Annotated in this window: 63 protein-coding genes and 1 tRNA gene (1 of these 64 running past the window's edge); 37 read left to right on the forward strand and 27 right to left on the reverse strand. The window is 69.4% G+C overall.

From position 1 onward, the window contains the following. Window positions 1–87: 87 nt before the first annotated feature. Together WAE60_RS16205 and WAE60_RS16210 are read right to left on the reverse strand one after the other, a co-directional pair. Window positions 88–2,373 (reverse strand): transglycosylase domain-containing protein, encoded by a 2,286-nt coding sequence (locus WAE60_RS16205; protein ID WP_337687530.1) that lies wholly within the window; start codon window positions 2,371–2,373, stop codon window positions 88–90. A 156-nt stretch (window positions 2,374–2,529) separates the two neighbouring features. After that, entirely contained in the window at window positions 2,530–4,950 is a 2,421-nt protein-coding gene (locus WAE60_RS16210) for a TonB-dependent receptor (protein WP_337687531.1), read from the reverse strand. 362 nt (window positions 4,951–5,312) lie between these two features. On the opposite strand from WAE60_RS16210, the gene kduI reads away from it, so the two are divergent. The 5 genes from kduI to WAE60_RS16235 all read left to right on the forward strand — a co-directional run bounded on the left by kduI (window position 5,313) and on the right by WAE60_RS16235 (window position 9,341). Then, a complete protein-coding gene (gene kduI, locus WAE60_RS16215) occupies window positions 5,313–6,155 on the forward strand; it encodes a 5-dehydro-4-deoxy-D-glucuronate isomerase (protein ID WP_337687532.1) in 843 nt (280 codons plus the stop codon). Between the two features lie 47 nt (window positions 6,156–6,202). Further along, the gene (locus tag WAE60_RS16220) at window positions 6,203–7,390 is read left to right on the forward strand and encodes a glycoside hydrolase family 88 protein (RefSeq protein ID WP_337687533.1); all 1,188 of its coding nucleotides are present in this window, start codon (window positions 6,203–6,205) and stop codon (window positions 7,388–7,390) included. A 34-nt stretch (window positions 7,391–7,424) separates the two neighbouring features. Then, a complete protein-coding gene (locus WAE60_RS16225; RefSeq protein ID WP_337687534.1) occupies window positions 7,425–8,186 on the forward strand; it encodes a FadR/GntR family transcriptional regulator in 762 nt (253 codons plus the stop codon). Window positions 8,187–8,198: 12 nt separating this feature from the next. Continuing rightward, window positions 8,199–9,161: a DUF4861 family protein gene (locus WAE60_RS16230; protein WP_337687535.1), complete on the forward strand. Its 963-nt coding sequence runs from the start codon at window positions 8,199–8,201 to the stop codon at window positions 9,159–9,161. A gap of 95 nt (window positions 9,162–9,256) precedes the next feature. After that, a tRNA-Leu gene (locus tag WAE60_RS16235) sits at window positions 9,257–9,341 on the forward strand. Window positions 9,342–9,389: 48 nt separating this feature from the next. On the opposite strand, the gene WAE60_RS16240 is transcribed toward WAE60_RS16235, so the two are convergent. The 3 genes from WAE60_RS16240 to WAE60_RS16250 all read right to left on the reverse strand — a co-directional run bounded on the left by WAE60_RS16240 (window position 9,390) and on the right by WAE60_RS16250 (window position 11,191). Then, on the reverse strand, window positions 9,390–9,911 hold the full coding sequence (locus WAE60_RS16240) for a MarR family winged helix-turn-helix transcriptional regulator (RefSeq protein WP_029916878.1): 522 nt from the start codon (window positions 9,909–9,911) through the stop codon (window positions 9,390–9,392). A 199-nt stretch (window positions 9,912–10,110) separates the two neighbouring features. Next, window positions 10,111–10,872: a hypothetical protein gene (locus WAE60_RS16245; protein ID WP_029916880.1), complete on the reverse strand. Its 762-nt coding sequence runs from the start codon at window positions 10,870–10,872 to the stop codon at window positions 10,111–10,113. A 73-nt stretch (window positions 10,873–10,945) separates the two neighbouring features. Then, window positions 10,946–11,191 carry a hypothetical protein gene (locus WAE60_RS16250; RefSeq protein WP_337687585.1) on the reverse strand — a complete coding sequence of 82 codons (246 nt, stop codon included), beginning with the start codon at window positions 11,189–11,191 and terminating at the stop codon, window positions 10,946–10,948. A gap of 108 nt (window positions 11,192–11,299) precedes the next feature. Between WAE60_RS16250 and WAE60_RS16255 the strand changes: the two genes are divergently transcribed. After that, window positions 11,300–11,482, forward strand: coding sequence for a DUF3606 domain-containing protein (locus WAE60_RS16255; protein WP_029916884.1), 183 nt, complete (start codon window positions 11,300–11,302; stop codon window positions 11,480–11,482). Here the strand turns inward: WAE60_RS16255 and WAE60_RS16260 are convergent, their stop codons facing one another. Both WAE60_RS16260 and WAE60_RS16265 read right to left on the reverse strand, forming a co-directional pair. Next, on the reverse strand, window positions 11,483–11,905 hold the full coding sequence (locus WAE60_RS16260) for a hypothetical protein (RefSeq protein ID WP_029916886.1): 423 nt from the start codon (window positions 11,903–11,905) through the stop codon (window positions 11,483–11,485). Window positions 11,906–11,910: 5 nt separating this feature from the next. Continuing rightward, window positions 11,911–12,162, reverse strand: coding sequence for a DUF3297 family protein (locus WAE60_RS16265; protein WP_337687536.1), 252 nt, complete (start codon window positions 12,160–12,162; stop codon window positions 11,911–11,913). 160 nt (window positions 12,163–12,322) lie between these two features. Between WAE60_RS16265 and WAE60_RS16270 the strand changes: the two genes are divergently transcribed. The 5 genes from WAE60_RS16270 (at window position 12,323) to WAE60_RS16290 (ending at window position 16,640) form a co-directional block, all read left to right on the forward strand. Continuing rightward, a complete protein-coding gene (locus WAE60_RS16270) occupies window positions 12,323–12,928 on the forward strand; it encodes a YqaA family protein (protein ID WP_029916890.1) in 606 nt (201 codons plus the stop codon). After that, window positions 12,925–13,512: a disulfide bond formation protein B gene (locus tag WAE60_RS16275; RefSeq protein WP_337687537.1), complete on the forward strand. Its 588-nt coding sequence runs from the start codon at window positions 12,925–12,927 to the stop codon at window positions 13,510–13,512. Before WAE60_RS16270 ends, WAE60_RS16275 begins: the two co-directional genes overlap by 4 nt. Window position 13,513: 1 nt before the next feature. After that, entirely contained in the window at window positions 13,514–14,074 is a 561-nt protein-coding gene (locus tag WAE60_RS16280; protein WP_029916895.1) for a demethoxyubiquinone hydroxylase family protein, read from the forward strand. 113 nt (window positions 14,075–14,187) lie between these two features. Next, window positions 14,188–15,972 (forward strand): M1 family metallopeptidase, encoded by a 1,785-nt coding sequence (locus tag WAE60_RS16285; RefSeq protein WP_337687538.1) that lies wholly within the window; start codon window positions 14,188–14,190, stop codon window positions 15,970–15,972. A gap of 134 nt (window positions 15,973–16,106) precedes the next feature. Further along, the gene (locus WAE60_RS16290) at window positions 16,107–16,640 is read left to right on the forward strand and encodes a VanZ family protein (protein ID WP_337687539.1); all 534 of its coding nucleotides are present in this window, start codon (window positions 16,107–16,109) and stop codon (window positions 16,638–16,640) included. A gap of 6 nt (window positions 16,641–16,646) precedes the next feature. Here WAE60_RS16290 and WAE60_RS16295 read toward each other — a convergent pair whose 3' ends face one another. Both WAE60_RS16295 and WAE60_RS16300 read right to left on the reverse strand, forming a co-directional pair. Continuing rightward, a complete protein-coding gene (locus WAE60_RS16295; RefSeq protein ID WP_029916901.1) occupies window positions 16,647–16,931 on the reverse strand; it encodes a hypothetical protein in 285 nt (94 codons plus the stop codon). A gap of 349 nt (window positions 16,932–17,280) precedes the next feature. Further along, window positions 17,281–17,844 (reverse strand): HNH endonuclease, encoded by a 564-nt coding sequence (locus WAE60_RS16300; protein WP_089930049.1) that lies wholly within the window; start codon window positions 17,842–17,844, stop codon window positions 17,281–17,283. 212 nt (window positions 17,845–18,056) lie between these two features. On the opposite strand from WAE60_RS16300, the gene WAE60_RS16305 reads away from it, so the two are divergent. Next, complete coding sequence (locus tag WAE60_RS16305; protein WP_337687540.1) at window positions 18,057–18,902, forward strand: hypothetical protein; 846 nt, start codon at window positions 18,057–18,059, stop codon at window positions 18,900–18,902. Here WAE60_RS16305 and greA read toward each other — a convergent pair. Further along, window positions 18,899–19,378 carry a transcription elongation factor GreA gene (gene greA, locus WAE60_RS16310; protein ID WP_029916905.1) on the reverse strand — a complete coding sequence of 160 codons (480 nt, stop codon included), beginning with the start codon at window positions 19,376–19,378 and terminating at the stop codon, window positions 18,899–18,901. The two genes, WAE60_RS16305 and greA, sit on opposite strands and share 4 nt — an antisense overlap. Window positions 19,379–19,624: 246 nt before the next feature. After that, entirely contained in the window at window positions 19,625–19,735 is a 111-nt protein-coding gene (locus WAE60_RS16315) for a hypothetical protein (RefSeq protein ID WP_231499546.1), read from the reverse strand. Window positions 19,736–19,907: 172 nt separating this feature from the next. Here WAE60_RS16315 and WAE60_RS16320 point away from each other — a divergent pair, with 172 nt between their 5' ends. Next, the gene (locus WAE60_RS16320) at window positions 19,908–20,543 is read left to right on the forward strand and encodes a TetR/AcrR family transcriptional regulator (RefSeq protein WP_029916907.1); all 636 of its coding nucleotides are present in this window, start codon (window positions 19,908–19,910) and stop codon (window positions 20,541–20,543) included. 90 nt (window positions 20,544–20,633) lie between these two features. Continuing rightward, window positions 20,634–21,473, forward strand: a complete 840-nt coding sequence (gluQRS, locus tag WAE60_RS16325; RefSeq protein ID WP_337687541.1) for a tRNA glutamyl-Q(34) synthetase GluQRS — start codon at window positions 20,634–20,636, stop codon at window positions 21,471–21,473. Here the strand turns inward: gluQRS and WAE60_RS16330 are convergent. The 3 genes from WAE60_RS16330 to WAE60_RS16340 are packed head-to-tail and all read right to left on the reverse strand — an operon-like array spanning window position 21,470 to window position 23,686. Continuing rightward, a complete protein-coding gene (locus WAE60_RS16330; protein ID WP_029916911.1) occupies window positions 21,470–21,781 on the reverse strand; it encodes a transcriptional regulator in 312 nt (103 codons plus the stop codon). The two genes, gluQRS and WAE60_RS16330, sit on opposite strands and share 4 nt — an antisense overlap. A 7-nt stretch (window positions 21,782–21,788) precedes the next feature. Continuing rightward, window positions 21,789–22,433 (reverse strand): hypothetical protein, encoded by a 645-nt coding sequence (locus WAE60_RS16335; RefSeq protein WP_337687542.1) that lies wholly within the window; start codon window positions 22,431–22,433, stop codon window positions 21,789–21,791. A 35-nt stretch (window positions 22,434–22,468) separates the two neighbouring features. Next, a complete protein-coding gene (locus tag WAE60_RS16340) occupies window positions 22,469–23,686 on the reverse strand; it encodes an acyltransferase (protein WP_337687543.1) in 1,218 nt (405 codons plus the stop codon). A gap of 166 nt (window positions 23,687–23,852) precedes the next feature. Between WAE60_RS16340 and WAE60_RS16345 the strand changes: the two genes are divergently transcribed. The 3 genes from WAE60_RS16345 to WAE60_RS16355 all read left to right on the forward strand — a co-directional run bounded on the left by WAE60_RS16345 (window position 23,853) and on the right by WAE60_RS16355 (window position 26,755). After that, on the forward strand, window positions 23,853–25,286 hold the full coding sequence (locus WAE60_RS16345) for an alpha/beta hydrolase (RefSeq protein WP_337687544.1): 1,434 nt from the start codon (window positions 23,853–23,855) through the stop codon (window positions 25,284–25,286). 247 nt (window positions 25,287–25,533) lie between these two features. After that, window positions 25,534–26,346, forward strand: coding sequence for a hypothetical protein (locus WAE60_RS16350; RefSeq protein ID WP_337687545.1), 813 nt, complete (start codon window positions 25,534–25,536; stop codon window positions 26,344–26,346). 22 nt (window positions 26,347–26,368) lie between these two features. Then, entirely contained in the window at window positions 26,369–26,755 is a 387-nt protein-coding gene (locus tag WAE60_RS16355) for a DUF202 domain-containing protein (RefSeq protein ID WP_029916921.1), read from the forward strand. A gap of 3 nt (window positions 26,756–26,758) precedes the next feature. Here WAE60_RS16355 and WAE60_RS16360 read toward each other — a convergent pair whose 3' ends face one another. The 3 genes from WAE60_RS16360 to WAE60_RS16370 form a co-directional block, all read right to left on the reverse strand. Continuing rightward, on the reverse strand, window positions 26,759–27,508 hold the full coding sequence (locus WAE60_RS16360) for a GNAT family N-acetyltransferase (protein ID WP_337687546.1): 750 nt from the start codon (window positions 27,506–27,508) through the stop codon (window positions 26,759–26,761). A 73-nt stretch (window positions 27,509–27,581) separates the two neighbouring features. Further along, window positions 27,582–27,785 carry a cold-shock protein gene (locus tag WAE60_RS16365; RefSeq protein WP_029916924.1) on the reverse strand — a complete coding sequence of 68 codons (204 nt, stop codon included), beginning with the start codon at window positions 27,783–27,785 and terminating at the stop codon, window positions 27,582–27,584. A gap of 190 nt (window positions 27,786–27,975) precedes the next feature. Next, window positions 27,976–28,605: a TlpA disulfide reductase family protein gene (locus WAE60_RS16370; RefSeq protein WP_337687547.1), complete on the reverse strand. Its 630-nt coding sequence runs from the start codon at window positions 28,603–28,605 to the stop codon at window positions 27,976–27,978. Here WAE60_RS16370 and argH point away from each other — a divergent pair, their 5' ends adjacent. Genes argH through lysA form a run of 3 tightly spaced genes read left to right on the forward strand, consistent with a single transcriptional unit; the run spans window position 28,606 to window position 31,602 of the window. Then, window positions 28,606–30,024: an argininosuccinate lyase gene (gene argH, locus WAE60_RS16375; protein ID WP_337687548.1), complete on the forward strand. Its 1,419-nt coding sequence runs from the start codon at window positions 28,606–28,608 to the stop codon at window positions 30,022–30,024. It begins immediately after the preceding gene. Further along, a complete protein-coding gene (locus tag WAE60_RS16380) occupies window positions 30,021–30,326 on the forward strand; it encodes a hypothetical protein (protein WP_029916931.1) in 306 nt (101 codons plus the stop codon). Before argH ends, WAE60_RS16380 begins: the two co-directional genes overlap by 4 nt. 10 nt (window positions 30,327–30,336) lie before the next feature. Further along, a complete protein-coding gene (gene lysA / locus WAE60_RS16385; RefSeq protein WP_337687549.1) occupies window positions 30,337–31,602 on the forward strand; it encodes a diaminopimelate decarboxylase in 1,266 nt (421 codons plus the stop codon). Between the two features lie 61 nt (window positions 31,603–31,663). Here lysA and WAE60_RS16390 read toward each other — a convergent pair whose 3' ends face one another. After that, on the reverse strand, window positions 31,664–33,187 hold the full coding sequence (locus tag WAE60_RS16390) for an arylsulfatase (protein WP_029916935.1): 1,524 nt from the start codon (window positions 33,185–33,187) through the stop codon (window positions 31,664–31,666). 281 nt (window positions 33,188–33,468) lie between these two features. Between WAE60_RS16390 and WAE60_RS16395 the strand changes: the two genes are divergently transcribed. The 3 genes from WAE60_RS16395 to WAE60_RS16405 are packed head-to-tail and all read left to right on the forward strand — an operon-like array spanning window position 33,469 to window position 35,761. Continuing rightward, window positions 33,469–35,067 carry a methyl-accepting chemotaxis protein gene (locus WAE60_RS16395; RefSeq protein WP_337687550.1) on the forward strand — a complete coding sequence of 533 codons (1,599 nt, stop codon included), beginning with the start codon at window positions 33,469–33,471 and terminating at the stop codon, window positions 35,065–35,067. Window positions 35,068–35,126: 59 nt separating this feature from the next. Further along, entirely contained in the window at window positions 35,127–35,360 is a 234-nt protein-coding gene (locus tag WAE60_RS16400; RefSeq protein WP_029916938.1) for an AbrB/MazE/SpoVT family DNA-binding domain-containing protein, read from the forward strand. Then, entirely contained in the window at window positions 35,357–35,761 is a 405-nt protein-coding gene (locus WAE60_RS16405) for a type II toxin-antitoxin system VapC family toxin (protein ID WP_337687551.1), read from the forward strand. Before WAE60_RS16400 ends, WAE60_RS16405 begins: the two co-directional genes overlap by 4 nt. On the opposite strand, the gene WAE60_RS16410 is transcribed toward WAE60_RS16405, so the two are convergent. Both WAE60_RS16410 and WAE60_RS16415 read right to left on the reverse strand, forming a co-directional pair. Continuing rightward, complete coding sequence (locus tag WAE60_RS16410) at window positions 35,758–36,285, reverse strand: phosphoribosyltransferase family protein (protein ID WP_029916943.1); 528 nt, start codon at window positions 36,283–36,285, stop codon at window positions 35,758–35,760. The two genes, WAE60_RS16405 and WAE60_RS16410, sit on opposite strands and share 4 nt — an antisense overlap. 15 nt (window positions 36,286–36,300) lie before the next feature. Beyond that, complete coding sequence (locus tag WAE60_RS16415) at window positions 36,301–37,233, reverse strand: MJ0042-type zinc finger domain-containing protein (protein ID WP_337687552.1); 933 nt, start codon at window positions 37,231–37,233, stop codon at window positions 36,301–36,303. An 83-nt stretch (window positions 37,234–37,316) separates the two neighbouring features. Here WAE60_RS16415 and ftsE point away from each other — a divergent pair, with 83 nt between their 5' ends. The 4 genes from ftsE to WAE60_RS16435 are packed head-to-tail and all read left to right on the forward strand — an operon-like array spanning window position 37,317 to window position 40,292. Next, window positions 37,317–38,078: a cell division ATP-binding protein FtsE gene (gene ftsE, locus WAE60_RS16420; protein ID WP_231499547.1), complete on the forward strand. Its 762-nt coding sequence runs from the start codon at window positions 37,317–37,319 to the stop codon at window positions 38,076–38,078. Then, entirely contained in the window at window positions 38,075–38,965 is an 891-nt protein-coding gene (locus WAE60_RS16425) for an ABC transporter permease (RefSeq protein WP_337687553.1), read from the forward strand. The genes ftsE and WAE60_RS16425 overlap by 4 nt, the downstream gene beginning before the upstream one ends. Then, window positions 38,962–39,585: a YdcF family protein gene (locus WAE60_RS16430; protein ID WP_337687554.1), complete on the forward strand. Its 624-nt coding sequence runs from the start codon at window positions 38,962–38,964 to the stop codon at window positions 39,583–39,585. Before WAE60_RS16425 ends, WAE60_RS16430 begins: the two co-directional genes overlap by 4 nt. Further along, complete coding sequence (locus tag WAE60_RS16435) at window positions 39,582–40,292, forward strand: 1-acyl-sn-glycerol-3-phosphate acyltransferase (protein ID WP_029916952.1); 711 nt, start codon at window positions 39,582–39,584, stop codon at window positions 40,290–40,292. The genes WAE60_RS16430 and WAE60_RS16435 overlap by 4 nt, the downstream gene beginning before the upstream one ends. A gap of 46 nt (window positions 40,293–40,338) precedes the next feature. Here WAE60_RS16435 and WAE60_RS16440 read toward each other — a convergent pair whose 3' ends face one another. Beyond that, the gene (locus WAE60_RS16440; RefSeq protein WP_337687555.1) at window positions 40,339–40,923 is read right to left on the reverse strand and encodes an aspartyl/asparaginyl beta-hydroxylase domain-containing protein; all 585 of its coding nucleotides are present in this window, start codon (window positions 40,921–40,923) and stop codon (window positions 40,339–40,341) included. Between the two features lie 128 nt (window positions 40,924–41,051). Here WAE60_RS16440 and WAE60_RS16445 point away from each other — a divergent pair, with 128 nt between their 5' ends. Then, entirely contained in the window at window positions 41,052–42,182 is a 1,131-nt protein-coding gene (locus WAE60_RS16445; RefSeq protein WP_337687556.1) for an aspartyl beta-hydroxylase, read from the forward strand. Here the strand turns inward: WAE60_RS16445 and WAE60_RS16450 are convergent. Next, complete coding sequence (locus WAE60_RS16450) at window positions 42,179–42,742, reverse strand: gamma-glutamylcyclotransferase (protein ID WP_337687557.1); 564 nt, start codon at window positions 42,740–42,742, stop codon at window positions 42,179–42,181. The genes WAE60_RS16445 and WAE60_RS16450 overlap by 4 nt on opposite strands. A 30-nt stretch (window positions 42,743–42,772) precedes the next feature. Here WAE60_RS16450 and WAE60_RS16455 point away from each other — a divergent pair, with 30 nt between their 5' ends. Beyond that, complete coding sequence (locus WAE60_RS16455) at window positions 42,773–43,783, forward strand: DUF2125 domain-containing protein (protein ID WP_029916961.1); 1,011 nt, start codon at window positions 42,773–42,775, stop codon at window positions 43,781–43,783. Here WAE60_RS16455 and WAE60_RS16460 read toward each other — a convergent pair. Beyond that, window positions 43,780–44,103 carry a HigA family addiction module antitoxin gene (locus tag WAE60_RS16460; RefSeq protein WP_029916963.1) on the reverse strand — a complete coding sequence of 108 codons (324 nt, stop codon included), beginning with the start codon at window positions 44,101–44,103 and terminating at the stop codon, window positions 43,780–43,782. The two genes, WAE60_RS16455 and WAE60_RS16460, sit on opposite strands and share 4 nt — an antisense overlap. A 35-nt stretch (window positions 44,104–44,138) precedes the next feature. Further along, the gene (locus WAE60_RS16465; RefSeq protein ID WP_029916966.1) at window positions 44,139–44,426 is read right to left on the reverse strand and encodes a type II toxin-antitoxin system RelE/ParE family toxin; all 288 of its coding nucleotides are present in this window, start codon (window positions 44,424–44,426) and stop codon (window positions 44,139–44,141) included. A 242-nt stretch (window positions 44,427–44,668) separates the two neighbouring features. Here WAE60_RS16465 and WAE60_RS16470 point away from each other — a divergent pair, with 242 nt between their 5' ends. The 6 genes from WAE60_RS16470 (at window position 44,669) to WAE60_RS16495 (ending at window position 49,746) form a co-directional block, all read left to right on the forward strand. After that, window positions 44,669–45,469, forward strand: coding sequence for a chorismate mutase (locus tag WAE60_RS16470; protein ID WP_029916968.1), 801 nt, complete (start codon window positions 44,669–44,671; stop codon window positions 45,467–45,469). 33 nt (window positions 45,470–45,502) lie between these two features. After that, a complete protein-coding gene (gene hisC, locus WAE60_RS16475; RefSeq protein ID WP_337687558.1) occupies window positions 45,503–46,624 on the forward strand; it encodes a histidinol-phosphate transaminase in 1,122 nt (373 codons plus the stop codon). Then, window positions 46,621–47,565: a prephenate/arogenate dehydrogenase family protein gene (locus WAE60_RS16480; RefSeq protein ID WP_029916972.1), complete on the forward strand. Its 945-nt coding sequence runs from the start codon at window positions 46,621–46,623 to the stop codon at window positions 47,563–47,565. Before hisC ends, WAE60_RS16480 begins: the two co-directional genes overlap by 4 nt. A 3-nt stretch (window positions 47,566–47,568) precedes the next feature. Beyond that, entirely contained in the window at window positions 47,569–47,799 is a 231-nt protein-coding gene (locus WAE60_RS16485; RefSeq protein ID WP_337687559.1) for a hypothetical protein, read from the forward strand. A gap of 93 nt (window positions 47,800–47,892) precedes the next feature. Then, window positions 47,893–48,195 carry an EF-hand domain-containing protein gene (locus WAE60_RS16490; RefSeq protein ID WP_029916977.1) on the forward strand — a complete coding sequence of 101 codons (303 nt, stop codon included), beginning with the start codon at window positions 47,893–47,895 and terminating at the stop codon, window positions 48,193–48,195. Window positions 48,196–48,528: 333 nt separating this feature from the next. Then, entirely contained in the window at window positions 48,529–49,746 is a 1,218-nt protein-coding gene (locus tag WAE60_RS16495; protein WP_029916979.1) for an RtcB family protein, read from the forward strand. A 45-nt stretch (window positions 49,747–49,791) separates the two neighbouring features. Here the strand turns inward: WAE60_RS16495 and WAE60_RS16500 are convergent, their stop codons facing one another. Together WAE60_RS16500 and WAE60_RS16505 are read right to left on the reverse strand one after the other, a co-directional pair. After that, on the reverse strand, window positions 49,792–50,214 hold the full coding sequence (locus WAE60_RS16500) for an RcnB family protein (protein ID WP_337687560.1): 423 nt from the start codon (window positions 50,212–50,214) through the stop codon (window positions 49,792–49,794). Between the two features lie 231 nt (window positions 50,215–50,445). Continuing rightward, window positions 50,446–50,754: a hypothetical protein gene (locus WAE60_RS16505; RefSeq protein ID WP_337687561.1), complete on the reverse strand. Its 309-nt coding sequence runs from the start codon at window positions 50,752–50,754 to the stop codon at window positions 50,446–50,448. 116 nt (window positions 50,755–50,870) lie between these two features. Between WAE60_RS16505 and WAE60_RS16510 the strand changes: the two genes are divergently transcribed. After that, entirely contained in the window at window positions 50,871–51,479 is a 609-nt protein-coding gene (locus WAE60_RS16510; protein ID WP_337687562.1) for a LysE family translocator, read from the forward strand. Between the two features lie 7 nt (window positions 51,480–51,486). On the opposite strand, the gene WAE60_RS16515 is transcribed toward WAE60_RS16510, so the two are convergent. Then, entirely contained in the window at window positions 51,487–51,738 is a 252-nt protein-coding gene (locus WAE60_RS16515; protein WP_337687563.1) for a copper-binding protein, read from the reverse strand. Window positions 51,739–52,140: 402 nt separating this feature from the next. Here WAE60_RS16515 and mdoH point away from each other — a divergent pair, with 402 nt between their 5' ends. Beyond that, window positions 52,141–53,216, forward strand: the 5' portion of a protein-coding gene (mdoH, locus tag WAE60_RS16520) for a glucans biosynthesis glucosyltransferase MdoH (protein ID WP_035019036.1). Its footprint extends 931 nt past the window's final position; only the first 1,076 of its 2,007 coding nucleotides appear in the window; the start codon lies at window positions 52,141–52,143; its stop codon lies beyond the right edge, outside the window.

Below are 53,216 nucleotides of genomic sequence, written 5' to 3' on the forward strand. Positions count from 1 at the left end.
ACCCAGGTGAACCGCACCGCGCCAGCCCAGTCTCCTGGGTCCCGGACAGCCTCTGCGAGGCTTCCGGGATGACAACGGGTTTAGCTCCTAGTTGGCGGGGCGATCCGTCGCGGGCGCCGCCGGAGCGGTGACCACCGGCGCGGCCGGAACCGCAGGCGCCGCAGGGCCCGGCGCCGGCACGGGCGGCGCGTTCGGATCGGCCGGAGCAGCCCCCTCGACCGGGACCGCGCCGTCCACCGGCGTCCCGTCCGGGTTCAGCAGGGTCGGGTCTTCGGCCGCCGAGACGGCGTCGTCGCCTTCGGGTTCGGCCGGCTTGGGCGCGTCGCGGTTGACGGCCCAGGTGGCCACGCTCTTCCAGATCTTGGCCGGCAGGCCGCCCCCGACCACGCCGTTCATCGGGCTGTTGTCGTCGTTGCCCACCCAGACCCCGATCACCAGGTCGCCGACATAGCCGACGAACAGGGCGTCGCGGGAATCCTGGCTGGTGCCGGTCTTGCCGAAGGCGCCCGGGATGGCCGCCTCGATGCCCGTGCCGCGCTGGGTGGCCGAGCGCAGCAGGTCGCGCATGCTGGCCAGTTCGGCCTTGGTCAGGGGGTGGACGTTGGCGGGCTTCTTCCAGTCGGCCAGACCGTGCGGGATCACCGGGGCCTCGCCGGCGTCGATGGCCGCATAGGCCGCCGTCAGCCGCACCAGGCTCATGGGACCGGTGCCCAGGGCCAGGGTCAGGTCGTCCGGGATGGGATCGGTGATGCCCAGGTCGCGCGCCGTCTTGACGATCGGGTCGCGCCCGATGTCGTGGGCCAGGCGCACGGCCGCCACGTTGGACGAGGCGGCGAAGGCGGTGATCAGCGGCACCTCGCGGCCGGCGTACTTGCCCTCGTGGTTCTTGGGCGTCCAGCCGCTGACCTGGACCGGGGCGTCGAGGATCGGGGTGGTCGGGGTCATGCCCTGGCGGATGGCCGCCAGATAGACGAACAGCTTGAAGGCCGATCCCGGCGGGCGCTCGGCGTCGGCGCGGTTGAACTGGCTGACCTTGTAGTCGCGGCCGCCGACCATGGCGACGATCCGGCCGTCGGTGCGCATGGCGACGATCGCGCCCTGGGTGACGTTCAACACCTTGCCGTCGCGGGCGATGGCGTCGTTCAGGATCTTCTCGGCCTGGGCCTGCAGGCGCGGGTCCAGGGTGGTGCGGACCACGGTCTCGCCGTAGGTGTTCTCGAACACCGCCTTGGCCTGCGGGAACACCCAGTCGGCGAAGTACGAGCCGGTCGGCAGCTTGGGGCGGCCGGCCTGGACGTGGACCTGCCGTTCGGCGCGGTCGGCCTGGGCCTGGGTGATCACCCCGGTGTCGACCATGGCCCCCAGCACGGTCTTCATCCGCGTCCTGGCGCCTTCGAAGTTCTCGGTGGGAGCCCAGCGAGACGGCGCCTTGACCAGGCCCGCCAGCATCGCCGCCTCGCCCACCGACAGCTGCTCGGGCGTCTTGTCGAAATAGTGCCGCGAGGCCGCGCCCAGGCCGAAGGTCCCGTCGCCGAAATAGACCGACGACAGGTAGCGCGACAGGATCTCGTCCTTGGACAGGCGGGCGTCCAGATAGAGGGCGATCAGCACCTCCTGGATCTTCCGGCGGAAGGTGCGCTTGTTGGACAGGAAGGCGTTCTTGGCCAGCTGCTGGGTGATCGTCGAGCCGCCCTCGGACACCCCGCCGGCCTTGGCGTTGGCCCCCACGGCCCGCAGGATCGCCTTCGGGTCCACGCCGATGTGCTTGTAGAAGCGCCGGTCCTCGATGGCGATGAAGGCGCCGGGCACGTAGGCGGGCAGCTTGGCGACGTCGACCGGCGCCTCCTTGTACGAGCCGCGGCGGGCGATCGGCGAGCCGTCCGAGGCGACGATCACCAGGGTCGGATTGGCCAGGGGCTCCAGCGCCCGGCCCAACGGCAGCGACCACAGCAGCGACACGACGATGGCGATCACGACCGCCACCGAGGCGGCGGCGCCGATCTGCCAGGGCCGCCGCTTCCAGATCGGCGGCTTGGCCGGCGGCGGAGGCGGCGGTTCGGCCGCTTCGGGCTCGGGCGTTTCGACCGCCTCGGGTTCGACCGGCTCCTCGGCGGTCTCGACGACGGCTTCCGAGACTTCCGGCGCCGGCGGGTCGGCGATCACGGCCTCAGGCTCAGCGACGGCCTCAGGCTCGTCCACCTCAGCCGGCGCAGCGTCGACCTTGGGCTTGGCCTTGCGGGTGCGCGGCTTGCGCTTGGGCGTCGCCGCTTCCAGGACCTCGGCCACGGGCGGCCCTTCGGCGACCGCGTCCGATGCCCCTTCCGGGGGCGGCGTCGGGTCTATGGGGTCGCGGTCGTCGGCGGCGTCGGACATTCGGGTCGCACTCGTTCAGGCGGAAGTTCGCCAGCAAGAGCGCGCCAATAGCACAGCCGACCCGCCCCGTGGCGCGCCCCCGGCGTCGCAGCACGCAAAAAAATTGGCCGGGCCCGCGAACGGGACCGGCCAACAGTGGGGATGAAACGGGGAGGTCTAGAAGTTCACGTCCAGGCGCGCGCCGAAGTAGCGGAACGCGTCGCGGCCGGGGAACCAGGTCCGACCCTGGGCCGTCGGGATGGCCGGGTTGCTGTAGCCCGAGGTGCCGTTGCCCAGGCCCTGGGCGTAGCGCTTGTCGAACAGGTTGTTGGCGAAGGCGGTCAGCTTGTACTTGCCGTCGCGGTCGGCGATGCCGACGTTCAGGTCCGTGATGCTGTAGGCCTTCTGGATCGTGCGCGGGTCCTGGCTGAGCGAGAAGTTGATGTCGTCCTGCCAGCGGACGTTGGCGCCGATGAAGCCCTTGAACGGCACGCTGTCGGGGAAGTCGATGTCGTACTGGCCGCCGATGCTGAACTTGTACTTGGGCACGTTGTTCAGGTGCGCGCCGTGCAGGTTCTGCTGGCGGCCGCTGACGGTCTGCGGCTTGCCGGCCACGATGGGCTGGAGCTGGGTGTAGCAGGTACCGGGCGCACCCACCTGGCCGACGGGCAGCGGCGAGCCGGCCAGGGTCGGCTGGCCCGAATAGCAGGGCCCGTTCGGGAAATCGACGACCGTGGCGTCGGTGTAGGCGAAGGCGCCGTTCAGGCGGAAGTTCGAGGTGATCCGCGCCACGGCGTCCAGCTCCAGGCCCTGGGTGCGCAGGTGGCCGATGCTGTTGAGGAAGGTCAGGAACGTGCCGTCGGGCAGGAACGAGGTCACCGAGGTCTGGAAGCCGCGATAGTCGGCCTTGAACAGGGTGGCGTTGAAGTAGACGCGGCGGTCCAGCAGGCTGCTCTTGAAGCCCAGCTCGTAGTTCTTGGCCGTCTCGGGCGGCACCGGCATGTTCGCCGCGATCTTGGCGTCGAAGGTGCTGACCAGGTCATAGGCCTGACCCTTGTAGCCCGTCGAATAGGTCGCGAAGGTCATGATGTCCGGCGTGACCTTGTACTGGACGCCGATCTTGCCGGTCACGGCGTCGTCCTGGTCGGACTGGCCGAAATACTGGTGGGTGGTGGCCGCGCCGGGCGTGGTGCTGGCGAAGATCGTCTTGTCGAAGTTGTAGCTGATCTTCTGGCGGTTCAGGCGCGCGCCGCCGGTCAGGCTGAGCTTGTCGGTGATGTCGTAGGTGGCGTTGGCGTAGGCCGAGTAGTTCTCGTTGGTGCTTTCGGCCAGGTAGCGGGCCAGCTGCAGCACCGGGCCGCGGTCCAGGAACCGGTCCAGGTCGTTCTTGGCGTACCACAGGCCGGCCACGTAGCGCAGCGGACCGCTGCCCGGCGAGGTCAGGCGGAACTCCTGCGTCCAGGACGAGGCGTGGAAGTAGCCGTTGATCACCGCGCCGCTGTTGATGCCCGACGGGCTGGCGACCGGGAAGCCCAGCAGGAACGGCTGGTCGGTGCCGTCGATGTCCTGGAAGTCGCGCATCTTCCAGCGGTCGTGCGAGGTGATCGACGAGAAGGTGTGGCCCTTCAGGATCGAGCCCTCGCCGAAGTCGTAGTCCATGCGGGCGGTCGTGCCGAACACCTCGGAATTGCCGCCGCCGATCCGGTCGTCGGCCCGGATGAAGTGGTTGTTCTTGTCGATGGTGATGCCGCGCAGGGTCAGGGTCGCCGGGAAGGCCGGCTCGCCCTGGTAGTTGAGGCCCGGCGTCAGCTCGGTGATCGCGCTGGCGCAGCAGCTGGAGACGTTGTGGTTGAAGCGCGGGGCCAGGCTGAACTTGAGGTTCTCAGTCGGGGTCCACTCGACCTTCGCCGTGACGGTCAGACCCGAGCTGCCGTTGACGTTCTTGCCGGTGGTCAGGTTCTTGAGGTTGCCGTCGTAATCGCTCTTGGACACCGTCAGGCGGGCCCGCACGGTGTCGCTGACCGGTCCGGTGACCGTGAAGCCCAGGCGCTTTTCACCGTCGTCGGTGACCAGGGCCATGGCCTTGCCGCCGAAGGTGCTGGAGGGGGCGGCGGTGACGATGTTCAGCACGCCGGCGATGGCGCTCTTGCCGAACAGGGTCGACTGCGGACCGCGCAGCACTTCCACCCGCTCGACGTCGATTAGGTCCTTGAAGGCCGCGGCCTGGAAGCCGATCGGCACGTCGTCGATGACCACCGCGACGTCGGACTCGACGGCGATGCCGTTCGAGAAGGTGCCGATGCCGCGCATTTTGATGCTGAAATTGCCGGGCTGGCTGCCGTAGTCGATCGAGATGGCCGGCGACAGCTTCACCACGTCGCCCAGTTCGCGGACGTTGTTGCGGTCGATGACGTCCTGGGTCAGGGCGGTCACCGACACCGGCACGTCCTGCAGGCGCTCGGCGCGCTTGGTCGAGGTGACGATGATCTCCTCCAGCTGGACCGACGGATCGGACGACTGGGCCTGGGCGACGCCGGTCCCCGCCACCACGGCGATCACGGCGGTCGACGCCAGCAGGGCGCGTTGAATGGTTCTCATGTCTCTCCCCTCGCTTCCTCGCACGGCGCCCAGCCGGTTCATCCGGTCAATTATGAGCGCCCAATTTGGTAAGGCCAAAAAGAGCCATTGGTCAGGTAAATTGTCAAGTAAGTCGTGACATCGTTGTCATTTCGCCGTAAGTTGCTGAAAATGCGAGAGCTTATCCGCCCCCACCCGCTCAATCGCGCCGACGCCTTTGCGCATCGCTGTGGAATATGGTCATTTAGCCTTGCGACTGAGTGGCAAATTGGTAATGCCAGATCGGTCACAAGGATTGAGGGGCGAATGATCCGCACATCACCGCACGCGACGGCGCCGCTCTCCGCGCCCCGATCGTTCGGCCACCCAGCGAAGCGCGCCCGATGAGCGGACCCGGCATGAAGCTGCGCCCCAGCACGGACCGCGAAGGCCTGCGCCGGATGACCGCCGAGGACATCCGCGACACCTTCGTGATCGGCGACCTGTTCCAGCCCGGCCAGGTGTCGATGACCTATGTCGAGGTCGATCGCGCCGTGGTGGGCTCGGCGGCCCCGCTGGCCGCCCCCCTGCCCCTGCCCACCGACCGTCGCCTGGCCTCGAGCTATTTCTGCGAGCGGCGCGAGCTGGGCGTGATCAACATCGGCGGCCCCGGCTGGGTCGAGCTGGACGGCGCGCGCCACGAGCTGGACAACCTCGACAGCCTGTATGTCGGCCGCGGCGTCCAGGCGGTGACCTTCGCCAGCGCTTCGGTCGACGCCCCGGCCAAGTTCTACTTCGTCAGCTACCCGGCCCACGCCGCCCACCCCAGCACGGTGGTTCGCAAGGCCGAGGCGCGGGCGATCCAGGCGGGCGACCAGAAGACCGCCAACCGCCGGGTCATCCGCCAGAGCATCCGCCCCGGCCTCGTCGAGACCTGCCAGCTGGTCATGGGCTTCACCGAGCTGGAGCCCGGCAACGTGTGGAACACCATGCCGCCGCACACCCACGGCCGGCGCAGCGAGATCTACATGTATTTCGACGCCGCCCCCGCCCGGGTGATGCACATCATGGGCGAGCCGACCAATCCCAGGACGGTGTTCATGGACGACGGCGAGGCGGTGTTCTCGCCCAGCTGGTCGATGCACAGCGGCGTGGGCACGGCCGCCTACCGCTTCGTCTGGTCGATGGGCGGCGAGAACCTGGACTTCGACGACATGGACCACCTGACCCTGGCCGACCTGCGCTAGGGCGCGGACGGCCCCGACAAGAACAAGAACGATTGGGAGACGAGACGATGCTGCGACGCCTGACGGGAGTTCTTCTGGCGACGGCCGCCCTGATGGGACCGATGCAGGCCTGCGCGGCGACACCCGCCAAGCCCGCCGCCGCCGCGAAGGCTCCGGCCAACGCAGCGGTCCTCGCCGCCGGCGCCCATGTGGCCGACTGGCAGCTGGCCCACATGGACAACTTCGACTACGTGCCCGCCTCGCAGTTCCGGCGCGACACCGAGGCGCCGCGCGACTGGATCCAGGCGGCGTTCTACATCGGCCTGACCACCTTCGCCGACGCCCAGAACGACCCCAAGTACGCCGCCGCCATCCTCGCCCACGGCGAGAAGGAAGGCTGGGGCTTCGACAAGCGACCGCGCCACGCCGACGCCGACGCCACCAGCGCGGTGTGGATATGGTCGGCAGCCCGCACCCATGACGCGGCCAAGCTGGCCCCGACCCGCGCCCGGTTCGACGCCGTCCTGGCCGATCCCTCGCACGTCGATCTGGGCTTCGAGGCCAAGCCGCCGCAGGGCGGAGATCCCTACTGCCAGGCCCGCTGGTGCTGGAGCGACGCCATCTTCATGGCCCCGCCCGCCTGGATCGCCCTGACCAAGGAAACCAAGGACCCGCGCTACCTGGCCCACGCCGACAGCGAGTTCTGGGCGACCACCGACCTGCTCTACGACAAGGCCGACCACCTCTATTTCCGCGACAGCCGCTTCATCGCCAAGCGCAGCGACGCCGGCGCCAAGATCTTCTGGGGCCGCGGCAACGGCTGGGCCTTCGCCGGGATCGCCCGCATCCTGCAGGACCTGCCCAAGGACCATCCCAGCCGGCCGCGCTACGAGGCGCTGTTCAAGCAGATGGCCGCCAAGATCGTCACCCTGCAGGGGGACCAGGGCTACTGGCCGGTGTCGCTGCTGGAGCCGCAGAAGACGCCCGAGACCAGCGGCACCGGCTTCTTCGTCTACGGCCTGGCCTGGGGCGTGAACCACGGCCTGTTGCCGGCCGCCCAGTATCGTCCGGCGGTCGACAAGGGCTGGACCGCCCTGACCGCCGCGGTCGAGCCGGACGGCAAGCTGGGCTGGGTGCAGCGCGTGGGCGCGGCGCCTGACCAGGTGGGGCCGGACGACACCCAGCTGTACGGCGTCGGCGCGTTCCTGCTGGCCGCCAGCGAGGTGTCGAGACTGCCCGTCTTGGCCAAGCCTTGACGCCGTCGCCCCGCCGCCCGCTAGGATGATCGACATGACCACCGGCGCCCAAGACCCCCAGAAGCTGTATCAGCAGATCGCCCGCGCGATCGCCACGTCCATCAACGACGGCCGCTACGGGCCGGGCGACAAGCTGCCCTCCGAGCGCGAACTGGCCGACGACTTCGGCGTGAGTCGTCCGACCATTCGCGACGCGATGATCGCCCTGGAGTTCCAGGGCCTGGTCGAGGCGCGCCAGGGATCGGGCGTCTATGTCAACGCCGTCGCGGCGCCGGGCGTGGACGATCCGGTCGAGGTCGAGGTCGGGGCCCTGGAGCTGACCGAGGCGCGGCGGCTGTTCGAGGGCGAGGCGTGCGCCCTGTCGGCCGCCACCGTCACCGACGAGAACCTGGCCCATCTGGACCAGATCGTCGGCCAGATGGCCCGCAGCTTCGCGCCCGACGAGGTCGAGCGGCTGGAGCAGGAATTCCACCTGGCCATAGCCCGCGCCACCGGCAACGCCGCCATCGAGGCCGGGGTCGAGGACCTGTGGACCCTGCGCCTGCAGTCGCCCGGCTGCGTGACCATGCTGCGCCGGGCCCGCGCCCACGGCGGCGGCGACTTCGTCGAGGAGCACCGCCAGATCATCGCCGCCCTGCGCCAGCGCGATCCCAAGGCGGCCCGCCAGGCGATCCACGTCCATCTGGCCCAGGTGATCGACGACCTGCTGGCCGTGACCGAGCTGGACGCCCTCCAGCAGACCCGCCAGAAAATGGCCGAGCAGCGACGCGAGCTGGCTCGGCGCACCGAAATCTAGAGCGAGCGCCCCATGTCCAAGCTGATGCTGTCCCTCGCGGTCGCCGCGAGCCTGTCCCTGCCCGCCCTGGCCTGTGCCCAGGCCCAGCCCGCCCCTCAAGCAGGGGGAGGCCTGCCCCCGCTGGTCGAGCCGGTGCTGACCAAGCCCGACGCCGAGGGCCAGAAGCCCCGAGCGATCGTCGCCTACGCGCCCTATCGCTTCGACGACATCCTCTGGGAGAACGACCGCACCGCCCACCGCATCTACGGCCCCGCGCTGGAGGCGGCCGAGCCGCCCTCGACTTCGGGCATCGACGCCTGGGGCAAGCTGGTGCGCTGGCCGTTCATGGAGCGCCAGCTGAAGACGGGCAAGCAGCACGACTTCCACGGCGAAGGGATGGACTTCTACGACGTCAACACCTTCCGCGGCGCGGGCGGCCTGGGCGTCTGGCAGGACAACAAGCTGTGGACCTCGCGCAACTGGAAGTCCTACGAGATCCTCAAGACCGGCGGCGACGTGGCCTCGTTCAAGGTCGACTACGCCCCCTGGCCGGTCGATGTGGACCGCAAGGTCTGGGAGACCCGCACCTTCACCCTGCCCCTGGGCACCAACTTCACGCGGATGGTCTCGACCATCAGCTCCGACAAGCCGGGCCCGCTGATCGTCGGCATCGGCATCAGCAAGCGCAAGGCCACCCACCAGGGCGCGGGCGGGGTGTTCACCAAGGACGCGCTGGGCGCCGGGCGCGTGTCGTACTGGGAGCCGACCGATCCGGTGAAGGGCACCATGGGCATCGCCCTGATGGTCGATCCCAAGGCCCTGGTCGAGGTGCGCCAGGACGCCGACAACTACATCGTCCTGGTCAAGGTCGAGCCCGGCAAGCCGTTCGTCTACTACATGGGCGCGGCCTGGGACAAAGGCCTGGATTTCCACGACCGGGCGGGTTGGGAAGCCTATGTGAAGGCCCAGACGCCGGATTTCGATGCGACGCACTGAAGCTTGGGCGTCCAGCCGTCGAAAGGCGGCTGGCGCGCGCGCCGAGCCTTTGCTAGACAACCCTCCCTTCGCCGACCTCCGGGCCGGACCGAAGCGCGGGCGTGGTGAAACTGGTAGACGCGCCGGACTCAAAATCCGGTTCCGAAAGGAGTGTCGGTTCGACCCCGACCGCCCGCACCATACTCTTCCGACAATCCGATCGAGACGGGACGTCCCCGCCGGCGCCGCCTATTCGGCGCGCGCGGAGTTGGCCACGATGTCCGCCCCGTAGAGCGTGCCGGCGGCGGATTCCAGCTGGCCCAGCAGGCGTTTCAGCGTGGTCACCTCGCTGGGCTGCAGGCCGGCCAGCAGCGCCGCTTCGTAGGCGCGGGCCAGGGGCACGATCTCGGCGAACAGGCGGCGGCCGGCGGCGGTGAGCTCCAGGCTGTGCGAACGCCGGTCCACGCGGTTGCTGATCCGCACGGCCAGGCGGCGCTCGACTAGGTCCTGGGCGGCGCGGCTGACGCGCACCTTGTCCATGGCCGTGCGCACGACGGCGGCCTGCTGGGTCAGGGCGCCCTCGGCCAGCACCGACATCAGCCGCCACTGCGGGATGCTGAGGCCGAAACGGTCCTCGTAGGCGCGGGACACCAGGCGGGTCACCGCATTGGCGGCGACGACCAGCTGATAGGGCAGGTAATCGGCCAGCGAGACGTGGTCGGGCGCGCCTTCGGCGGGGAACTGAGTCATGGTTGAGACCGTCGCGGCCATGGGCTTCCTTTCGTCCTCCTTACGCCCGCGACTCTGGCGGTCGCTCGCGTCGACAGGTCCCGATCTGGCGCGGCGCCACGGCCCCGCTCAATCACGGCCGGGTCGGAGGATGGGAAAGCCCGGTTTTCGCTCGCCGGTTGTGCAACCGGCCGCCAGGACGCACAGCGAAGGGGCGCCGGGCGAAGGTGGACCCGACTCGTCAGTGCTTCCCCGCGCCCTTGTCGTCCTCGAACGGCTCGGTCTGGGTCAGCGCCGCCTGGCAGCGTCGAAGTTCGTTGAGACAATCGCCCCGGCTCCAGAAATCGGAAAATTCCACAACAGCCATGCGGACTTGGCGAGAATAGTCCTTGTGGTCAAGCACCTTCGGCTCTTCGTCCTCGTGCTCGTCGTGTCCGGGACCGTGGTCGGGCTCGGGGCGGTGGCCGGTCAGCACCAGGGTCTGGCCGCCCAGGATCGTGACATTGGCCGCGGCCAGCTCCAGCTCGGTCTCCGACTTGTGGCCGTGGCCGCCGTGGCCGTCGTCGTGGCCATGGCCGTGGCCGTGCTTGTCGTCCTTCTTGCCCCCGTGCGCGCCGTGCGCGCCCTTGGGCTTGTCCTTGTCCTTCTCCTCGAGCGGCTCGCCCTTGAGCGCCTCGGTGATGCCCTTCAGCGCCTTGGCGGCCGGACCGCCGAAGGCCAGCACCGGACCGATCCGGCGCTGCACTTCCTCGACCAGTTCCTGGGCCTTGTAGAGCAGTTCGCCCGACGGGGCGCTGGTGGCCGCCACGCACTTGGCCTTGATCGCCTCGTGGATGGTCTTGGGCGCCTCGCGCCAGCGGTCGTCGCGCCCGCGTCCGCCGACGTGCTTGCCGATGAAATAGGTGAGGACGGCGACGGCCAGCACGACCAGGGCGATCCCCGCCAGCAGGGTGGGATCGAAGATCGGAACCGGCGTATCGACGGGAAACTCTGACTGGTACACCGGACCCCCTCCAGCATCAGGCAAGCAAGAGTCACATGGTTAACGCATGATGGCCCAGCTTGCACGACCAAGGTTATCTGGAAGGCGCGGAAATCACGCCTCTAGCCCGGGCGCCCTGGTCGTAGCGGCTGGGGCCGCCATAGACGGCGACCTCGCACAGGATGTCGCCGCCCGGCTCGCCGGCCCACAGGTAATTGCGCTCGACCTCGACATTGCGCCCGGCCGGCGAGATGCCCTCGAAGGTGTCGCCCCAGGGAATCACCTTGTTCAGGTCGCGCCAGGTCAGGGTCATGGCGCGGGAAAGCTCGTCCTGGGCCATGGATTCGAGGTCGGGGTCGCTCATGCGGAGCCTTTCCGTGTTCTGGTCCCCGCCTCGACAACGCCCGCCGCGCGGGATAGGCCGCTAGGGGTAGCGAAGGAGACGAAGATGGGCGTTCCCAAGGGCAAGCGCGACTTCCGCGACGAGGACCGCCTGGATCCGCGCGAGCGCCATCAGGTCGAATACTGGATGAAGCGCTGGGGCGTGACCAAGGACCAGCTGGTGGCGGCCCACCGCAAGGTCGGCAATTCGATCAAGGACATCGGCGCCGAGCTGGGCAAGAAGCGCTAGCTAGCGCTTATCCCGCCGGAACTTCGCGGCTTCGGCCGCCAGGGACGAGGCCGAGGGATCGAAGTCCTCCGGCTCGGGTTCGAACGGCAGATGACCGGCCACGCCGCGCAGGGCCAGCCACAGTGGATGGCTGAAATGGCCCAGGATCCGCAGCGGCCGGCGCTTGTCGTCGGTGACGTCCCAGCCCTCCAGCTCGAACTGGTCGGCCTGGTCGCGCATCGACTTGACGTCGATGCCGTCCCAGCCCGGCGGATCGGGGATCAGCGCCGCCTCGTCGGCCGTCAGGCCGAAGGTGTCGCGCGCCAGTTGATCGATCTCGGGGAACTGGGCCCGCGCCTCCGGATCGGCGAACGACGGCTTCATCAGCGCCCGGGTCTCCAGGTCGGCGAAGCCGGGCAGGTCGATCAGGCGGCGCGGAGGCATGGACCTCAGCCCTCGGCGTTGTCGTTGCGCCAGTAGGGCTCGACCTTGCCCTGCAGCTTGATGGTCATGGGGTTGCCCTTGCGGTCGACGGCCTTGCCGGCGGTCACGCGGATCCAGCCCTCGCTGACACAGTACTCGTCGACATTGGTCTTCTCGACGCCGTTGAAGACGATGCCCACGCCGCGCTCCAGGACGTCGGCGTCGTGGTAGGGGCTGCTCGGGTTGGTGGCCAGGCGGTCGGGAAGCGTGTCGCTCATGGGATGGTCTTTCGAAGAATTTGGACAGCTAGCGCCGTCGAACGCGCGTGATAGCCACCCGGGGCCGCAATTCCAATAGGATTGCACGCGATCGCGCGAACCGCCGCGACAAGGTCATGGTCGCCTGCTAGCTACGGCGCGTCCTCTTTTCGGAGTCCGCATGCTGCGTCGCCTCTACGACTGGGTCATGGGCCTGGCCGCCTCCCGTCATGCCCCCGCCAGCCTGTTCGCCGTCTCGTTCGCCGAAAGCTCGTTCTTTCCCGTCCCCCCCGACATCATGCTGGCCCCCATGGTGCTGGCCAAGCCGGAGAAGGCCTGGCGCTACGCGGCCCTGTGCACGGTGGCTTCGGTGCTGGGCGGCCTGCTGGGCTACGCGATCGGCTACTTCTTCCACGAGGCCGCCCAGCATCTGCTGGCGGTGCTGGGCAAGCCCGACGCCCTGCGCGATTCCGAATGCTGGTACGACCGCTACGGCTCGTGGGTGATCATCATCAAGGGCTTCACCCCGATCCCGTTCAAGCTGATCACCATCACCTCGGGCCTGCTGAAGTTCAGCCTGCCGATCTTCGTCGCCGCCTGCGTCTTCACGCGCGGCATGCGGTTCTTCCTGGTGGCCTTCGTGGTCAAGAAATTCGGCCCGGCCATGATGCCGGTGATCGAGCGCCGCCTGGCCCTGTTCGCCGGCATCCTGATCGCCCTGCTTGTCATCGGCCTCGGGGCGAGCCACTTCTTGGGTGGAAGCAGTGGCGGAGCGTGCGCGGGATGACGATCGAGAACATCGACGACAAGGTGGTCCATATCCGCGCCACGGGCCCGGCCCCGACTCGGGGCGCGCTGGACCTGATCGCCGAGCAATGGGCCGTCGTGGCCTTCCTCGCCTGCGCCGTCATGCTGGGCGCGGCCCACGCCTTCGAGACCTTCGGCAAGCTGGCGCCCTGCCTGCTGTGCCTCAAGCAGCGCGAAGTCTACTGGGTCACCGGATCGGTGGCGCTGGCCGGCGTTGTGCTGTCGCGCACGCCCTGGGCCGACCGCGTGCGCAAGCCGCTGGTCCTGCTGCTGGGGATCGGCTTCCTGTACGGCGCGGGCGTGGCCGTCTACCACGCCGGCGCGGAGTGGAAGTTCTGGCCCGGCCCCGCCGCCTGCGCCGCCGCCGGCGCCAAGGCCACGGCCGGCGACCTGGCCGCCCTGCTGAAGGGCGCCAAGATCTCGGCCCCGTCGTGCGACAAGGCCGTCTGGATCTTCCTGGGCCTGTCGATGGCCGGCTGGAACGCCCTGATCTCGCTGGGCCTGGCGATCGCATCCTTCTTCGCCGGCCTGCGCCAGTCCTCGCCCAAGACTACGGCCGCCTGAGATGAGCCAGCCCGTCCCTCCCCGTCCCGGCGCCGGCGCCCAGAAGGCGCGGCTCGCGGAAATCCTGCGGGTCGACCAGGCCGGCGAGCTGGCGGCCGTCCACATCTATCGCGGCCAGCAGGCGGTGATGCGCCAGGCTCCGGGCCGCGAGCGGATCGCCGACCAGCTGCAGGAAATGGAGGGCCACGAACAGGTCCACCTGAGCCGCTTCAACGAACTGCTGGGCGAGCGGGAAGTGCGCCCCACCCTGATGTCGCCCGTCTGGCGCGCGGCCGCCTTCGCCCTGGGCGCCGGCACCGCCCTGCTGGGCGAGAAGGCCGCCCACGCCTGCACCGAGGCCGTGGAGACGGTGATCGAGCAGCACTACGCCGGCCAGATCGCCGAGCTGGAGGCCCGCGATCCGGCCCTGGCCGCCGAACTCAGCCAGTTCCGCGACGACGAGCTGCACCACAAGGAGATCGCCATCGGCGAAGGCGCCCTGGAAGCTCCGGCCTATCCGCTGCTGTCGGCGGTGATCCGCGCCGGCTGCCGCGCGGCGATCAAGATCAGCGAGAAGATCTGACCCACGTTCGCTGAAACGCGGGAATAACCGCCCCCGAAACTTCCCGCTTGGCGGCGTGCGTGGCCGAGCTTACCCATGTCGCCCAGAAAACGCGTCGCGAGGGGAGTTTCGCTTTGCCTATCCAGTTTCACCGCCGGGCCGCGGCCCTGTGCGCCGTTTCGTTGCTGGCGCTGGCCGGCGCGGTTCACGCCGCGACTCCGGTCAATCCGCCCAAGCCGACGCCGACCACCGCCCTGACCCTGGGCACCGGCGGCCAGATGCCCGCCGAGGAAGCGGCGGTGTCGATCGAGCACGTCGACCTGAAGCTGAAGGTGATCCCCAAGACCAAGTCGATCGAGGGCGACGCCACCCTGACCCTGGCGGTCAAGAGCGCCCTGCCCCGCATCGTCCTGGACTTCGACAAGAACTTCGCGGTCAGCGCCCTGCTGGTCGACGGCAAGCCCGCGACCTGGACCAACCCCGAGGGCCGGCTGACCATCAACCTCGCCGCCCCGATCCAGGCCGGCGCCAAGACGACCGTCCAGATCCGCTACGCCGGCCAGCCGCACGAGGCCGAGAAGGCGCCGTGGGACGGCGGCTTCGTCTGGAAGACCACCCCGACCGGCGAGCCCTGGATCGCCAGCGCCGTGCAGGGCGACGGCTGCGACCTGTTCTGGCCGTGCATCGATTTCCCGACCGGCGAACCGCTGCAGGTCGACTTCTACGTGACCGTGCCCGCCCCGCTGTCGGCCCCGGCCGGCGGCGTGCTGGTGGACGTCCAGGAGAAGGACGGCTGGCGCACCTTCCACTGGCGCCAGAAGCAGCCCGACACCTACGCCGTCGCGGTCAATGTCGGCCCCTATGACAAGCTGGAAGCGACCTACAAGAGCCGGTTCGGCGACAGCTTCCCGATCGAGTACTGGTATCTGAAGAGCGACGATCCGGCGAAGGCCAAGGCCCTGTTCGCCGAGTTCCCGACCACGCTCGACTTCTTCGAGCAGATGATCGGCCCCTACCCGTTCCGGTCCGAGAAGCTGGGCGTCGTCGAGACCCCGCACCTGGGCATGGAACACCAGACCATGAACGCCTACGGCAACGAGTACAAAAAGGACGTCTACGGCTACGACTGGCTGTTCCAGCACGAGCTGTCGCACGAATGGTTCGGCAACCAGGTGACCAATGTCGACTGGGACGACATGTGGATCCACGAGGGCCTGGGCAGCTACATGCAGCCGCTGTTCTCGCAATGGCTGCACGGCGACATGGAATACATGACCCGCCTGAACGCCCAGCGCGTGCAGTCCAAGAACGCCTTCCCGATCGTCTCCGACAAGGTGATGACCGAGGATCAGGTCTACAAGCCCGAGGGCGGCCCAGCGAACGACATCTACGCCAAGGGCTCCAACGTCATGCACACCCTGCGCGCGACGATCGGCGACGAGGCCTTCTTCAAGTCGGTGCGCACCCTGGTCTATGGCCGCCCCGATCCCAAGCCGGGCAACTTCGCGCCGCGCTACGCCACGACCAAGGACTTCATCAAGATCGTCAACGACGTGACGGGCAAGGACTATCAGTGGTTCTTCGACGCCTACTTCTATCAGGCCAAGCTGCCGGAACTGCTGACCACGCGTGACGGCGACGACCTGGTGCTGAGCTGGAAGACGCCGTCGGGCAAGGCCTTCCCGATGCCGGTCGAGGTCAAGGTCGGCGACAAGATCGTCGCCGCGCCGATGAGCGACAACACCGGCCGCGTCAAGGTGGGCGACGCCGTGCCGGTGATCGTCGATCCGGCCTCCAAGATCCTGCGCCGCCAGCCCTATCTGGAAGAGTACGCGGCCTGGAAAAAGGCCGACGACGCGGCCAAGGCCGCCGAGGCGAAGAAGGCCGAGGACGCCAAGAAGACTCCGGCGAAGAAATAACGGACGCCGCGGGCCCGCCGCTCCCGGAATCCGGGGCGCGGCGGGCCTTGGTCATCTTCCGTTGACCCTGTTCCTTCACGGCTTGTAGGCCAAGGCGCCCTAAGGCTTTGGGCTCGTAGCGAGCCAGGAAGCCGATGCTGACGCCCAACCATGTCGTGACCACCGCCCGCGCCGTCCTGGTGGTCGGCGCCCTGACCGCTGCGGTGCTGATGCTGGGTCCCTGGCCGGGTCTGGAGCAGGTGTTCGGCCTGAGCGACAAGGCGGCCCACGCCCTGGCCTTCGGCGGCCTGCTCGCCGTCTCGTTCGTGGCTTTCCCCCGCATGCGCCGCAACGACCTGGCCGTCGCCGCGATCCTGCTGGGCGCCAGCGTCGAGGCGGCCCAACTGTTCACCGCCGACCGCAGCGCCTCGATCGGCGACCTGCTGGCCGATACGGCCGGCGTGGCCGTCATCTATCTGGCCAGCCACATCGAAGGCCTGCGCGCCATGGCCCGCCAACGGGGCGCGGCGACCTTCGCCGAGATCGCCGCCCAGGATCGCCGTCGCGGCGCGCGCCGCTTGGCGCCGGTGATCCAGGCCGCCTTCCCGGCTCCCGCCGAGGCGGAAGCCGAACGCTCCACCGGCGGCTTCGCCAGCCGGGCGGCCCGACGCTTCCCGCGCCAGGCCTGAGCCGCGTCAGGTGATGCGCTTGACGCTGACCGGGTCGCTGCCCGGGAAGCTTTCTTCCAGTCCCTCGTCCAGCAGGGCTTCCTGACGGCTCTCCGAGCACTCGACCTTCTCGGCCAGCTGATCGTGCTTCTCGCCCTCGGCCAGCGGGGTTTCGGCCTCGCGGGAATGGGGAGCGTCGAAGTGCTTGTCCTCGTGCCGGACCTTGCCGTCGCTGGCCATGTCGGCTGTCGAGGCGCTGGTGCCGTGCGTGAAGTGGCGGCCGGTTTCTTCTTTTTTATGGCCAAAGATCATGGGGTCTCTCCCGATTTTTCGCCCGAAGGCGTTGGGGATAGAACCCGTGAGCGGGCGCCCGGGTTGCGCGCTAGAGCCCGAACACCACGGTCCACAGGACCACGTTGGCCAGCGTCATGGCGGCCATCAGCCATCTTAGGCGACGTTTGACGCTCAGGGCGTGTCCGTGCTCGTGAAGCGTCGGACCGGAAAGCATCGAAAGCCTCGAAGGCGTCGAAGAACTGGCAAGCATCGAAACCCTCCCACTGGACGGCCCCCGTCCTTGGGGTCCGCCCAGCGGCGAGTCGATGCAAGCAGAGCCACAAAGCTTTGTTTTGTAGACATTTTCGCGACTCAGTGTCGTCGCGGTCTAGGCTTCCAGCTCGATGTCCCAGTAGAGGTAGTCCAGCCAGCTGGCGTGCAGGTGTCCCGGGGGGAACCGGCGACCGCGATCCTGCAGCTCGTGCATGCTGGGCCGGCGCGCGGTGTGGAACGGATGCATGCCGGCTTCGCGCGGCGTGCGGCCGCCCTTGTGCAGATTGCAGGGCGCGCAGGCGGTGACGATGTTCTCCCAGGTGGTCCGGCCGCCGCGCGAGCGGGGGATCACGTGGTCGAAGGTCAGTTCGTCGGGCGAACCGCAATATTGGCAGGAGAACCCGTCGCGCAGGAACAGGTTAAAGCGGGTGAAGGCCGGCGGACGATCCTGCGGCACGTACTGCTTCAGCGACACCACGCTGGGCAGCTTCATCTCGAACGAGGGCGAGTGAACCACGTGGTCGTAGGTCGAGACCACGTCGACACGCTCAAGGAACACCGCCTTGATCACCTCCTGCCAGGGCCAGAGGGACAGAGGATAGTAGCTCAGGGGCCGATAGTCGGCGTTGAGGACAAGCGCCGGCATGCCGGACGGTGGACGGGACAGCACCTGCATCAGGGCCTCCCTCTGGAGCGGCACGGGCTCCGATGGAGCGGATACGCGGTCGGACTGAAGACGGGCCTCCTTCCTGCGCGTTCTCGGGAATCGCCATTCACTCCCGAACGCATGGAAAGGATGAGCCAACTCGACGACAGAACCAAGACATCCTTGCGCTTGGCGCGTGAACGATCGCGGCTATGGTCGGCGACGGACCTTGGGGAGTCTTCGCCATGCCGCCACCCGCCCTCGCCGCGATCGTCCTGGCCGGTCTTCTGGCGTCCGGGCCGCCTGTTCCCTTGCTGCCCGACGTGGTCGATTCGCCCGACACCGAGGTCCGCCCCGCCTTCAGCCCCGACGGCCGATGCGTGCTGTGGGGGTCGATCGGCGCGCCCAAGACGCCCTGGCGCATCCTGCAGACCTGCCGCGACGGCGCGGGATGGTCCAGGCCCGAGGCGGTGTCGTTCGACGGGCCCGACAACGACTTCGATCCGGCTTTTTCGCCGGACGGCAGGACGGTCTATTTCTTCTCCAACCGCCCGGGCGGCCAGGGCGGCGACGACCTCTACGCCGTGGACCGCAACCCGGCGACCGGGGCGTTCGGAACGCCGCGCAACCTGGGTCCGCGCTTCAACACGCCCGGCGACGAATGGGCGCCTTCCCCCACCGCCGACGGGCGGCTGATCTTCTCGTCCGACGGCCACGGCGGGCTGGGCAAGCAGGACCTGTTCGAGGGCGAGCTGGCGGGCGACGCCCCGGTGCGCGGCCTGGGGCCCGAGGTCAATGGCCCGCTGGACGACTTCGACGCGACCTTCCTGGCCGACGGCCGCACCCTGGTGTTCAGCTCGGGCGACCTGAAGGCCGAGACCCGCGTGACGCTGAACAGCGCCCGGCGCGGCAACGACGGGCGGTTCGGCCCGCGCAAGGTCCTGGCCGCGCCGATCAACTGTTCCGAGGCGATCAACAACGGACCCGCCGTCGATCCCAGGCGGCCGGGCGTGCTGTTCTATTCGGCCTATTGCCCGGCCCTGGGTCCGGGCCGGATGGACATCTTCGAGGTTCCCGCCCCGACGCCCTAGGCGACGGCGATGATCTCCACCTCGCCGCCGGCCACCATGGCGGTGTCGCCGACGCCCTTGCCCAGCAGGGCCCGGGCCACCGGCGAGACGTAGGACACCGAGCCGTTGGCGGGGTCGGCCTGGTCCTCGCCGACGATGCGGAAGGTCTGGCGGCGGCCATCCTCGCGGTCGAAGGTGACGGTGTCGCCGAACTGCAGGCCTTGGGCGGACGGATCGCGCTCGCGCAGCTGGGCGCTGGCGCGGCGGGCCGACCAGTAGCGCAGGTCGCGGGTGGCGCGGGCCATGGCGGTGCGGTCCTGGGCGACGTCGCCGCCGGCCTGGGCGGCGCTGTAGGCGGCGCGGGCCTCGGCGAGCGCCGCCTCGATCTCGGCCAGGCCGTCGGCCGTGACCAGGTTCGGATGCGGCGAGATCGGACGGTCCAGCAGGTCGGCGGCGAACGCCTCGCTGTCGCCTTCCTTGGTGAAGGCGACGCTCATGGCCGCGTCTCGGCGGAAGGGAAGCTAAGGGTCATGTCTGGAAAATCCGGCCCGCGGCGGGATGTTCCGCGACAGGAAGATCGGACGTAAGCGCCCCGCGTCGCGGGATCAAGACGCGCAAAAGCCGCCGGCGGGCAAGCGCGGGCGGCTTCGAACACTTCAGGCGGGTTCCTGGCGGCGGCGATCGTGTCGGCGGGACGGCGTGGGGATCCGCTGGGTCCCGTCGGCCACAAACGCTACCGGAGCTTAGATCGCGATGCCGATCAGGGCGGCGGCGACGCCGACGGCGGCGGCCAGGAAGAAGCCCACGGCCATGCGGTCGAGAGCGGTTTCGAAAGCGAAGACGGTATTGGTCATCACACACATCCTTGAGTTTGGGTTGCGAGGCGCGGTGATCGAGAAGGCCGCCCCCGTTCCAGACCGAGTCCGATCTGGACAGCGCTTAGATAACACCTATCTGAACGACGTCAAGATGAATCTTTACGCCGTTAGGATGGATTTTTGAACAGGAACGGTTACAGTGTCGGAGATGACCCAGACTCCCTCCTCCTTGGCGCCGTCCGAAGCCCGCCCCTACCACCATGGCGACCTCAGCCGCGCCCTGGTCGAGGCCGCCCGTCGCATCCTCGAGACCGAGGGTCCGGCGGCGCTGTCGCTGCGGGCGGTGGCGCGGGAGGCGGGCGTCAGCCCGGCCGCGCCCTACCACCACTTCAAGGACAAGGGCGAGCTGCTGGACGCCGTCGCCCACGAAGGCTGGCACGCCCTGGACGCCGCCCTCACCGAAGCGCGGGCCAAGTCCGTCGACAGCAAGGAGCGGATGACCAGCCTGGGCGTGGCCTATGTCTGTTTCGCCCGCGACAACCCCGCCCTCTATCGCGTGATGTACGACTGCTCGCGCGACAAGGACGCCCTGCCCGACCAGATGAAGGAAGAAGGCGCCTACTGCCAGGTGCGCAACACCATCGACGAGCGCAGCGGCGGCACGGCCTCGCCGATCGACCTGGAGCTGGCCACGATCGCCGCCTGGTGCGCCGGCCACGGCCTGGCCGAGATGATCAGCTTCAAGCAGTTCGCGCCGCTGAAGGAGGCCCTGGGCGGCGAAGAGGCCTTCCTGCGCGGCGTGTTCGAACATCTGGGCATGTTCGCCAAGCTCGACCAGGCCTGAATCTGTTGATCGGCGAACGCCGCACGCCCCCTCCGTCTCGTCGCTGCGCGCCGAGCCACCTCCCCCGTACGTTCCGCTACGGGTGAGGAGATGACCTTCGCCACCCGCTTCGCCCCCTCCCCGACCGGCCATCTGCATCGCGGCCACGCGTTCTCGGCCCTGACGGCCTTCGACGCCGCCCAGGCCGAGGGCGGCCGTTTCGTGCTGCGGATCGAGGACATCGACGCCACCCGCAGCCGGCCCGAGTTCGAGGCCTCGATCCTGGAGGACCTGGCCTGGCTGGGCCTGACGTGGGAACGCGTCGTCCGCCGCCAGTCCGAGCACCTGGCCGAGTATCACCGCGCCATCGACGTGCTGCGCGAGAAGGGCCTGGTCTATCGCTGCTTCCGCACCCGCAAGGAGTTGGACATCGGCCGCGCCCCGCACGAGCCGGCCAGGCCCTTCGTCGGCGGCCCGCTGCCGCCCGCCGAGGAGGCCGCGCGGCTGGAGCGCGGCGAGGCCTTCGCCTGGCGGCTGTCGCTGGACGCGGCCCGCGGCGCCCTGGGCGGTTTCGACGGCCTGGCCTTCGTCGAGGAGGGCGCGGGCCCCGACGGCGAGACCGGCCTGATCCACGCCCGCCCCGAGACCGCCGGCGACATCGTCCTGGCCCGCAAGGACGTCGGCGTGGCCTATCACCTGGCCGTGGTCCTGGACGACGCCCTGCAGGGGATCACCCACGTGATCCGCGGCCAGGACCTGTTCGAGGCCGCCCACATCCAGCGCCTGCTGCAGGCCCTGCTGGACCTGCCGACCCCGACCTACCGCCACCACCGCCTGCTGGTCGGTCCCGACGGCAGGCGCTACGCCAAGCGCGACAAGGCCCAGACCCTGCGCGAGCTGCGGGCGGCGGGCGTGACGCCCAAGCAGCTGCGGGCGGAGATGGGCCTCTAACCGCCGCCGGCCTGATCCACCAGCTGGCTCATCGCCTTCAGATAGACCCCGAAGGCCGCGCGCCCCTCGTCGGTCAGCCGGACCCGGGTCAGCGGCTTGCGGCCGACGAAGCTCTTGTCGATCGCCACGTAGCCGGCGTCCTCCAGCTTGCGCAGGTGGACCGAGAGATTGCCCTGGGTCACCTCCAGCAGGTCCTTCAGCTCGGTGAAGTCCGCCACCTCGGCGCTGGCCAGATAGGCGACGATCCCCAGCCGCACCCGGCCGTGGATGACGTCGTCCAATCCGCTGATGTCGAACCTGCCGCTCACGCCCGCCTCAGGCCGCCGCCGTCACGGCGCTCTGGCGCAGGGCCTGGCGCATCATCCAGAAGCCCGGAACCATCATCAGGGCGAAGAGCCCCAGGGTGGCCACCAGCAGGAAGAGGTCCGGGCGATCGATCAGCAGGCCCATGGCCAGGCCCGCCCCGATCCATCCGATCGACACCAGCGCCGTCCACAGCTTCTTGCGCAGCATGAAGATCACGTACCAGACCGCGCCCTGCAGCACGAAGACCACCGCCGGATGGAACAGCCAGTAGCGGAAATCGTGGTTGCGCGTGGCGGCCGCGGCGAAGATCACGACCAGCGTCAGGTTGGCGATCCCCGCGCCCTGGAAGGCCGCGTTGACGGCCCGATTGGCCACGCCGTGGGTCGGCCGCTTGCGATCGACCACGATCACCACGGTCATCAGGACCAGGAAGATCAGCGTCGGAACCCAGGCCAGCGCCAGATTGCCCGCCACCGACATGCGAAGCACTCCGGCTGCCTGGGCGTAGTGGCCCAGGCACTCCAGGCCGTAGATCAGCCCCGCCGAGCCGTAGAGCGCGCCGCCGGCCACGCCGATCCCGCCTTCGCCCCGCCCCTCGGCCAGGGTCCGCAGGAAGGCCAGGTCGTCCTGCATGGACTTGATCTTGTCGTTCATGGGCAAGGTCCCCCTCGTTTGCGCATCATGGCCGGTCACAGGATTCGTCCCAACAGCGGCAGGCGTCGCAGGGCCAGGGTCAGCAGCCAGCTGAGGGCGATGGCGGCGGCGGTCACGACCAGCCCCTTGGCCAGCCCGCCCCAGGTCTGGGGCAACAGCAGCCAGCCCAGCCAGGCGGTGAAGACGTAGTGGGTCAGGTACATGCCGTAGGCGTTGGCCTGCAGGCTGCGCCCGACCGGCCCGGTCTTGCGCGCGAAGCGCAGGAACACGGCCGTCACCGCGAAGGTCAGGCTGGCGCAGGCCACGACGAAGGCCAGGCCGCCCACCACGTCCAGCACCGGCTTGGGCGGCGGGTTGGGCGAGAAGGCGACGATGAAGACCGCGATCGCCGCGATCACCGCCGGGACGGGCAGGATCTGCCACGCCCACCAGCGTCGGGCCAGCGCGCCCTGCGGATCGGTCAGCCCCTGGCCGACGCCCGCCGCCCCGAACGCCAGGCCGGCCAGGAAATAGACGAGGTAGTGGCCGATGCGGCCGGTCTGGACCGTGAACGGCCCCTCCGTAGTCCAATGGCCGAACGACAGCACCATGTTCAGCGGCACATAGGCCAGGGCGCTGGCGGCGATCAGCAGCAGGAAGGCGCGACCCGGGCGCCGCGCGGCGCCTTGCATCCAGCGACCCAGCGCCGGGATCAGACGGGGGAACAGGGCGTCCAGCGCCGCCGCGACCGCGCCGAACGCCAGCAGCACCCACAGGAACCAGGCCGGGCCGCTGGGCCAGAACGGCAGGTGGGTCCAGGCCTGGACATAGGCGCCCAGCGACGGCGTCCCGCCCGACTGCAGCCAGGCCGGATAATAGGCCAGCGGCGCCAGCAGCCCCGTCCCGATCACGAACGGGACGCCCAGCCGCAGCGCCCGGCCCTTCAGGAAGCCGCCCGTCCCCTTGGCCTTCAGGCTCTCGGCGACGAACAGCCCCGAGACCAGGAACATCGCCGACATGAAGAAGATGTCGTTGACCAGGGTGAAGAGGCCGAAGCCGGCGAACCTCTGAGGGTCCACCACGGGGAACGCGGTCCACAGGATCGGCGGGGCCCCGAACGCCTTCGTCGGCGGCGCGTACGGATGATAGGTCAGTACCGCATGGTGGGCGACGACCAGCAGGGTCAGGAAGGCCCGCATCGCGCCGACGGGCGCGTTTCGGACGACGGAACCGGCCTGGGCCGGGGTCTCCAGGGATTTCAGAGGCGCGTGCATGGCCGGGCTCCGTTGCGATGGCCGGACCGTGCATCAACTTGTTTGTTTTGTAAACTAGTTGATCGAACATCGTTGCGCGACATGAGCGCGGGCGCTCGCCGTCCGACACCCTTGCCCCCTCCCCGCCGTCATGCTCACTGCTGGGCTTCAGCACGACGGGATTCACATGAGCAAGATGATCTGGGGCGCCGCCCTGTCCGGCGCGTTCGCCGCCCTGGCCCTGGCTGGCTCGGCCCACGCCGCCGAACCGAAGTTCACCCCGGGCGCCTGCGCCGGCGACTATTCGGGCGTCGCGAACAAGATCGAGTGCGGAACCCTGACCGTCGACGAGACCCGGGGCGGGCCCGGCACGCGGCGCGTCTCGCTTCCCGTGACCATCGTCAAGGCCAGCGCCCCCAAGCCCGGCGCGGTCCCTGTGGTCTATCTGCACGGCGGTCCGGGCGGCGGCCTGGTCGAAGGCGTCGGCCGGCTGCTGCGCGGCGTCAGCGGCCGCGAACTGGTCGCGGTCGACCAGGACTGGATCTTCTTCGACCAGCGCGGCGGCGGCGTGGCCCAGCCCCTGCTCGACTGCGGGACCCTGGCGCTCAACGACGCCGGTCCGCTGAGCGACGCGGCCGCCCAGCAGGCGATCGCCTGCGCCCAGCGCCTGAAGGAGTCGGGCGTCGACCTCTCCCGCTACAACGCCGAGGAGGTGGTCAAGGACATCCAGGACCTGCGCAAGACCCTGGGCCTCAAGCAGATCGACCTGATGGGCGTCTCGTACGGCACCCGCATCGCCCTGGCCGTGGTCAAGCACGACCCGGCCGGCGTGCGCGCTGTGGTGCTGGATTCGCCCTGGACGCCCGAAGCCAAGTGGGCCGAGGGCGGGCCGGAGATGGTGTCCGACGCGGTGAAGGAGATCTTCAAGCGCTGCGCCGCCGACGCCGCCTGCAACGCCAAGTATCCGCATCCGGGCGCCGACCTCGACGGCGTGGCCGCCAAGCTGCTGGCCGCCCCCGTGGTCCAGAACGGCCAGACCTACACCGCCGACCTGCTGGGCGGCTTCCTGATGGACGCGGCCTACAGCGGCCCCGACGCCCGCGCCCTGCCCGCCACCGTGGCCAAGTTCGCGGGCGGCGACCTGTCGGCCCTGGACGACACCCGCGCCGGGGCCGGCTATCGCGAGGCCCAGTTCTTCACCCACCTGTGCAAGGAAGAATTCCCGTTCGAGAGCGAGGCGGCCACGCGCGCCGGCGCCCAGCGCGACGTGGTCAGCCGCCTGACCGAGAAGTCGTTCGGCCGCCTCTTCACCGTCTGCAAGGCCTATCCGGTCGGCGCGCCCGACCCGGTCGAGGCCCAGCCGGTCTCCAGCGCGATCCCGACCCTGTTCCTGGCCGCCGAGATCGACCCCGGCTGCCCGCCCTCCGTGGCCAAGGCGGCGGTCAGCCGCTTCTCCAAGGGCCATCTGACCATCATCCCTAACGCCACCCACGGCGTGTCGCGCGGCAGCACCTGCGCACGCAAGATGATCCGCGGCTTCCTCGCCGACCCGACCGCCCCGATCGACCAGAGCTGCCTGCATCCGGAGCACGACAAGTTCGTGTTCGACCTCGGGGAATAAAGACTTATCTCTTTATATCAGTGACTTATCCGCCGCAGTGACGGGGACATGCCCTTGCGGCGTGTCCTCAACCGCCTGGCTCGGCGCGAAATCTGGGGACACGCCCAAGGGCATGTCCCCGTCAGAGACGCGTCTCCGCCCTCCGGGAATTTCCAGCCGACCGATGAGGGTTCCGCACCATGGCGCGCTCCGATCCCCGACCGGATAGTCCCATCCGGCCCAACAGGCGCCGGGTGGAGAGCGTATCGTGGAACAGCGTCGATCCCGCCGTTGGGCGCTCGCCATTTCCGTAGCCGCCTGCGGCCTCTCCCCTCTCTCGGCCCATGCCCATGAGAGCGACGTCGAGCTGGCCAAGAAGCTGAACAATCCGGTCTCGAACCTGATCAGCGTGCCGTTCCAGCAGAACTACGACTGCTGCTACGGCCCCGAGGACGGCGGGCGCTACACCCTGAACGTCCAGCCGGTGATCCCGCTGTCGCTGAACCAGGACTGGAACCTGATCGTCCGCACCATCGTGCCCATCGTGAAGAAGGAGCACGCCTATCCGGGCGACGACACGGCGTTCGGCCTGAGCGACACCACCCAGAGCTTCTTCATCTCGCCCAAGGCCGAGCACAACGGCCTGGTCTGGGCGGTCGGGCCCGCCGTGCTGTGGCCGACGGGCGAGTCGGACCTGGGGACCAAGAAATGGGGCGCCGGCCCCACCGCCCTGCTGCTCAAGCAGGAGCACGGCTACACCTACGGCGTGCTGGCCAACCACATCTGGTCGTTCGCCGACGCCGGCGACCACGACCGGCCGGACGTCAGCCAGACCTTCATCCAGCCGTTCTTCAGCTACACCGACAAGGCCACGACCACCTACGGGATCAACGCCGAGAGCACCTACAACTGGAAGACCAAGGGCTGGACCGTGCCGATCAACCTGACGGTCAGCCACGTCTACAAGTTCGGCGAGCAGAGGGTGTCGCTGGGCGGCGGCGTGCGGGCCTACGCGGCCCAGGACGGCGTCGGTCCGGAATGGGGCCTGCGGTTCATCGCCACCTTCCTCTATCCGAAATAGAGCCGCGCCCAGAAAGGCAGTCATGACCGAGCCTCCGGGATCCCGCCCTGTCCTGCCCTCCGACCTCGGCGCCGTGCGCACGGTGCTGGCGGCCGACCGGACCCTGATGGCCTGGCTGCGCACCTCGCTGTCGATGCTCAGCTTCGGCTTCACGATCTACAAGTTCCTGGAGACCGCCGCGAAGGCGGGGTCCCTGGCGCGTCCGGAAAGCCCGCAGAAGGTGGGCCTGTTCCTGGTCGCCATGGGCACGGCGGCCATGGTCATGGGCGTGATCGACTACTGGATCACGGTCAGGCACGTGCGCAAGACCGAGGCCTTCCGGCTGGGGCGGTCGGTGCTGGCCATGTCGCTGCTGCTGGCGCTCGCCGGTGTCGCCCTGTTCCTGGCGATCATAGATCGGGCCGTCTGAGCCCTACTCGACCACCCAGTAGCGATAGCCGTAGGCCGGCACAAACCCCAAGCCGCTGTACAGGGCGATGGCCGGGGCGTTGTCGGCCTCGACCTGCAGGTAGGCGCGCCGCGCGCCCAGGGTCGCGGCCTCGTGCAGCAGGGCCGCCAGGACCCGGCTGGCCAGACCCCTGCGGCGGTGCGCCGGCAGGGTGCGCATGCCGAAGATCCCCGCCCACTCGCCATCGACGGCGCCGGCGCCCAGGGCCGCCACCTCGCCATCGACTTCCAGCCGCGCGAAGCGGGCCGGCGCGGGGATGCGGGACAGGGCGTCCAGGCGCTCGCGGGCGTCGGCGGCGTTGCCGGCGGCGCTGGCGGTCAGCACGGCCTCGAAGGCCGGATCGGGCGCGTGCGACAGGGTGACGGCCAGGTCCGTGGCGCCCGCGATCGTCCCCCCGGTCTCGCCCACCATCACCAGGGTGCCGTGGGTGGGCCGGTAGCCGCGGGCGCGCAGGTGTTCGGAGAGGTTGGCCGGGACCACCGCCCCGTCCGACAGCTTGAACCGGGCCGGCAGGCCGCGCGCGGCGTAGAAGGCCTCGGTGGCCGCGATGGCCTCGTCGATGGGCCGGTCGGGCTCGCCCAGCGGCCAGCAGGCGTTGATGCGCAGCGACCAGCCGTCCGAGGCGTTCAGCCGCCAGCCGCCCAGGGCCCCGCTCTGGCGCGCCGGCCAGGCGCGATCGGCCACGATTTCGAGGAAGCGGGGATCGACGGTCATCGACTCATCAATAGCAGAAGGGCGCCGGCTCGTTGGAACCGGCGCCCTTCAAATTCGCGTAGAGGCCGCGAGCCTAGAGCGGCTTCAGGTTGGACGCCGCGATCTTGCCGCGCTCCTCGGCGGTGTCGAAGCTGACCTTCTGGCCTTCGTCCAGGCCGCGCAGGCCCGCCCGCTCGACGGCGCTGATGTGGACGAACACGTCCTTGCCGCCGTCATCGGGCTGGATGAAGCCGAAGCCCTTGGTGCCGTTGAACCATTTCACCACGCCGGTCGCCATGGAGTGTCTCCTAGAGATAGCCGATCCAATGCCCGGACAAGCGGGCGGTAACAATCTCAGTCGTCCGGGTAGCGGTTCGCGGGCCCAAATCCAGGATTGCACGGCACAGTGGACACGCCCCCGTTGAGGGGTCAATTCAAAAAACACGGATATTCCTGGGCGTGCGCCACGGGTTTTCACCCGTCTGCGGTCAGTGTTCGCGCAGCAGGGCCTCGACCAGGGCGCGGGCTTCGGGGCTGTCCCACTCGGCCGGTCCCGCCAGCCGGGCCCGCTCGCGCCCCTGCTTGTCGTAGAGGACCGTGGTCGGATAGCCCTGGGCGCGCGGGTCCAGCTCGAACGACAGCTTGTAGCCGGGGTCGCGATAGACCTGCAGCGGCGGATTGGCGGCCATCTCGGCCTGGACCAGGTTGAGGTCGCTGTCGCGGTCGACGCTGATCGGCAGCACCTTCAGCGGCTGGGTCGCGTAGGCGCCCTGCAGCCGGGCCAGGGTGGGCATCTCCTTCTTGCAGGGCGCGCACCAGGTGGCCCACAGGTTCATGACCACCACCTGGCCCTTGAAATCGGCCAGGGTGTGGGGCTTTCCGGCCCCGTCGGTGAACACCGTGGCCGGCGCGGCGCGCGGCTGGGCCGGCACGTCCAGCTTTGCTAAGGACGCTTTCTTGAATTCGTTGAGGTCGAGCGCGCCTGCGGGTTTGAACGAAGCCTGAGCGATGACGTATAGAATCGCCGCGACGCCGATCAGCAGCGCGGCGCCGATCACCCACTTCAGCGGGCCGAGCTTGCGCGCGGCTTCGTCTCTTTCCGACTGGAATTGGCTCATATGACCGACAACGCCTCCGATAAGCCCGCCGCCAACGGCCAGGGCCAAGCCATGTGGGGCGGAAGGTTCTCGGCCAAGCCGGCGGAGCTGATGCAGGCGATCAACGTCAGCATCGGCTTCGACAAGCGCCTGTGGGCGCAGGACCTGGCGGGCTCCCGCGCCCATGCGCGGATGTTGATCAGCCAGGGCGTGATTGCAAGCGCCGACGGCGAGGAAATCCTCAAGGGCCTGGACGCCATCGAGGGCGAGATCACGGCCGGGGCCTTCCCGTTCCGCGACGAATACGAAGACATCCACATGAACATCGAGGCGCGGCTGCGCGAGTTGATCGGCCCGACGGCCGGCCGGCTGCACACCGCCCGCTCGCGCAACGACCAGGTGGCCGTCGACTTCCGCCTGTGGGTGCGCGAGGCCTGCGAGCGTTCGGCCGGCCAGCTGGAGGCGCTCCAACGCGCCCTGATCGCCCAGGCCGAGGCCCATGCCGACGCCCTGATGCCGGGCTTCACCCACCTGCAGCCGGCCCAGCCGGTGACCTTCGGCCACCACCTGATGGCCTATGTCGAGATGTTCGGCCGCGACGCCTCGCGCTTCCGCGACGCTCGCGCCCGGATGAACGAGTGCCCGCTGGGCGCCGCGGCGCTGGCCGGCTCGCCCTTCCCCATCGATCGCCATCAGACCGCCGCCAGCCTGGGCTTCGACCGCCCGACCGCCAATTCGCTGGACAGCGTCTCGGCCCGCGACTTCGCCCTGGAGGCCCTGTCGGCCGCCTCGATCGCCGCCACGCATCTGTCGCGCCTGGCCGAGGAGATCGTGCTGTGGACGACGCCGATGTTCGGCTTCATCAAGCTGACCGACGCCTTCACGACCGGCAGCTCGATCATGCCGCAGAAGAAGAACCCCGACGCGGCCGAGCTGATCCGCGCCAAGGTCGGCCGGATCCTGGGCTCGCTCACCACCCTGACCGTGGTGATGAAGGGCCTGCCGCTGGCCTATTCGAAGGACATGCAGGAGGACAAGGTCCCCACCTTCGAGGCCTTCGACGCCCTGGAGCTTTCCCTGCTGGCCATGACCGGCATGGTGTCGGACCTGACCCCGAACACCGAGAAGATGGCCGCCGCCGCCGGCGCGGGCTTCTCGACGGCCACCGACCTGGCCGATTGGCTGGTCCGCGAGCTGAACATGCCTTTCCGTGACGCCCACCACGTGACAGGCTCGGCCGTGAAGGCCGCGGAGACCAAGGGCGTCGACCTGGCGGACCTGTCGCTCGGCGAGTTCCAGGCCATCGAGCCGCGGATCACCGACGCGGTCTACGCCGTCTTGACCCCGGCCGCCTCGGCGGCCAGCCGCATGAGTTATGGCGGGACCGCTCCCGCCCAGGTCCGCGCCCAGATCGCGCGTTGGAAGGAACTGCTCGGATGATCCGCCCCGTCACTATCCTGACCGTCGCCGCCCTGGCCCTGACCGCCGCCGCCTGCGGCAAGCAGGCCGAGCTGGAGCGTCCCGCCCCGCTGTGGAACGCCCAGAAGAAGGCCGCCTACGAGGCCGAGCGCCGCAAGGGTTCCGCCACGGCCAACCAGCCGGCCCGCGCCAACGGCACCCAGGAGAACATGGACCCGGCGTCGAGCAACCGCACGACCCGCGCCGCGCCGCTGGGCGGCACCCAGTCCGACCCCTTCGGCGGCCCCTCCGGCGCCGGCTTCCCCAGCTCGCAGCCCAACTAGGCCTTCTTAAGTGAACCATTTCGAATACGGCCCGGAGGGCCTGGCCTGCGAAGGCGTCCCCCTGGCGCGCATCGCGGCCGAGGTCGGCACGCCGGTCTATGTCTATTCCCGCGCCACCCTGGAGCGGCACTTCACGGTGTTCCGCGACGCCCTCCTGGCGGCCGGGGTGGCCGATCCGCTGGTCGCCTACGCGGTGAAGGCCAATTCCAACGTCGCGGTGCTGAAGGTGCTGGGCAAGCTGGGCGCCGGCGCCGACACCGTGTCGGAGGGCGAGGTGCGCCGCGCCCTGGCCGCCGGCATCCCCGCCGAGCGCATCGTGTTCTCGGGCGTGGGCAAGAAGCGCGGCGAGATCGCCTTCGCCCTGAAGGCCGGCGTGGCCGAGATCAACGTCGAGTCCGAGCCCGAGCTGAACCTGATCGCGGACGTCGCGGCCGGTCTGGGCCTGAAGGCGAAGGTCGCGTTCCGGGTCAATCCGGACGTCGCGGCCGGCGGCCACGCCAAGATCGCCACCGGCAAGTCCGAGAACAAGTTCGGCGTCTCGTTCGCCGAGGCCGCGCGCCTCTACGCCAACGCCAGCAACAACGCCAATCTCGAACCGATCGGCGTGGCCTGCCACATCGGCAGCCAGATCACCGATCTCGCGCCGATGCGCGCGGCCTTCACCAAGATGCGGGGCCTGGTCGAGCAACTGCTGGGCGAAGGCCTGCACGTCGAGCGGCTGGACCTGGGCGGCGGCCTGGGCGTGCCCTATTTCAACCACCCCGAACCGCCCTCGCCGGCCGAGTTCGCCAAGATGGTCGGCGAGGTCACCCAGGGCCTGCCCGTGACCCTGGCCTTCGAGCCGGGCCGTGTCATCGCCGCCAACGCCGGCGTGCTGGTCTCGGAAGTCATCCACGTCCACGAGCGCCCGGAAGGCCGCAAGTTCCTGGTGATCGACGCGGCCATGAACGACCTGGTGCGTCCGGCCATGTACGACGCCTTCCACGACATCCGTCCCGTGACCAAGCGGGCCGGCGAGGCCGTCTACGACGTGGTCGGGCCCGTCTGCGAGACGGGCGACACGTTTACACGTGATCGCGCTTTGCCGCCGCTGGCGACAGGCGACCTGGTGGCCTTCATGTCGGCCGGGGCTTACGGCGCGGCCATGGCCAGCGAGTACAACACCCGCCAGCTGGTGCCCGAGGTGCTGGTCGACGGCGACAAGTACGCCGTGATCCGGGCCCGTCCCTCGTACGAGGAGATGCTGGGCCGGGACGTGCCGCCGGACTGGGTGTAGGCGTCCTCGGCCCAGGAGGACTCAAGGGCGACCCCGCCGGACATCGCGCGCCGCGACCTGCCTAGCTGTTCCCCACGCCCGACGCGGCTGCGTGGAGGACCTTGCCCAGCATGTCCGTGGCGCTGAAGCCGGCCGGGGCCTGGCGCGGCGGGAAGTCCGTGAACGTCGCCGCATGCACCTGGAGCAGGTAGGCCGCCGGCATGACCGTCCACAGCTTCTCGCCGACATAGATCGGGTAGTAGGGCGCGTCCATGTGCTGCTCGAACGGGTCGTTGCGCAGATTGACGGGCTGGGGGACGGTCGGCGTGCGCAAGGTCCCGGCGAACCAGTCGTCCTTCAGCGCGAAGTGGATCTTCCAGTCGCGGAACCGCACGGCGAACAGGTTCTGCTCCCCGTAGTAGAAGAACTCCTCGCGCGGCGAGTCCTCGGCCTGGCCGGTCAGGTAGGGAAGCTGGTTGTAGCCGTCGAGATGGACCTTGAAGGTCTTGTCGCCGGCCTGGTGGCCGCTCAGCAGCTTGTCCTTGATCTCGGGCTCGCCGGCCGCCGCCATCAGGGTCGGCACGACGTCCTCCAGCGAGAAGATGCCGTTCAGCACCTGGCCCTCGGGAATGTTTCCCGGCCAGCGGATCAGGAAGGGCGCGCGGAAGCCGCCCTCCCAGCCCAGGCCCTTCTCGCCCCGGAACGGCGAGGTGCCGCCGTCGGGCCAGCTGAACTTCTCGGCGCCGTTGTCGCTGGTGAAGACGACGATGGTGTCGTCGGCGATCCCCAGGTCGTCGAGCTTCTTCAGCAACTCGCCCACGACCCAGTCCAGCTCCATCAGGCCGTCGGCATAGACGCCCAGCCCGGTCTTGCCCGCCCAGCGCTCGGACAGCCGGGTCCAGACGTGCATGCGGGTGGTGTTGTGCCAGAGGAAGAACGGCTTGCCCGTCGCCGCCGCGCGATCGAGGAAGTCCAGCGAGTGCGCCAGCAGGTCGTCCTCGACCGTCTCCATCCGCTTGCGGGTTAGCGGGCCGGTGTCCTTGATCGTCTGCTTGCCGACCCGGCCGAAGCGGGGGTCGACGGTCGGGTCGTCGGTGTCGGTCGCCTTGCACTCCAGCACGCCGCGCGGCGCGAAGAGGGTTTTGAATTTCTGGTTATCCTTGGGGTAGTCGGGCTGCTCGGGCTCTTCCTCGGCGTTGAGGTGATAGAGGTTGCCGTAGAATTCGTCGAAGCCGTGAACGGTGGGCAGGTATTCGTTGCGATCGCCCAGATGGTTCTTGCCGATCTGGGCGGTCATGTAGCCGAGCGGCTTGAGCAGCTCCGCCAGGGTGGGATCCTCCTTCTGAAGGCCCTGGGGCGCGCCCGGCATGCCCACGGTGGTCAGGCCGGTGCGGATGGGCAGCTGACCGGTGATGAAGGCGGCGCGGCCGGCGGTGCAGCTGGCCTGGGCGTAGGCGTCGACCAGCAGGGCGCCCTGCTTGGCGATCCGGTCGATATTGGGCGTCTTCGTGCCCATGACGCCCCGGTGATAGGCGCTGACCTCGAACCAACCCAGGTCGTCGGCGATGATGGCCAGGATGTTGGGACGCTTGGCTTGGCTCGGCATGGGCGGGCCTCCTCGCTCGGATGATCGCTTGCGCCGGGAGAGACCGGCGGTCGCGATTACGGCGAGGCTGTTCGGATGTTCCTATCAGGCGAAACCCGGAGGGCTCCGAGAACTACCCACCGGGCCGGTCGGTGTTCGATATGGGACGGGGGCGACGCAAATGTCCGCACCCCTGCCATAGCCTAGGTATTCGTACCTAGGCCACAAAGCCCCTACTTGTTACAGGGGATTAACCTCCGCCGCCCAAACCTCGCGACCGAGTTTGGTAGTGGAGTCGACACATGGTCGAGTTCGACAGCATCGAGGCCCAGCGCCGCGTCGGGGGCCATCTGGTCCTGGCCTGCATCGCCGCGATGATCCTGATCGTGCCGGCGGCCCGCCTGTTCGCCGGCGGCCCGGTCCTGGGCCTGGCGCTCGGGTCGGTGGGCCTGGGCGCGCTGGCCTGGGGCGGCTTCGCCATCTGGCGCGACAGCGCCGCCCAGCGGATCTCCACCGCCATCAGCCTGGCCGGCCAGGTGACCCTGTTCGTCGCCGCCTTCTCCGGCCACGCCTGGCAGACCGACGCGCGCATGGCCTATCTGGCCGGCCTGGCCCTGCTGGTGGCCTATGGCGACTGGCGGGTGGTGGCGGTCGGCGCGGCCAGCATGGTGGCCATCGACGTCGGCGCGTCGATCGTCGCGCCCAACCTGCTGATGCTGGGCGCGGCGACGCCCCTGCGGATCGCCTTCAACGCCGGGGTCACGCTGGTCACGGCCTGGTCGCTGATCTGGCTGACGGCCAGCGTCTCGCGCCTGTTCGTCACTGTCGGCGCCCGCACCGACAAGGCCCTGACCGCCGCCCGCGAGGCCGACGCCGCCAACGCCGCCGCCGAGACCGCCCGCGCCGCCCGCGACGCAGACAACGCCGAACAGGCCGCCCAGAAGGCCGCGCTGGAAGCCGAACAGGCGCTGGTGGTCGACACGGTCGCCACCGGCCTGGCCCGCCTGTCGCGCGGCGACCTTACCTGCCGCCTGACCCAGCCCTTCGCGACGCGCTACGAGCCGCTGCGCGACGACTTCAACGGCGCGATGGAAAAGCTGCAGGCGGCGATGCGCGAGATCACCGGCAACGCGGCCACCATGGGCGCCGGCGTGGCCGACATGGCCCGCGCCACCGACGAACTGGCCGACCGCACCGAGCAGCAGGCCGCCAGCCTGGTCGAGACCGTCGCCGCCCTGGACCAGATCACCGCCGCCGTGCGCTCCACCGCCGAGGGCGCCCACCAGGCCAACGCCGCCGCCGCCAGCGCCCGCGCCGAGGTCGAGCGCTCGGACCCGGTGGTCACCGAGGCGGTCGAGGCCATGACCCTGATCGAGGCCTCGTCCGGCAAGATCGGCCAGATCATCGGCGTGATCGACGAGATCGCCTTCCAGACCAATCTGCTGGCCCTGAACGCCGGGGTCGAGGCCGCCCGGGCCGGCGACGCCGGTCGCGGCTTCGCGGTCGTGGCCCAGGAAGTCCGCGCCCTGGCCCAGCGCTCGGCCGACGCGGCCAAGGAGATCAAGGGCCTGGTCAACGAGTCCGGCGCCCAGGTCGCGGCCGGCGTCGAGCGCGTGGGGCGCACCCGCGAGGCCTTGCAGCGGATCGTCGCAGTGGTGGCCAAGATCGACCAGCAGGTCACCGCCATCGCCCGCTCGGCCCAGGACCAGGCCCAGGGCCTGGGCGAGGTCAACACCACCATGGCCGAGATGGACCGCGTGGTGCAGCGCAACGCCGCCATGGTCGAGGAAACCACCGCCGCGGCCCAGACCCTGCAGGTCGAGAGCCGGGAGCTGTCGGCGCGGGTGGATATCTTCGACGTGGGGCGGAAGGATTCAGCGCGCGAGCGGCGGGCGGCCTAGCGTGATTTGCGGGAAGGCGGCATTTGGCATATGCTACGGCATAGGCCGGAGCTTTCGCCATGGGCTACGAGAAGCACGTCAAACTGTTCCGCAACGGCCGCAATCAAGCTGTCCGCATCCCTCGTGAAGTCGAACTTCCGGGCGACGAGGCCATCCTGCGCAAGGATGGCGACCGTCTGATCCTGGAGCCCGCCCCCAAGCGCTCGCTATTGGCGGTCCTGGCCTCGCTGGAGCCCATTGAAGACGATTTCGCCCCGATCAACGATCCGGCTCCCGAGCCCGTCGATCTGTGAGCGCACTCCGCCTCCTGGACACCAACATCCTATCGGACCTGGTGCGCAATCCGAGCGGCATGGCCGCAAGTCGCCTGCAGGAGGTCGGCGAGGTCGATATCTGCACGAGCGTGATCGTCGCCGCCGAACTGCGGTTCGGGGCCGCCAAGCGAGGCTCCGAGCGCCTGACCCGCCAGTTGGAACAAGTGCTCGCCGCGATCGAGATTCTACCGCTGACGTCGCCAGCCGATCATATTTACGGCTGGCTGCGAGCCCGTCTTGAGCGGAATGGCGCGCCAATCGGCGGCAATGACCTTCTGATCGCGGCTCACGCCTTGGCGAGCGGATGCATCCTAGTCACCGACAATGAGCGAGAGTTCTCCCGCGTCGAAGGCCTAACGATCGAGAACTGGTTACGTTAGTCCAGCGCCCCGACGTACGGCAGCCCGCGGCTCTTGCCTTCGTCATCCAGGCCGTAGCCGACCAGGTAGCGGGCCGGGGCTTCCCAGGCGATGAAGTCGGGCTCGATGCGCGGCTTGTCCCACGGCTTGCGGGCGAAGACGGCGGTCAGCACCTCGCTGGCGCCGGCGTCCTTGACCAGCTTGGCGGCCTCGCCCAGCGACAGGCCGGTGTCGAGCACGTCGTCCACCACCAGGGCGCGGCGGCCCACCAGCGGACGCTGCAGGTCGGCGCGGACCTCGCAGCGGCCCGAGCTCTTGCGCTCGTCGTGATAGGAGGCCAGCCACAGGGCGTCGAAGCGCACGTCCCGGCCGGCGCGCCACAGGGCGCGCGTCAGGTCGGCGGCGAACCACAGGCCGCCCGTCAGCAGGCAGACGACGACGGTGTCGTTGTCGATGCGCGGGGCGATGGCCTTGGCCAGGGCTTCCACCCGCTCGGCGATTTCCTCCTGAGAAATCAGGACTTCGGGGGCGGGGCGTTCGGTCATTTCAGGATTTCTTGGTCAATGATGGTCGGCCGGGGCCGGTTCGACCGTTCCGGTCTCATGACCTGGGGGCTCGTGTCCAGCCCCTTGCGCGTCGTCGACCGACGGTTGCCCGCCCGCCGCCAGCTCCGCCGGCTGGTCCTGGGCGCCGCGCAGCGACGGCGCCTCGGGGTTCGAGATCTTCTCGACATGGCCCGCCGGCCCGGCGTGCTTGGCCGCGCCCGGCTCCAGGGCGAAGCCGATCTCCAGGGTGTTGGCCGTGCGGGGCGGATCCAGCAGGGTCACGGCGAAGTGCCGGGTCTGGCTGGGCGGGATCAGCGGATCGGCGGCGGCGGCCAGTTGCCCGGCCACGCGCTTCTCGTGCTTGTTCAGCAGGGCCACCCGCAGCGGCGGCGTCGACACCGGGTGGTCGGTGATGTTGCGGATGACGCCGGTGATGGTGATCGCGGCATGGCCGTTCTGCATCGACGGCTCGGCCTTCAGGTCCTCGACCACCAGGCCGACATTGTTCACGGGCATCCGCGCGAAGGCGTAGGCGCCCGCCGTGCTGGGCCACAGGTGGGCGACGTTCATGCGGAACACGCCGGCGGCCACCAGCAGCAGCACCATGACCGCGACCATGCCGCCCCAGATGATGCCGGTGGTCTTGGCTTCCTTCAGGCGGCGCTCGGCGTCGGCGCGCGCGCGGAACACCTTGGGCAGTTCCTCGCCCGGCAGTTGGTCGACGGGGGTCTCGGGATCGTCGGCGGCGTTCTGGGCTTCCAGCTTGGCCAGCACCTCGGCCGCGGCCAGGTCGGCCGCCGAGGGCTCCTCGAACAGGTCGAGGTCGTCTTCGTTCCGCGCGGTCCAGCGGGCGCCGCACGACGCGCAGCGCACCGTACGACCCGAGGGACCAACCTTGGAATCGTCGACGAAATAGCGGCTAGCGCACTCGGGACAGGTCAGTATCATGGCCGCGAATCGGACGCTCCCCGCTCCTACAAACGAGGTCGCCGATTTTGCCAGCCATGTCCACACGACCCAGCGACACACCCTTGCGCATCGATGACGTCCAGGATGGCGGCGCCGTCCCTGTCGTCCGCTTCGAAGGTGTTTCGATGCGGTACGGACGCGGGCCGGAAACCCTCAGCGATCTCACGTTTACCCTACACCCAGGGTCTTTCCATTTCCTCACCGGACCGTCGGGGGCCGGAAAGAGCTCGCTGCTCAAGCTGATCTACCTGGCCCACCGTGCGTCACGGGGTCGCGTCGAGCTGTTCGGCCGCGACATCAGCCTGACCCGGCCCGAGGACCTGCCCTTCGTGCGCCGCCGGATCGGGGTGGTGTTCCAGGACTTCCGCCTGCTGGACCACCTGTCGGTGTTCGACAACGCCGCCCTGCCGCTGCGCATCGGCGGCCGCAAGCCGGCCAGCTATCGCGACGACGTGGCCGAGCTACTGCAGTGGGTGGGCCTGGGCGACCGCATGCACGCCTTGCCCGCCACCCTGTCGGGCGGCGAGAAGCAGCGCCTGGCCATCGCCCGCGCCGTGGTCGACCGGCCCGACGTGCTGCTGGCCGACGAGCCGACCGGCAACGTCGACCCGGCCATGTCGCTGCGCCTGCTGCGGCTGTTCGTCGAGCTGAACCGCCTGGGCACCACCGTGCTGATCGCCACCCACGACGAGGACCTGGTCGCCCGCGCCAACCGGCCCACCCTGCACCTGGAGCAGGGCCGCCTGGTCGAGTTCGCCGACGAGGAGCCGGATCCGCCCTACGCCTACGAGGACGACGACTACGGCGAGGAGGACGAGGCGTGAGCGAGTTCGTCGTCGCCCGCTGGAAGCCGGGCCAGCTGCTGCCGCCGCGCGACGCCCGTGACGGGTCGCTGGTGTTCGTGGTGGCCGTGCTGTGCTTCCTGGCCTGCCTGACGGCCCTGGCCGCGATCGCCTCGACCCGCGCCGCCACCGGCTGGACCGCCCAGCTGACCGGCTCGGCCACCGTGGTGGTCCGGCCCCGCGCCAGCGAAAGCCCCGACAGCGCCGCCGCCCGCGCCGCCGAGACCCTGTCGGGGGTCAAGGGCGTCAGCGAGGCCCGCGCCTTGCCCAAGGACAAGGCCGAGGCGCTGCTGGAACCTTGGATCGGCCGCGAGGCCCTGATCGCCGACCTGCCCGTGCCGCGGCTGGTGACCCTGGACCTCGATCCGAAGGCCCCGGCTACCGCCGCCGCCCTGACCAAGGCCCTGAAGGACGCCAATGTCGACGCCGTGGTCGACGACCACAGCCGCTGGATCGCCGACATCGAGCACGCCGCCCGCCTGGCCGGCTGGGCCGCCATCGGGGTGTTCGCCCTGATCGCCACGGCGGCGGCCGCCGTGATCGTCTTCGCCACCCGCGCCGCCCTGACCGCGCGGCACGACATCGTCGAGGTCCTGCACCTGTCCGGCGCCGAGGACGGCTTCATCGCCAACCTGTTCCAGAACCGCTTCGCGGGCATGGCCTTCTTCGCCGGCTTGCTGGGCGGGGCCGGGGCGGCCATGATCGGGGCGGCGGCGCGGCTCGTGGGGGGCGGCCAGGGACTGACGCCGGTCCTGCCGCTGGCCTGGATCGATCTCCTGGCGCCCCTGCCCTGTCCGCTGGTGGCGGCGCTGGTGGCCGGGATCGCGGCCCGCGCCGCGTCCCTGCGCCTGTTGAGAGGCATGCCGTGAAGAGCTTCGCAGCGCTGCTGATCGTGGTGATGGTCTGGTTCGTGGGCCTGCTGGCCTTCACCAGCCGCGTCGATCAGTCGACCCCGCCCGCCGAACCGCCCGTGTCCGACGGCGTGGTGGTGCTGACCGGCGCCTCCAACGTGCGGCTGGAGCAGGCGACCAAGCTGCTGGAGGCCGGCAAGGGCAAGCGCCTGCTGATCTCGGGCGTCAACCGCGAGGCCTCGCGCGACGACGTGCTGGGCGTGACCAAGGCCGTGCGGCCGATCTACGACTGCTGCGTCGACCTGGGCTACTCGGCCGCCGACACCATCGGCAACGCCAGCGAGAGCGCCGAGTGGGCCAAGGCCAAGGACTATCACAGCCTGATTGTGGTCACGGCCGATTACCACATGCCCCGCTCGATGCTGGAGCTGCACGCGGCCATGCCCGACGTGGCCCTGCACCCCTACCCCGTCGTCACCGAGAGCCTGAACGCCCACCGCTGGTGGAAAGGCGGCACGAGCGCCCGGCGGATGATCGTGGAATACTGCAAATACCTGGCGATCCTGGGCCGTGAGGCGTTCCTCAGCCTGGGCCCCAAGGACAAGGCCGGTCCCGAGCCGGCGAAGGAAGCGTCTTGATCTATCTGCGTTCGTTCCTGTTCCAGCTGTTCTTCTGGCTGTGGTCGGTGGTCTGGGCGATCGGCATGATCGTGACCTATCCCCTGCCCCGCCGGTTCAACACCTGGTCGCTGACGACCTGGTCCAAGGGCCTGATCTGGGCCCTGCGCTGGCTGGCCGACATCAAGGTCGAGGTGCGCGGTGCCCAGTACAAGCCGACCGGTCCGGCCCTGGTCGCGGCCAAGCACCAGTCGATGTTCGACGTCTTCAGCCAGTTCGCCCTGCTGCCCGACGCCTGCTTCGTGATGAAGAAGGAACTGCTGATGGTGCCGCTGTTCGGCTGGCACGGGCTGAAGGCGCGCATGGTGGTGGTGGACCGCGAAGGCCACTCGACCGCCCTCAAGAAGCTGGTGCGCGACACGGTCGAGCGCATGACGGAGACGCGCCAGGTCGTGATCTTCCCGGAAGGCACGCGCGGCGACGTCGGCGTTCCCGGCGACTACAAGCCCGGCATCGCGGCGCTCTATCGCGAACTGGAGATGCCGGTCACGCCCCTGGCGCTGAACTGCGGCGTCCACTGGCCGCGCGGTTTCCTGCGCCCGCCCGGCACGATCGTGTTCGAATACCTGCCGCCGATCCCCGCCGGCCTGAAGCGCGGCGAGTTCATGCGCGAGCTGCAGACCCGGATCGACACCGCGACCAAGGCCCTGGAGGACGAGGGGCTCTAGGCCGGGGACAGGCCCTCGTGGCGTGTCCCCAAACCGTGGCTCGGCGCTAGCTGATGGGGACACGCCGCGAGGGCATGTCCCCGGCGGAGTCGAAGAAGCCCATCAGCCAGTCGTTGGCCATCAGGTCCAGCACCAGGTGCACCCGGTCGCTCGTCCCGCGATTGGCCACCGCGTGCGGATCGCCCAGGCGCAGGTACCAGGCCTGGCCCTCCTTCATGTCGACGCGCCGGCGGTTGAGCAGGAACTCGACGTCGGGATTGGTCGTCACCGGCACGTGGATGCGGGCCGTGCCGCTCTCGACGCCCAGGTCCAGGTCGGTGTGCTCCTTGATCACCGAGCCGGGCGTCAGCCGCATCAGCCGGACGCTGCGCGCCTCGCAGGCGAAGGCGGCGATCACCGCGCGGAAATAGGGGCAGGCGTCCAGGAACAGCGTGTCGACGAATTCGGTGGCCGTCGGGTCGGAATAGATCATCCGGATCGGATGGGTCTCGCCGGCCGTGCAGCGCAGCGGGATCACGCTCCAGTCGCCCTCGTAGTTCTGGCGCACGAAGTGCGAGGTCCAGGGCGTGGCCGACAGGGCCTCCAGGTCGCGCCGCAGCAGGACCGGGTCGAAGCTCAACGGCAGTTGCAATCTGTCCGGGTAGGCCATCCAGTGACGCTAGTGCGCTTTCGAGCGAAGTGGAAACCGGTTCGCGTGAAGAAAGCGCGCCAAGAGCAAAGCGCTTTCGAGCGGCGCCGCAAGCGGGGATGGCGGAGACGATGACGACGGGCCTGGAGGCGCTGCGCGACCTGATCCTCGACGACGCCGCCCTGTCGCAAGCCCTCGACGCCATCGCCGACCCGGAAGCGTTCGCCGCGCGGGCGGCCGAGGCGGCGCGGGCGGCGGGCCTTCCGGTCGAGGCCGACGAGGTCCGCGCGGCGGTCCGGACCGCATCCATCCCGCCCGCCGAACGCGCGATCGCCCCGCCGGGCTGGCTGCCGGCCGAGGTCTCGGACCTGGACGGCCGGACGGTGGTCGGCTGGCGCTGGTTCGGCCCCCGGCGGCTGACCGCGCCGTTCTACGCCGACGACCTGATGGAGGCCGGCTACCGCCCGCTGAACCGATTGGCGAGGCTGCAGACGCCCCTGCCCGGCCCGGCCGAGCGCTCGGCCCGCCCGCCCGACGGTCTGGTCTTCCACATGTCGCGCTGCGGCTCGACCCTGGCGGCCCAGATGCTGGCGGCCGCGCCCGCCAACGTCGTGATCTCCGAGGCCCCGCCCATCGACGCGGTGCTGCGGCTGGCGATCGAGGACGACGCCAAGGTCGCGGCTTTGCGGGCCATGGTCGCGGCTCTCGGCCAGGCCCGGGCCGGCGAAACCCGCCTGTTCGTGAAACTGGACTGCTGGCACGTGCGCGACCTGCCGCTGTTCCGACGCGCCTTCCCGGACACGCCCTGGGTCTTCGTCTACCGCGAGCCGGTCGAGGTGCTGGTTTCGCACCTGCGCCGCCGGGGCGTGCAGATGATCCCGGAGCTGGTCCCCTCGGCGCGACTGGGCCTGGCGACGCCCGCGACGCCCGACGCCGACTACTGCGCCCAGGTCCTGGCGGCGCTGTGCGAGGCCGCCGCGCGCCACTACCCGGCCGGCGGCGGACGGCTGGTGAACCACGCCGACCTGCCCGAGGCCTTGTTCACGGCGATCCTGCCCGGGTTCGGCGTCGCCCTTTCCGACGACGAGACGACGGCGATGCGCGCGGCCGGCGCCCGCGACGCCAAGGCGCCCGGGCAGGACTATGTCCCGGACGGCGAGGCCAAGCGCCGGGAAGCCGCCGACGACCTGCGGGCGATCAGCGAGCGGCGCGTGGGCGACGCCTACCGGCGGCTCGAAGCTCTACGGGCGGACCAGCCCTAGGCCGTCGCCTCTTCCCGCGCCTCGACCATCTTCAGCAGCGCTTCCATGGCGTGGTCGCGCACCCCGTCTTCGCGGAGGTGCATGACCAGGTCTCGGAGATAGTCGATGTTGCGCCCCGACAGCCCGCTGGCCCCGGCTATCAGCTCGGCCTGCTGCTCCAGGGTCAGGGCCCCGGCCCACTGGCCGTGCTTCATGTCCGAGAGGAAGACCAACGACTTCACCTTGCCGTTCCCGTCGATCTTCAGCTCGGACCAGGCCTCGAAATAGGTCTCGGTCGGCTGCTCGCGTTCGCGCAGATAGGCGTAGACCTCGGGCCACTCGGCGGCGGCCACACGATAGGCCACGCCCCGCACCGCGCCGCCCGGCGCCAGGCCCAGCACCAGACCCGGCCGCTCATAGGTGCCCCGGTGGTGGACCGAATAGATGCAGAAGGCGCGGCGGCGCCCATGGAGCAGAGCCGTTCTTCGCTCTATGAACGGGAACCCGGGCCGCCACATCAGCGATCCATATCCGAACACCCAGCGGTCTTCCCCCTCTGGACCCTTGCCTTCAACGCTCATCAACTGTTCCCGACCGGAGCCGCCTGTTCCATGACCCATAGCGCCGCCGCCCCGTCCCGCAAGCCCCGGCGTCGCGGTCTGCTGGCGCCTTTCGTGATTCTGGCCATCGTCGCCGTCGGCTGGAGCATCGGCTGGGTCTGGCTGCGCGGCCAGGCCGAGCAGCGGATGGACGCCACCGCCCTGTCGCTGAAGTCGCGCGGCTACGACCTGTCATGGGAGAGCCGGACGTTCAGCGGCTATCCGTTCCGCATGGACGTCAAGCTGGTCAACGCCCGCGTCGCCGAGCCGTCCGGCTGGGCCCTGCGCGCGCCGCTGCTGAACGGCGAGGCCAACGCCTACGACATCGGCCACTGGGTGGTGATCGCGCCCCAGGGCGTGATCATGACCCGGCCGATCAACGGCGACGTCCAGATCACCGGCCAGGCCCTGCGCGCCAGCTTCGCCGGCTTCGACCAGTACCCGCCGCGAATCTCGGTCGAGGGGGCGAACCTGGTGTTCACCCCGGTCGCCGGGGCCGCGCCGTTCCCCCTGCTGTCGACGGCCGGCCTGCAGTTGCACGTCCGTCCCGGTCCCGACGACCAGGGCGCGATCTTCTTCGAGGCCAAGGGCGCCAAGGCCCGTTTCACCGGCCTGATGGGCCGTATCGCCGCCGACCGCACCGCCGACCTGATCTGGGACTCCAAGATCAGCAAGATCAGCGCCCTGCACGGGTCCAGCTGGGCCGACGCGGTCAACGACTGGTCCGACGCCGGCGGGACGCTGACGGTGCAGCAGGGCAAGCTGAACGCCGGCGAAGCGCTGCTGGAGGCCAAGTCGGGCGCCCTGACCGTGGACGACGACGGCCGCCTGCAGGGCGCGCTGGACGTCACGGTCCGCGAGGTCCCCACGCCCGACCAGGCGATCCGGAGCCCCGAAGCCGCCGCCGCGGCCCTCGCCCAGGCCCTGGGCCGCGACCCGACCCTGTCGGCGACCCTGCGGTTCGAGAAGGGCCGCACGCGCCTGGGCCTGTTCGACACGGGGCCGGCGCCGCGGGTCTACTAGGCGGCGGCGTCGATCGGTTCGATCGTGGCGATGTCCTCCGCCAGCGCCCGCTTGGCCGTCTCCAGGTCGTAGCGGGTCTGGAGATTGAGCCAGAACTGCGCGGTGGCCCCGAACAGCTTTTCGAGACGCAGGGCCGTATCGACCGTCACCGGCGTCTGGCCGCGCACCAGCTTCTCGATGCGGGGTCGCGCGATGTGCAGACGCGCCGCCGTCTTTCCTGGTGAGAGGCCGAACGGCCTGATGAATTCCTCCAGCAGGATCTCGCCCGGATGAACCGGGGCGAGTTGATCTGTGGGATTACCGGCGATGTGCGAAGCCATCGCTTTCTCCATGATTACAGGTTGCCCCTGATGGCCTAGTGATAGTCCACGAACTCCACGTCGGCCGGACCAGCCTCGGTCCACCTGAACACCAGCCGGAACTGGTCGTTCACGCGGATCGAATGCTGTCCCTGCCGATCGCCCGAAAGCGCCTCCAGCCGATTGCCCGGCGGAATGCGGAGGTCGTCCAGAACAGTCGCCGCTTGCAGCATCTCCAGCTTGCGCTTCGCCGGACGCAGCAGGTCGGAGGGAAACCCCTTGCCGGGATTGATCCCGTCAAAGATCGCCCTCGCCCGCTCGTCCCTGAAGCTCTGGATCGCCATTCGCGTCGCCCGTCCTCGACGTCGAAGCGTATCGCGTCGCGACACGGATTTCAATCGCGATGTGTCACAACGCGATACATCGGGACATGAAACTGGCCACGATCAGAGCAGATCGTTCGCATGGCTTGCATCTCGCCGTTCGCCGAGATCATCGAAATAGGGAAAGTTCTTGCCGGCGACCTGCCCTATTGCGCCTCCGGCGGCAAAGTCTATGGTCCGGCCTCCAATTTCGGGGATAAATCATGGGTAGCGACGCAGGCGACGCGACGCCTTCGCTGGACGAGGTCCGATGGCGTATCGACGCCATCGACGGTGAGCTTCTGGCCCTGCTGGACGAGCGGGCGGGTCTGGCGCGCGCGGTGGCGGCGGCCAAGCAGGCGGCCGGCGACACGGGCTTCGGCCTGCGCCCCGGCCGCGAGGCCCTGATCGTCCGTAAGCTGGTCGAAGCGCCCCGCAAGGCCGCCAGCGACGCCCTGGTCATCCGCATCTGGCGCGAGCTGATGTCCGACAGCCTGACGCGCCAGGGTCCCTATCACCTGACCGTCTGGGGCGGCTCCAATCCCGCCCGCGCCGTCGAGCTGACCCGCCTGCGCTTCGGCGTCGCGCCGCCGATGAAGGTGGTCGCCACCGACAAGGAAGCCCTGGCCGCCGCCAAGACGCCGTGGGGCGTCTCGGTCCTGGGCCTGGCGCCCGACAGCGCCTGGTGGGGCCGCCTGCTGGCCGAGCCGAAGCTGAAGATCTTCGCCGCCCTGCCCTGCCTGGAACGCTGGGGCCCGCAGGCCGCCTTCGCCGTGGCCGAGGTCGAGGTCGAGCCCACCGGCGGCGACCAGACCTTCTGGGTGACCGACAGCGCCAAGGACGCCGGGGCCATCATCGACGCCCTGTCGAACGACGGCGTGGCCGCCGAGCTGGTCGCCGAGGCCGGCGGACTGAAGCTGTTCTCGCTGCTGGGCTTCTACCAGGCCGGCGACGAGCGCCTGGCCCGCGCGCCCGGCTCCCTGACGGGCGTCATCGGGGCTGCGCCCACACCGTTCGACGTGTAAGAAGACCGCCTCTTCGTTGCCCGAGTTTTCTCGATGACCGCTCCGACCACCGACCGCTTCGCCGCGCCTCGCCCCACGCCCAAGCCGGGCATCCTCGACATCGCCGCCTATGTGGGCGGCAAGTCGAAGATCGAGGGCGTCGCCCATCCGGTGAAGCTGTCGAGCAACGAGAACGTCCTGGGCAGCAGCGACAAGGCCAAGGCCGCGTATCGCGACGCCGTCGACCGGATGCACATCTATCCGGACGGCAAGGGCGCGGCCCTGCGCGCCGCCATCGCCGCCCACTACCGGCTGGAAGTCGAGCGCATCACCCTGGGCGACGGCTCGGACGAGATTTTCGCCCTGCTGAACCAGGTCTATCTCGAGCCCGGCGACAACATCGTCCAGGGCGAGCACGGCTTCGCCGCCTACGCCATCGGGGCCCGCGCCTGCCAGGGCGAGGTCCGCTTCGCCAAGGAGCCGGGCCAGCGCGTCGATGTGGACGAGGTGATCAAGTGCGTGGACGAGCGCACCCGCCTGGTGTTCATCGCCAACCCGGCCAACCCGACCGGCACCTGGCTGACGGGCGAGGAGATCCGCGCCCTGCACGCCGCCCTGCCGCCGTCGGTGGTGCTGGTGCTGGACGGCGCCTATGCCGAGTTCTGCACGGACCCGCGCTTCGAGGACGGGCTGGACCTGGCCCGCACGGCCGAGAACGTCATCGTCACCCGCACCTTCTCCAAGCTGCACGGCCTGGCCGCCCTGCGCGTGGGCTGGGGCTATGGCCCGGCGGGGATCATCGAGCCGCTGGAGCGCATCCGCCCGCCGTTCAACACCTCGATCCCGGCTCAGGACGCCGCCATCGCCGCCCTGGCCGACACCGAGTTCCAGCAGCGCTCGGTCGCCCTGGTCGAACAGTGGCGCCCCTGGCTGGCCCAGCAGATCGGCGGGCTGGGCCTGGAGGTCACGCCGTCGGCCGCCAATTTCGTGCTGGTCAACTTCCCGGCCAAGGCCGGCAAGACCGCCCTGGAGGCCGAGGCCTTCCTGGCGTCGAAGGGCTATCTGGTCCGCGCCGTCGCCAACTACGGCCTGCCGAACGCCATCCGGATCACGATCGGCCTGGAAGAGCACAACCGGGCCGTGGTCGAGCTGCTGCGCGAGTTCGTGACCCGATGAGCCATCCGGGCGTGCTCTATCCGAAGATGACCGTGATCGGCTGCGGCCTGATCGGCGGCTCGATCATCCGCGCGGCCCGCGAACACGGGGTGGTCGGCCAGGTCACCGTGGCCGACGCCAGCGAGGCCCACCGCGCCCGCGTGGCCGAGCTGGGCCTGGCCGAGCACGTGACCGGCGACATCGCCGAGGCGGTCAAGGACGCCGACCTGGTGGTCATCGCCACACCGGTGCTCTCGACCCCCGAGGTCGTCGCCGCCCTGGCCCCGCACATGAAGGCCGGCGCCACCCTGACCGATGTCGGCTCGACCAAGGCCAATGTGGGCGAGGCCTTCCGCGCCCAGGGCGAGGCCCTGTCCAAGGTGTTCGTCATCCCCGGCCACCCGATCGCCGGCACCGAGCAGTCGGGCCCGGACGCCGGTTTCGCGGAGCTCTTCGAGAACCGCTGGACCATCCTGACCCCGGCCGAGAGCGACGACGAGCACTACGCCGCCGCCGTCGCCAAGCTGTCGGCCTTCTGGCGCGCCTTCGGGGCCCAGGTCGAGCTGATGGACGAGAAGCACCACGACCTGGTGCTGGCCGTCGTCAGCCACCTGCCCCACCTGATCGCCTATACGATCGTGGGCAGCGCCGCCGACCTGGAGAACGTCACCGAGAGCGAGGTGATCAAGTTCTCGGCCTCGGGCTTCCGCGACTTCACCCGCATCGCCGCCAGCGACCCGACCATGTGGCGCGACATCTTCGTGGCCAACAAGGACGCGGTGCTGGAGATGCTGGGCCGGTTCACCGAGGACCTGCAGGCCATGAGCCGCGCCATCCGCTGGGGCGACGCCGACACGCTGCACGCCCACTTCACCCGCACCCGCGCCATCCGTCGCGGCATCGTGGCGGCGGGCCAAGAAAGCGCCGAGCCTAACTTCGGCCGCGACCGCGGGAAGCACTAGGGCATGGACCGGCAGCGCCTCCTCGGTCTGGCGCTCTGCGCCGCCGCCTTGGTGCTGATCGTGTGGGGACTGTCCGCCTCCGGGATCATCAGGATCGATTTTCCCCCGGCCGAGCGCGCGCCCGCCAAGCCGAAGCCGGTCACCATCAGCATCGACGGAAGAGGCGGAGTCTCCGTCCGGGACGGCGCGCCGGATCAGCCCGCCGCGAACGCCGCCCCGGGCGCGAAGCGCTAGGCGCCGTCGCCGCAATCCCGCCTAACGCCGAAATATGGCCGCAACATACCGCGTCGATGGTCCGCGCCAAGGGACGTCCCGGAAGGAAACCACATGAACCGCAAGATCGTCGCGCTGACCCTCTCGGCGCTGACCACCCTGGCCGCCGGCTCGGCCCTGGCTCAGATGCCGTCGCCCGAGACCATCCACAAGGCCTGGGACAAGAACGCCGACGGCGTGGTCGACAAGGCCGAGTGGGTCGCCGCCGGCCGCAAGGAAGAACGCTTCGCCCTGGTCGACGCCGACGGCGACGGCAAGATCACGGTGGAAGAGCTGACGACCGCCATGTCGAAGATGAAGGCCCGCCGCCAGCAGCAGGGCGACGCCCCGGCCGCGACGCCGCCGGCCGACCACTAGGACCCGACGCGGCGTGGCTTTTCGGTCACGCCGCGAACAACCTTAACCGGAGCCCCCTTCCCTTCGTTGGGCGAACGCTGTAATCGCCCGCCTCCCGAAGGATGAGGACCATGGCGCACAAAGCCCCGACCTACCTGCCCACGTTCATCGCGCTCGACCGCCAGGTCGAGGGTACGAACGCGCGCGCGTCGGAGGGGATCACGGTCTAGGGTTCGTCTGAACTCGGGATGCACGTAGGAACCCCTCCTGGCCTGGCCGGAGGGGTTTCTTCGTTTTGTGCGAGAGGCTTTCCGACCAAGTCGCCAGGAGGGGCGGTTTGAAAAGGAGAAGCCCATGAGCGGCTTCACACACATCGAAAGCGACGGGGCGCCGATCAAGGCGTGGACCCAAGGGGTGCCAATCGAGGACTCCGCCCTCAAGCAGCTGCGCAACGTCGCGGCCCTGCCCTTCATCCACAAGCACGTCGCGGTCATGCCCGACGTGCACTGGGGGATGGGGGCGACGGTCGGGTCGGTGATCCCCACCGTGGGGGCGATCATCCCGGCCGCCGTGGGGGTCGACATCGGCTGCGGGATGATGGCGGTGCGCACCTCGATCCGCGCCGAGCACCTGCCCGACAACCTGTTCGGCGTCCGCTCGGACATCGAGGCGGCGGTGCCGCACGGTCGTACCGACAACGGCGGGCGCAATGACAAGGGGGCCTGGCAAACCGAGCCCCCGGCAGTCGCGGCCGCGAAGTGGGAAGGCCTGAAGGCCGGCTACGACGACGTCGTGGCCCGGCACCCGAAGGCGGCCCACCCGCGCGGCTACGGCCACCTGGGGACCCTGGGGACCGGGAACCACTTCGTCGAGCTGTGCCTCGACGAGGCGGGCGACGTCTGGGTGATGCTGCACTCCGGCTCGCGCGGGGTGGGGAACCGGTTCGGGACCTACTTCATCGAGCGGGCCAAGCACGAGATGCGGCGCTGGTACATCAACCTGCCGGATGAGGACCTGGCCTACTTCGCCGAAGGCAGCGAAGGGTTCATCGACTACGTCCGGGCGGTGTCCTGGGCGCAGAAGTACGCCCTGGCCAACCGGGAGGTGATGATGGAGCAGGTCCTGGACGTGCTGCGCAGGACCTTCCCCGACCTCGTGACCACGCAGCATGCGGTGAACTGCCACCACAACTACGTGTCGCGGGAAAAGCACTTCGGCAAGGACGTGTTCCTGACCCGCAAGGGGGCGGTCTCGGCCAAGGACGGGGAGCTGGGGATCATCCCGGGCTCGATGGGCGCCAAGTCGTTCATCGTGCGCGGCCGGGGCAACCCGGACTCGTTCTGCACGTGCTCGCACGGGGCCGGACGGGCGATGAGCCGGAACGAAGCCAAGCGCCGGTTCACGATCGCCGACCATGTGGCCGCCACCGCCGGCGTCGAGTGCCGCAAGGACGCCGACGTGATCGACGAAACGCCGATGGCCTACAAGGACATCGACGCCGTCATGGCCGCCCAGAGCGACCTGGTGGACATCGTCCACACGCTGCGTCAGGTCGTTTGCGTGAAGGGCTAGCGGACGCCGTCCGGTCTCGCGACCGGGCGGCGTTTCGCGTTCAGCCTATTGGAACAGCTGGAAGATCACCGAGCTGACGACGCCGGTGGCGACGGCCGCCAGGACCACGTCGTTGTCGACCCGGACATACTGATAGCCGCGCGGCGGGGCGCCCAGGCCGTAGTGGCGGTAGTCGACCACATAGGCCTTGCCGCGATAGCTGGCCGGCAGCCGGTCGCCGCGATGCCATTGGCGGGCCTGGTAGCCGCGCGGCGGCTGATAGCGGCCGGGAGCCTTGTAGCGCTTGGACGCGTGGCGTTCCCACTGGCTGTCGTGGCGGTCGTCATGACGGTCGTTGTCGTGGCGGTCGCGGTCGTTGTAGCCCTGCTGCTGGTGCTGGTCGGGACGCTGCGGACCCGGCTGGGCGCTGGCGACGCCGGCCGAAGCCACGATGGACAACGCGATCGCGGCGGTCAGGAACTTCTTCATGGCTCTTGTCTCCTCGCCGGCGGGCCGCCGCGCTTGGCGACCTCGTCCTGACGTATCGGTTATGCGCGACGGCGCTTGAGCCGCGACTGAACGTCAGCCACGGCCAAGGTTCATCCTGGCGACACCGTGCGACCGCAATCTCTCGACGCGGTGACGAAAGCGGGGCCGTTTGGTTGCGGCCCCGCTGCTAAGTTTCAGATGGGAAATCGAGTGCGCCGATCGATGCTCGGATCAGGTGATCCGCTTGGCGCTGGGCGGGTCGCTGGCCGGGAAGCTTTCCTCCAGGCTCTCGTCGATCAGGGCCTCCTGGCGGTCCTCGGCCGCCTCAAGGTGCTCGCCCAGCTGGTCGTGCTTTTCGCCTTCCGGCGCCGGCTCGACGGCCCGGCTGGTCGGCGTCTCCTCGGTCTGGAAGGCTTCCTTGACGTCGGTCTCGGAGACCCGGTCTTCGGGGTGACCGGGCTGACCCAGGTCCTGGGCCTGGGAATAATCGCCCAGCACGCCGGGACGCGAGCCGTCTTGCGGCGCGGTTTTGTCGGTCATTGGAAATGTCCTTGGGTTGGACCCGATCAACGGCTGCGTCCGCTCCCCTGTTCCATGGCGACGCTTTCGGAAATCATATAAGGATATCTTTATGTGATTTTCGGACGGACGCCGCCATGCCCTTGGATCTCGCCAATTTCGCCCTGTTCACCGTGGCGGCCACGGTGCTGCTGGGCTCGCCGGGACCCGGCATCGCCGCCCTGATCTCGGTCGGCCGCCGCAAGGGCTTGGTCGGCGGCCTGGGCTTCTACGGCGGCCTGCAGGTCGGCCTGGCGGCGGCCGCCGCGATCTCGGCGGCGGGCCTGTTCTCGGCGGTCCAGGCCCTGCCGTTCGCCCAGCGCGGCCTGGCGATCGTCGCCACCGTCTACCTGTTGTTCCTAGCCTGGAAGATCGCGACCGCGCCGGTGGGCGAAGCATCCGAGGCCCAGCCCTCCGGCTTCGCCGAAACCGCCCTGGGCGGCGCGCTGCTGGGCGTCACCAATCCGAAGGCCTACATCGCCTTCGCCTCGCTGATGGCCGCCTATCCCATCGCCCGCCGAAGCCCGCCCCTCGACCTGGGGATCAAGTGGTCGATCTGCGTGGCCGTGATGGTGGTGGTCGACCTGGCCTGGCTGGCCCTGGGCGTCGCGGTGGGCAAGGCCCGCCTGTCGCCGAAGGCCGAGCGGGCGATGAACGGGATCATGGGCGGGCTGATCGTGGCGACCGCCCTGCTGGCGTTCCTCTAGCGGGCGCCTAGCGGGCCTTCAGCTCGGTCAGTTCCCAGGCGTCGCCCACCTTGTGGAACTTGAACGCCACGCGGCTGCCCGGCGTCAGCGGCGCCTCGGCCAGGATGTCGCCATAGGCCTGGAACGCCGTGCGCCCCGGGGCAAGCTTGGCCGCGCTCGCGCCCTCGTGATCGAGCGTTACCGACTGGCCGTCGAGGACGGCGATCACGCCGATCGAGTCGTATTCAGGGCTGGTCGGAAGGGCCGCCGGCGCCGTCATCGGAGCTTCCGATGCGGTTTTCGCCGGCTTGCCCGGTCCGCAGGCAGAGAGCGCCGTCACAGCCACAATTGCCGATATGATCTTTATTTTCATGGCTTTAGAAGAATTCACGAGTCAACGGATCGATCCGAACACGTCCCTCATACAAGGTTTTTTGCCGCAGGTGCGAAATCGATCACGAATGTGGTAGCGATTTTGTGATCGAGGTTTTACTCTAGAGGAGCCGGCGCCTCTCCACGCCGGTCGTCGAGAAACGCCAGACCCGCCCAGCAGAGCGCGCCGATCCTAGCGGACACGATCCCTAGCGACCCTGGCGCGCCCCGTGAAGCCGGCCTTGCGCCTTTCGAAAGTTCTGGAGGGGGCCCGGCCCGGAATTTCCGGCCGTCCGAGACGATGGACCTGATGAGCGAACGCGGCGCTTTCTTCGACCTGACCTCCTCGCGGAGCGTCGCCTACGACACGGTGATCTCCTCGCACGATCGGGTCGAGATCCCCGTTGACGCGCCGCTGGCCATGCCGGTCCAGCCCCTGGGCTTCTGGCAGGGCGAGGCCAAGCCGGCCGCGACCGCCAAGGAGAACCTGGTCCTGCGCCGCTGGGGCGTGTTCGTCGCCACCGCGATCATGGCCTTCGCCGGCTGGAAGGCCACCTACGACACCATCGCCCTGGGCGGCGTGACCCGCCTGGAAGCCATCGTCCTGACCCTGCTGGTCCCGCTGTTCCTGGCCCTGGCCCTGTGGTTCTGCACCGCCGTGGTCGGCTTCGTGGTCCTGCTGGGCAAGCCCAAGGACCCGCTGGGCATCGACGACGGCGAGGCCTCGCCCATGCCCAAGCCCAAGGCCCGCACGGCCATCCTGATGCCGGTGCACAACGAGGACGCCGCCGAGGTGTTCGCCCGCCTGCGCGCCATGGACGCCTCGATCGCCGAGACCGGCAACAGCCGCGCCTTCGACATCTTCATCCTCAGCGACACCCGCGACGCCGCCGTGGCCCTGGCCGAGCAGGCCTGCTTCGCCCGCTTCCGCCGCGAGGCCTCCAGCCACGTCTTCTACCGCAAGCGCACCCAGAACACGGGCCGCAAGGCCGGCAACATCGCCGACTGGGTCGCCCGCTGGGGCGGCGACTACGAGCACATGCTGGTGCTGGACGCCGACAGCCTGATGACCGGCGAGGCCATGGTCCGCCTGGCCGACGCCATGGAGCGTCACCCGCGCGTGGGCCTGATCCAGACCATGCCGATGATCATCAACGGCCAGACGATCTTCGCCCGCACCCTGCAGTTCGCCACGCGCCTGTACGGCCGCGTCGCCTGGACGGGCCTGGCTTGGTGGTCGGGTTCGGAGAGCTCGTTCTGGGGCCACAACGCGATCGTCCGCACCCGCGCCTTCGCCGAGACCTGCGGCCTGCCCGAGCTGAACGGCCCCAAGCCGTTCGGCGGCGAGGTGATGAGCCACGACGCCCTGGAGAGCGCCCTGCTGCG

Origin of the sequence: Caulobacter sp. CCG-8 (genome assembly GCF_037402475.1) — a bacterium.
Lineage (GTDB): Bacteria > Pseudomonadota > Alphaproteobacteria > Caulobacterales > Caulobacteraceae > Caulobacter.

Coding starts and splice junctions, on each gene's coding strand:
- WAE60_RS16205 (WP_337687530.1), bottom strand. CDS start 2,373: ATGTCCGACGCCGCCGACGACCGCGACCCCATAGACCCGACGCCGCCC.
- WAE60_RS16210 (WP_337687531.1), bottom strand. CDS start 4,950: ATGAGAACCATTCAACGCGCCCTGCTGGCGTCGACCGCCGTGATCGCC.
- kduI (WP_337687532.1), top strand. CDS start 5,313: ATGAGCGGACCCGGCATGAAGCTGCGCCCCAGCACGGACCGCGAAGGC.
- WAE60_RS16220 (WP_337687533.1), top strand. CDS start 6,203: ATGCTGCGACGCCTGACGGGAGTTCTTCTGGCGACGGCCGCCCTGATG.
- WAE60_RS16225 (WP_337687534.1), top strand. CDS start 7,425: ATGACCACCGGCGCCCAAGACCCCCAGAAGCTGTATCAGCAGATCGCC.
- WAE60_RS16230 (WP_337687535.1), top strand. CDS start 8,199: ATGTCCAAGCTGATGCTGTCCCTCGCGGTCGCCGCGAGCCTGTCCCTG.
- WAE60_RS16240 (WP_029916878.1), bottom strand. CDS start 9,911: ATGGCCGCGACGGTCTCAACCATGACTCAGTTCCCCGCCGAAGGCGCG.
- WAE60_RS16250 (WP_337687585.1), bottom strand. CDS start 11,191: ATGGCCCAGGACGAGCTTTCCCGCGCCATGACCCTGACCTGGCGCGAC.
- WAE60_RS16255 (WP_029916884.1), top strand. CDS start 11,300: ATGGGCGTTCCCAAGGGCAAGCGCGACTTCCGCGACGAGGACCGCCTG.
- WAE60_RS16260 (WP_029916886.1), bottom strand. CDS start 11,905: ATGCCTCCGCGCCGCCTGATCGACCTGCCCGGCTTCGCCGACCTGGAG.
- WAE60_RS16265 (WP_337687536.1), bottom strand. CDS start 12,162: ATGAGCGACACGCTTCCCGACCGCCTGGCCACCAACCCGAGCAGCCCC.
- WAE60_RS16270 (WP_029916890.1), top strand. CDS start 12,323: ATGCTGCGTCGCCTCTACGACTGGGTCATGGGCCTGGCCGCCTCCCGT.
- WAE60_RS16275 (WP_337687537.1), top strand. CDS start 12,925: ATGACGATCGAGAACATCGACGACAAGGTGGTCCATATCCGCGCCACG.
- WAE60_RS16280 (WP_029916895.1), top strand. CDS start 13,514: ATGAGCCAGCCCGTCCCTCCCCGTCCCGGCGCCGGCGCCCAGAAGGCG.
- WAE60_RS16290 (WP_337687539.1), top strand. CDS start 16,107: ATGCTGACGCCCAACCATGTCGTGACCACCGCCCGCGCCGTCCTGGTG.
- WAE60_RS16295 (WP_029916901.1), bottom strand. CDS start 16,931: ATGATCTTTGGCCATAAAAAAGAAGAAACCGGCCGCCACTTCACGCAC.
- WAE60_RS16305 (WP_337687540.1), top strand. CDS start 18,057: ATGCCGCCACCCGCCCTCGCCGCGATCGTCCTGGCCGGTCTTCTGGCG.
- greA (WP_029916905.1), bottom strand. CDS start 19,378: ATGAGCGTCGCCTTCACCAAGGAAGGCGACAGCGAGGCGTTCGCCGCC.
- WAE60_RS16315 (WP_231499546.1), bottom strand. CDS start 19,735: ATGACCAATACCGTCTTCGCTTTCGAAACCGCTCTCGACCGCATGGCC.
- WAE60_RS16320 (WP_029916907.1), top strand. CDS start 19,908: ATGACCCAGACTCCCTCCTCCTTGGCGCCGTCCGAAGCCCGCCCCTAC.
- gluQRS (WP_337687541.1), top strand. CDS start 20,634: ATGACCTTCGCCACCCGCTTCGCCCCCTCCCCGACCGGCCATCTGCAT.
- WAE60_RS16335 (WP_337687542.1), bottom strand. CDS start 22,433: ATGAACGACAAGATCAAGTCCATGCAGGACGACCTGGCCTTCCTGCGG.
- WAE60_RS16340 (WP_337687543.1), bottom strand. CDS start 23,686: ATGCACGCGCCTCTGAAATCCCTGGAGACCCCGGCCCAGGCCGGTTCC.
- WAE60_RS16345 (WP_337687544.1), top strand. CDS start 23,853: ATGAGCAAGATGATCTGGGGCGCCGCCCTGTCCGGCGCGTTCGCCGCC.
- WAE60_RS16355 (WP_029916921.1), top strand. CDS start 26,369: ATGACCGAGCCTCCGGGATCCCGCCCTGTCCTGCCCTCCGACCTCGGC.
- WAE60_RS16360 (WP_337687546.1), bottom strand. CDS start 27,508: ATGACCGTCGATCCCCGCTTCCTCGAAATCGTGGCCGATCGCGCCTGG.
- WAE60_RS16365 (WP_029916924.1), bottom strand. CDS start 27,785: ATGGCGACCGGCGTGGTGAAATGGTTCAACGGCACCAAGGGCTTCGGC.
- WAE60_RS16370 (WP_337687547.1), bottom strand. CDS start 28,605: ATGAGCCAATTCCAGTCGGAAAGAGACGAAGCCGCGCGCAAGCTCGGC.
- argH (WP_337687548.1), top strand. CDS start 28,606: ATGACCGACAACGCCTCCGATAAGCCCGCCGCCAACGGCCAGGGCCAA.
- WAE60_RS16380 (WP_029916931.1), top strand. CDS start 30,021: ATGATCCGCCCCGTCACTATCCTGACCGTCGCCGCCCTGGCCCTGACC.
- WAE60_RS16390 (WP_029916935.1), bottom strand. CDS start 33,187: ATGCCGAGCCAAGCCAAGCGTCCCAACATCCTGGCCATCATCGCCGAC.
- WAE60_RS16395 (WP_337687550.1), top strand. CDS start 33,469: ATGGTCGAGTTCGACAGCATCGAGGCCCAGCGCCGCGTCGGGGGCCAT.
- WAE60_RS16400 (WP_029916938.1), top strand. CDS start 35,127: ATGGGCTACGAGAAGCACGTCAAACTGTTCCGCAACGGCCGCAATCAA.
- WAE60_RS16410 (WP_029916943.1), bottom strand. CDS start 36,285: ATGACCGAACGCCCCGCCCCCGAAGTCCTGATTTCTCAGGAGGAAATC.
- WAE60_RS16415 (WP_337687552.1), bottom strand. CDS start 37,233: ATGATACTGACCTGTCCCGAGTGCGCTAGCCGCTATTTCGTCGACGAT.
- WAE60_RS16445 (WP_337687556.1), top strand. CDS start 41,052: ATGACGACGGGCCTGGAGGCGCTGCGCGACCTGATCCTCGACGACGCC.
- WAE60_RS16450 (WP_337687557.1), bottom strand. CDS start 42,742: ATGAGCGTTGAAGGCAAGGGTCCAGAGGGGGAAGACCGCTGGGTGTTC.
- WAE60_RS16455 (WP_029916961.1), top strand. CDS start 42,773: ATGACCCATAGCGCCGCCGCCCCGTCCCGCAAGCCCCGGCGTCGCGGT.
- WAE60_RS16460 (WP_029916963.1), bottom strand. CDS start 44,103: ATGGCTTCGCACATCGCCGGTAATCCCACAGATCAACTCGCCCCGGTT.
- WAE60_RS16465 (WP_029916966.1), bottom strand. CDS start 44,426: ATGGCGATCCAGAGCTTCAGGGACGAGCGGGCGAGGGCGATCTTTGAC.
- WAE60_RS16470 (WP_029916968.1), top strand. CDS start 44,669: ATGGGTAGCGACGCAGGCGACGCGACGCCTTCGCTGGACGAGGTCCGA.
- hisC (WP_337687558.1), top strand. CDS start 45,503: ATGACCGCTCCGACCACCGACCGCTTCGCCGCGCCTCGCCCCACGCCC.
- WAE60_RS16480 (WP_029916972.1), top strand. CDS start 46,621: ATGAGCCATCCGGGCGTGCTCTATCCGAAGATGACCGTGATCGGCTGC.
- WAE60_RS16485 (WP_337687559.1), top strand. CDS start 47,569: ATGGACCGGCAGCGCCTCCTCGGTCTGGCGCTCTGCGCCGCCGCCTTG.
- WAE60_RS16490 (WP_029916977.1), top strand. CDS start 47,893: ATGAACCGCAAGATCGTCGCGCTGACCCTCTCGGCGCTGACCACCCTG.
- WAE60_RS16495 (WP_029916979.1), top strand. CDS start 48,529: ATGAGCGGCTTCACACACATCGAAAGCGACGGGGCGCCGATCAAGGCG.
- WAE60_RS16500 (WP_337687560.1), bottom strand. CDS start 50,214: ATGAAGAAGTTCCTGACCGCCGCGATCGCGTTGTCCATCGTGGCTTCG.
- WAE60_RS16505 (WP_337687561.1), bottom strand. CDS start 50,754: ATGACCGACAAAACCGCGCCGCAAGACGGCTCGCGTCCCGGCGTGCTG.
- WAE60_RS16510 (WP_337687562.1), top strand. CDS start 50,871: ATGCCCTTGGATCTCGCCAATTTCGCCCTGTTCACCGTGGCGGCCACG.
- WAE60_RS16515 (WP_337687563.1), bottom strand. CDS start 51,738: ATGACGGCGCCGGCGGCCCTTCCGACCAGCCCTGAATACGACTCGATC.